We start from the raw sequence: 57,313 nt of genomic DNA on the forward strand, positions 1-57,313 counted from the left end.
CTTTTTCGGCGACGGCGCGGCGGCAGAGGGATCAGTGCACGAGGCCATGAACCTGGCCGCGCTGTGGCGGCTGCCCGTGATCTTCATCTGCGAGAACAACGTCTACGCCGGGGCCCAGCGCTATGAAGAGCACGCCCCGAACCCGAGCATGGCCGACCGGGCCACGGCCTACGCCATGCCCGGCGAGGCGGTGGACGGCAACGACGCCCTGGCCGTGTATCAGGCCGTGCGGGACGCCAGGGAGCGTGCATTGGCCGGAGAAGGGCCGAGCCTCATCGAGTGCAAGACCTACCGCTGCCGGGGGCACGGAGAAGCCGATCCCCAGCATTATCAGCCCAAGGAAGAGATTTGCGCCTGGCAGGAAAAATGCCCCATCCCCCGCCTGCGGGATGACCTCCTGAGCCAGGGACTGATCACCCCGGAAGAGGTGCGGGACATGGAGGCCCGGGCCGAGGCCGTGGTGAAGGAGGCGGTGCGTTTTGCGGAAGACAGCCCGTTTCCCAACCCTGAAGAGGCGCTGGAGGATGTTCTGGTGGCGTGACCGATTGGAAAAGCCGGAATAGCCGCTCAGCACAATTTCATGAGAAAGCATGTGTTGGTCCGGCATGTCTCGATTTTTGGGAATCGCTTGTTTGACTGAGCTACGAGGCTGGCGAAGGAGTTGCGAGGCCCAAAAATCGAGACATGCGGGACCGCTGGTGAAGCACTGCGAGCCATAAGCAAAGGAAGGATATCATGCAGAAACTCGGAATGGGACAAGCCATAAATCAGGCCCTGCGGGAGGAAATGCGCCGCGACCCCAACGTGTTCATCGCCGGAGAAGGCGTGGGCGTGAGCATTCACTTGAACCCCATGTTTCCCACCCACGGCCTGCTGGAAGAGTTCGGGCCGAAGCGGGTCAAGGACACTCCGGTTTCCGAAGCGGCCATCGCCGGGTTGGCCGTGGGAGCGGCCGAGGCCGGGCTGCGGCCGGTGGTGGAAATCATGTTCAACCCCTTCTTCACCCTGGCCTCGGACATGATCGTCAACCACGCGGCCAAGCTGCGTTACCTGTCCGGCGGCAAATCTACGTTTCCCCTGGTGGTGCGTATGAAATCCGGCGCGGGAATCGGCGCCGGATGTCAGCATTCGCATAACCTGGAGGCCTGGGTGGCCCATTGCCCCGGCCTGAAGGTGGTCATGCCGGCCACGGCGGCGGACGCCAAGGGACTGCTCAAATCAGCCATCCGGGACGACAATCCGGTGATCTTCATCGAGCATATGGGCCTGTACTTCGCGCCCATGCCCGTGCCCGAAGGGGAATATCTCACTCCCATCGGCAAGGCCGAGGTCAAGCGACCGGGCACGGACGTGACCGTGGTCACCTGGTCCGGCATGCTCGGCGTGGCCATGGCCGCGGCGGAAAAGCTGGCCCAGGAAGGCGTGGAGGTGGAAATCGTGGATCTGCGCACCCTGGTCCCCCTGGACAAGGAGGCCATCCTCGCTTCCGTGGCCAAGACCGGCCGACTGGTGGTCCTGCACGAAGCCACCCGCACCGGAGGCTTCGGCGGAGAAGTCGCTGCCGTGGTCATGGAGGAAGGCTTCAACCTGCTCAAGGCCCCGCTGCGCCGGGTCACCGGCCCGGACATCCCCGTCCCGGCCAGCCCTCCGCTGGAACGGTTCTACATCCCAGGCGACGACCAGCTGATCGCGGCGATCAAGGAGATTCTGTGAGATTTTGTAACCACATCCTCGCCCGCCCCCTGAACCGCAACGCACAGGAGGAACCATGCGCATCAACCGACGGACCTTTTTGCACTACTCGACCCTGGTGGCCTCGTCCCTGGCCCTGAGCGGCCTGCCCCTCTACGCCTACAACCCCCAGTCCGGGGCCGGGCCACGGGACGGGGTGCGCCGCAGTTATTGCGGCCTGTGTCACCCGCGCTGCGGCACCCTGCTGCACATGAAGGACGGCAAGGTCTTCGAGGTCAGCGGGGACCCGGACCATCCGGTGACCCGTGGCCTGATCTGCGAGCGGGGGTTGCTCATGCCGGAGCATATCCATCACCCGGACCGGATAATTATCCGCTGAAGCGGGTCGGGGCCCGGGGCGAGGGGAAATGGGAGCGGATTTCCTGGGATCAGGCCCTGGACGAGGTGGCCGCCAGGCTGAGTCGGCTGCGTGACGCCCACGGGCCGGAAACCCTGGGCTTCACCCACGGCACCAGCCGGACCCATCACTGGGACTGCCGCCGGTTCTACAACCTGTTCGGCTCGCCCAACGTCTGCGGGGCGAACAACATCTGCATGTGCCCGTCCTACGCCACGGAGTTCGCCACCTACGGCGGCATGGCCCGGGGCAATGCCCGGCAGGCCAAGTGCCTGGTGGTCTGGGGCAAGGCCTCGGCCAACTCCTCGCCCATCCAGGCCTGGCCGGCCACCCAGCAGGCCAGGCGCAACGGGGCGACGATCATTGTGGTGGATCCCCGGGAGATCGAGGAAGTGGCCCTGGCGGACATGTGGCTGCAGATCCGGCCGGGCACGGACCTGGCCCTGATGCTGGGCTGGATCCGGCTGATCATTGAAGAAGAGCTGTACGACGCGGACTTCGTAGCCCAGTGGACCGTGGGCTTCGACGAACTGCGGGAGGCGGTGCGGGAGTACACCCCGGAGAAGGTCAGCGGGATCACCTGGCTGCCCGTGGAGCAGATCACCGCAGCGGCCCGGATCTACGCCACCTCCAAGCCGGCCCAGCTGCCCTATGCCTACGGCCTGGACAAGCAGGGCATCAATTCCACCCAGTGCGCCCGGGCCCGGGCCATCCTGCGGTCCATTACCGGCAACCTGGAGATCCCGGGCGGGGAAACCTTCGGCCAGACCCCGGAGGTGGCCCGGGTGCGCGGGGAATTCGACCTGGTGGCCGCCGAGGCCATCGGCCCGGAGCAGCGGGCCAAGCAGCTCGGAGCGGACACGTACCCCTTTTTCGGCTTCCCCGGCTGGGAGCGCAACCTGGCCAACAACCGGAAGCTGCCCAAGGGCCAGGTCAACCCGCCGTCCATGTACCGGACCTGCGTGGCCCACATTCGGGACGTGTTCCAGGCGGCGATCACCAAAAAGCCTTACCCGATCACGGCCATGTTCTCCGTGGCCAGCAATCCGATGCTCTCCTTCCCGGACCCGAAAATGGTCTTCAACGCCCTGACCGCCCTGGAGCTGTACGTGGTCATGGAATACTACATGACCCCCTCCGCGGCCCTGGCGGACTATGTTTTCCCCTCGGCCACCACGGTGGAGCAGCCCGAACTGTGGGTCACCGGCGGGTTCTGCATGGCCTGTCCTCCGGGCATCGAGCCGCTCTACGAACGCCGGGACACCTATCAGTTCTACCGCGGCCTGGGTCTGCGCCTGGGCCAGGAAAACGACTGGCCGTGGGAGAACCTGGAGCAGGCCTGCGACTTTCGTCTGGAGCCCACGGGGCTGACCTTCCGGGAGCTGACCGAGCAGTATGGTTTTTTCGGCACGCCCGAATTCAAGCGCTACGAAACTTCAGGCTTCGGCACCCCGTCGGGCAAGGTGGAGCTGTATTCCAGCATCTTCGAGGAGTTGGGTTGCGAGCCACTGCCCACGTACAAGGAGCCCCTCTGGAGTCCGGCCGGGAATTCGGATCTGGCCCGGGAGTTTCCGCTGATCCTGATCACCGGCAGCCGGTTCATGCCCATGTACCATTCCGAGCAGCGTCAGATCGCATCGGCCCGGAAGGTGAATCCGGATCCACTGGTCCTGCTGCACCCGGAAACAGCCCGGGAACTGGGCCTGGAGAACGATCAGTGGGTGCTCGTGACCTCGCCCAAGGGCAAAATCCGGATGCGCCTGCGCACCTCCACCCGCATTCATCCGCGAATGGCCGACGCGCAGCACGGCTGGTGGTTCCCGGAACGCAGGCAGGAGCTTCCGGAACTCTTCGGGGTCTACGAGTCCAACGCCAACATGCTCTGCCCGCTGGAACCGGAACATTGCAGCCCGGAAATCGGCTCCTGGCCGCATTCGGCGTTGTTGTGTCGGGTTGAGGCCGCGTAATACCAATTCTACTTCGGCAATGCGTTTTTCGCTTGAGAAAATGCAGTTATCGGGGTCGGTATCGGGATAGATACTGTTTGTTCGCCAATAATCCTAATTCGACCCCGATGCCGATGCCGAAAGAGAAGCTTTGAATGAGAGTATCTACTCAGCTCATTTTGCGTCCGTTCATGCTCCGGCAATCGGGGTCGGGGTCGGCGCTTCGCTATCGGAGTCGGAATCGAAACAGGAAGAAATCAGAACACATCCCAGCGTTTTCGATCCCGATCCCGATTCCGACTCCGACCTCGGAACCGGTATTACTCTATGCTGAATAGTTACGAATTAGAAATGGTATAACGGGTCAATCCGTCCCAACGCCTAAACGCCTGAACCGCCCGGAACCATAGGTTGCGGGCGGTTCAGGCGTTTTTGGCCGACAATCAAACATACCCGGCGCTGAGCAGCAGGCTCGCGCCCAGGATGATTATCAAGGCCGCGCCCAGGCAGGCCAGGGTGCGGTGCAGGATGGCGAAGAGGCGTTTAGAGCGACGGCTGACGCCCAGCACGGCGTTGGTGGAGCCGACGGTGATCAGTCCCAAGGCCGAGGCGGTCAGGCCCATGCCCAGGGCCAGGGGGATCATGGCCGCCAAACCGGCCCAGAAGACGTTCAGACTGAGGGTGAAGAGCAGGATCAGGGCCGCGCCGGGGCAGGGCATCAGGCCGGTGGCCAGGGACAGGGTGATGATGTCCCTGGGGCTGGAACGCGGGCACTCATCGGCCTCTTCACCGGATTTCCCCTTTGCCGCCCGCCACCAGTCGAGCAAGGTCTTGCCCAGGAGGAAGAAGCCGATGAGTACGATCAGCGCGTAGCTGATGGACTCCAGCCTTCCTTCCACGGAGTGGAACGCGGCGATGTTCGCCCGCCCCAGAGCCCAGGAAAGCCCGACAATGATCACCACCGCGGAGAGGATGTGGGTGGCGGTGATCAGGTTGCCGAAAAGCAGGGCCTGCCGCCAGGTTCCCCGTCGGGAGACGAAATAGGAGCAGACGATGGATTTGCCGTGCCCCGGCCCCAGAGCGTGCACCACCCCGTACAGAAACGAGAGCAGCATCAGCTGCCAAGTGGCTGCCCCAAAAGGCCGTTCCTGGATCTGGCGGGCGTAGCTGGTCATCCGCTGGCGCAGCTCGCGTTGCAGGGCGATCATCTCGGCGAAAAACGGAGGCGTGATGCGCGGGGCCGCGGACGGAGGGCGGGCCAAAGGACGGTCCGGAGGTTCGCGGGAAGGCTGCCCGACTCGCTCTTCCAGTGCCGGGCGGCCTTGTTCGGCGGGCTGGCCCAAAAGCTCCCCGGCGGATTCGTCGATGTGTTGCCCAGTGGGTTGCACAGTTGATTGGCCCGTTGATTGTTCAGGGGGCCGTTCCCGGGACGGGGGAGTGAGAAACGGATTTTGGGCCAGGGCTTGGCCGATCCAGAGCAACACAAGCATGGCCGTAATCAGGGCGGTTATGGTGGTGCGGATCATGCCGTGGACGCGCTTCCGGAGCGGGAAGCGGAATGGCTACAGGTGATGGGTTTCAAAATCATTGCCGACGTAATCTTGGACCTCGACCCTGCCTTCCAGGGCCGCCAGGGCACTTTCAGCCATAACCCGCGCCTCGGTCAAGCCCAGGACCACCTCGATCCGGGCCCAGGGCGCGAGCCGGGCTGTCAGCTCACGCACCAGCAGCGCGCTGTGGGCCAGGCCGCCGGCGAGCACGATGGCATCCACCGGGCTCGGATCGTTCGTGGTCACGAGAACCGGCAGCAGCGACGCGATGTGCTTGGCCGTTGCGTAGACAAAAGCGGCGACCACGGATGCGGCCCCGGGGTCCGCGTGTCGGACCATCTCCTCGATTTCCCGGAAATCATTGGTCCCCAGGTGCGCAAACAACCCGCCTTCGCGGAGTACGGCCCGGCGCAGTCCGGGAATATCCATGACGCCGTCCTCCAGAAGCCGGAGCAGGGGCAGGACCGGCAGCGCCCCGCTGCGCTCCGGGCTCATCGGCCCCTCTCCGTCCAGGGCATTGGTCACGTCCACCACCCGCCCGCGGCGATGTGCGCCGATACTTATGCCGCCTCCCAGATGGGCGACGATGAATTTGCCGTTTTCGTAATCAACTCCCAGACGGCGGGCCGCCTCCCGGGCCGCGCCGCGCTGGGACAGGGCGTGGAAGGTGCTCCGGCGGCGGATGCGCGGCAGGCCGGTCAACCTGGCTTCCGGGCACAGCTCGTCCGTGACCACCGGGTCCACGATCAGCGCCTGGCCTCCGAAGCGCTGCGCAATCTCCAGTGCCAACGGCGCGCCCAGATTGCAAGGATGCTCCCCAAAGCGTCGCAAGCGCAAATCCCCAAGCATCTGCTCGTCAATCCGGTACACCCCGCCGGGCAACGGGGCCAGCAAGCCGCCTCTGCCCACCACGGCGTCCAGCCGATTTTCACCCGCCTGGTCGAGAACAGCGAGGATGGGTTCCAGGCGCAGCGCGAACTGGCTCCAGACGTTGGGAAACCCGGCCAGCTCGGCCTTGGAATGCTGAACCTCGCGGGACAACGTCGGCTCCAGGTCTTGGAACAGGACGACCTTCGTGGAGGTGGAGCCGGGGTTGATGGTCAGGATGGTCTTTTTCATGAATGTCCGGGGGGTCAGAGGTCGGCTGGATGATGATGCTCTGAATCGTGGCTCACGGCTCGCACCAGATAGACCGCCAGGGCCATGGAAAGCAGCTTGGACCTGGGAGAGTCGCCGCGGGAGGGAACGACGATGGGCACGGAGCTGCCCACCACGACTCCGGCCACGTCCAGGCCGAGCAGGGTGTTCAGGCATTTGTAGAGCACGTTGCCGCTTTCGATGTCCGGCGTGATCAGAATGTCGGCCTGACCGGCGACTTCGTTCTGGAAACGCTTGCTGGCCGCGGCCTTGGCCGAGAGCGCGAGGTCCAGGGCCATGGGGCCAGCCACATGGGCGTCCCCGAAGGCGCCTTCCCGGCCCATGCGCGCGATCAGATCCGCGTCCAGGGTGGACGGCATGGCCGGATAGTTGACCTTTTCCGTGGCCGCGAGCATCGCCGCCCTTGGAGCCGCAATCCCCAGGGCTCGGGCCACGGTCAGGGCGTTGCGTAGGATTTCCACCTTGCGCTGCAGGTTGGGACGGATGTTCACCGCGGCGTCGCTGAGCAGCATCAGCTTGCCGGAATGCGGGTTCTCGAACACCGTGACATGGCTGAGAATGCCCTGGGGCGGAACGCCGCCGGTCTTGTCCAGCACGGCTTTGAGCAGCGTACTCGTGGAGACGGCTCCCTTCATGATCAGCGCGGCCTCGCCCTCCCGAAACATCCGGACGGCCTCCCGCACCGCGGCCTCGTCGTCCGGAAGGTCGACGCCGCGCAAGTCCGAAATGTCCGCGCCCAGATTCTCGGCGATGCGCCGGGTGGCGTCCATGTCGCCGATAAACACGGGCTCCACCACGCCTGCGGCGTAAGCCTGCATCGCGGCTTCCAGTACGAAGGCGTCCCCGGAACGGGCAATGGCCAACTTTGGGTTTTGGTCAGCCGTGGCCGCCGAACGGATCAGATCGTCGAGGGAAGTGATGGCCATGGGAGTCATGGGTGTCATCGGTGTCAACGAAACGGCCGAAGATATCATTCGTCCCCGCGCTTGAGGGCGATCATCCCGGAACGGCACAGGCTCTTGATGCCGTGGGGCTTGAGCATGTTGATCAACCCGTCCACCCGTTCCCGGTCCCCGCTCATTTCCACGGTGATGGTCCGTCGGCCCATGCCCACCACGTTGGCCCGGAACACCTCGAAGATCTGCATGATCTGGGTGGTGGTGGCCGGGTCCATGGCCACCTTGACCAGGATCAGCTCCCGGTCCACGAATTCCTTGCGTCGCAGATCGTCCATGCCGATAATCACGTCCATCGCGGCCATGTCCTCGGTGATCCGCTGGACGTCCTCGTCGGTCCCGTCCAGGCCGATGGTCAGCCGGGAAATGTCCGGGTCCTCGGTCTCCCCGGCGGAGATGCTGCGGATGTTGACGTTGTATTTCCGGATGGCCTGGGCCATGTCGGCCAGGACTCCCGGTTTGTTTTTGGTCAAGGCGGATATGGTCTGGGTCATGAAGGAGACCTCCTTGTTCTGGCGGAATGCTGCCTGTTTAAATATTTGTACAAAAATGTAATATTAGAAGCTAAACTGATAAAAAAATGAGCATTTGAATACAAAAATGTAATAAAATTGTTTCCCGCCTTGCGGGGAGATTTATAATCTCCTAATATATCATGCAATATTTTCTTGGAACGACTTTTGCTAAATTGCGTGCAAATGGAACAGGCCCTGAGGAAACAGAGGGGACGAGCCACGGGAGAGGCCTTTATGGAGAGTGCTCGTCTCCCGCGCTGGTCGCCGCGCTTTCTGCCGGGGACGATTCCGAACAGGACGTCAGGTTGCAAGTACGTTTTTTCTTGAGGCCGGATATTTGTCAACACGAGAAGAACTACAAAGGAGAATTTTCATGAGCGGAATCCAGTCACGTCTGAACGCCATTTCAGCGGTCACCAACTACGTACCCTCCGCGGCACCGCTGAACTTCGCGGAAACCAAGCCCACGGATCTGTTCGGCTGCAACGTCTTCAACGACAAGGTGATGAAGGAACGACTGCCTTCGGATGCTTACAAGTCTTTGAAGAAAACCATTGAGTACGGCGAAAAGTTGGACCCGGCCCTGGCGGACATCGTGGCCAACGCCATGAAGGATTGGGCCATCGAAAAAGGGGCCACCCATTTCACCCACGTATTCTACCCGTTAACCGGCCTGACCGCGGAAAAGCACGACGCCTTCCTGGTCCCGGACGGCAGCGGCGGGGCAATGGCCCAGTTCAGCGGCAAGTTGCTGATCCAGGGCGAGCCGGACGCATCCAGCTTTCCTTCCGGCGGTCTGCGGACCACCTTCGAAGCCCGCGGTTACACGGCCTGGGACGTGACCAGCCCGGCCTACATCCTGGAAAACCCCAACGGGACCTTCCTGTGCATCCCCACGGCCTTTGTCTCCTGGACCGGCGAGGCCCTGGACAAGAAGACGCCGCTTCTGCGTTCCTTGCAGGCCCTGAACAAGCAGGCCAAGCGCGTGCTCGGCCTGTTCGGCGTGGAGACCAAGCTCCCGGTGACCTCCTATGCCGGCCCGGAGCAGGAATACTTCCTGATCGACCGCAACTTCGTCTTCACCCGCCCCGACCTGCTCATCGCCGGTCGTAGCCTGTTCGGAGCCAAGCCGGCCAAGGGCCAGGAATTCGAAGACCAGTACTTTGGAGCCATCCCGCGCCGCGTCCTCTCCTTCATGATGGAAGTGGAGCGGGAGCTGTACAAGCTGGGCGTGCCCGTGAAGACCCGACACAACGAAGTCGCTCCCGGACAGTATGAAATCGCGCCGATCTTCGAGGCCGGCAACCTGGCCACGGACCACAATCAACTGGTGATGACCGTGTTGCGCAACGTGGCCAAGCGCTACGGCATGGAATGTCTGCTGCACGAAAAACCCTTCGCCGGGATCAACGGCTCCGGAAAACACCTGAACTACTCCATCGGCAACGCCGAACTGGGCAGTCTGTTCGATCCGGGGGAAACCCCCCATGAAAACGCCCAGTTCCTGATCTTTTGCGCCGCGGCCATCCGGGCCATGCATAAGTTCGGCGCATTGTTGCGGGCCACCGTGGCCACGGCATCCAACGACCATCGCCTCGGCGCCAACGAGGCGCCTCCGGCAATCATGTCCGTCTACCTGGGCGCGCAACTGACCGACGTGTTCGAGCAGATCAAGGCCGGAGCCGTAAAAGGATCCAAGAAGAAAGACGCCCTGACCGTGGGCGTGGACACCCTGCCGCCGCTGCCCATGGATCCGGGCGACCGCAACCGGACCAGCCCCTTCGCCTTTACCGGCAACCGCTTTGAGTTCCGCGCCGTGGGTTCCGCCCAGTCCATCGCCGGGCCGCAGGTGGCTTTGAACACGATGATGTCCGAGTCCCTGGACTACATGGCCACGGAACTGGAAAAGGCCACCAAGGGCGATCCCGGAAAGCTGAACAACGCCGTCCAGGCCCTGCTCAAAAAAGTCATCATTGAACACGAGGCCATTATCTTCAACGGGGACGGCTATTCCGAGGAATGGCACAAGGAAGCCGAAAAGCGCGGCCTGCCCAACCTGAAGACGACCCCCGAGGCCCTGCCCGAGATTACCAGCAAGCCGGTGATCGAGCTGTTCAAAACCTACGGCGTGCTCTCCGAGGCGGAACTGCATTCACGCCAGGAGATTTATCTGGAGCAGTACAGCAAGACCATCAACACCGAGGCCAACCTGGCCATCCGCCTGGCCAAGACCGTGATCTTTCCGGCCGCCGTGCGCTACCAGGGAGAGTTGGCCGCCACCTGCGCCAACCTCAAGGCCATCGGCCACGACGTGAAGATGATCACCCTGGAGGACGTGACCGCCAAGCTGCGTTCCCTTCAGAAAGCCGTGGGCGATCTGGAGGGTGCGTTGGGGAAGGTCCCTCATGGAGATACCCTCAAGGAAGCCAAGTATTTCTGCGAGGCGATCCTTCCGGCCATCAACACGGTTCGTGAATGGGCCGACTGCCTGGAGACGTTGGTGGCCGACGATCTGTGGGCCCTGCCCAGCTATCAGGAGATGTTGTTCATCAAATAGCCGGTACCCCACGCCTACCGGAAACGAAAAAGGCCGCCCATTGGGCGGCCTTTTTCGTGGTGAAATCAAATTCAACGACGCGGCAGGTTCCGTTTTTGGAAAGTAACCGCGCGTTATACCATTCTAATGCAAAGCTTCTCTTTCGGGGTCGGTATCGGTATCGGCATCGGGGTCGAATTAGGATTATTAGCGAACAAACAGTATCGATCCCGATCCCGATACCGATACCGACCCCGATAGTATTATTGCGTAATCGGGCGATATTCGCCGCCCTGGTCCGTGATTTCCTGGAGTACGGCCTGACAGATATCTTCCAGGCGGGCCTGGCAGGGTGGGGTCAATTCGGTGCCCCAGGGGTCGAACTCCTTGGGCTCCATGCCGATGACCACGGCGTCCGGGCAGTTGCCCAGAACCTTGCAGGTGGCCAGGGTTTCCAAAAGGTCGGTCTGGTGCATGGAGTTCTTGAAGGCCACGCTCTTGCCCATCTCTACGCCGGCCAGACGGTACAGCGTTCCCGGTTCGCCGCCGTTGACCACGGCATCCACGACGATCAGCCGGTCAAACTCCATGATCGGTTCCATCAAGGCCATGCCCAATGTACCGCCGTCCATGAGTTCGACGTTGGCTGAAAAGGAGTACTCGGCGCGCAGTTTTTCCACGGTCTTGACGCCGACGCCTTCGTCCTTGAGCAAAATATTGCCCACGCCAAGAACCAGAATTTTCGGAGAGTTCTGTTCGTTCATCGGATTTCCAAATACGGAGAGCGAAGAATCCCCGACCCCCGGGGTCCCTTCGCTCTCCGTTGATGCATATCGTCCGGCGTTGCAAAAGGCAATCGGACGTTCAGGTTATGGTTACAGGACCTTGAACTCGTGGACCTGGTTGGTCTTGGAGTCGATGACGTGCACGCCGCAAGCAATACAAGGGTCGAAGGAGTGCACGGTGCGCAACAGTTCCACGGGACGCTTCGGATCGGCGATGGGCGTGTTGATCAGCGCCTCTTCCACCGGTCCCAGCTTGCCCTTGTCGCAGCGCGGTCCGAGGTTCCAGGTGGAGGGGACAACCAACTGGAAGTTCTCGATCTTGCCGTCCTTGATCTTGATCCAGTGGCTCAGCGCGCCGCGAGGCACGTCGGCGAATCCGACACCCTCGGCCTCGTCGGGCATTTCATGGTTCTCCGCGATCTTGTTGTTCCCGCTCTTCAGGTTGTCCACCAGTTCGTCCAGCCAGTCTTCCATCTTCTGGGCGATGGTCAGGGTGTGGATACCGCGGGCCGCGGTCCGACCCAGAGTGGAGTGCAGGGCTTCGGGGCCCACGCCGAGGTGGTTCAGGACCAGATCCACGGCGGCGACGGTTTCCGGCTGGCCCTTGCCGTAGGCCACCAGCACGGCTGCCAGCGGGCCGACTTCCATGGGCTCGTCATTGTACCGCGGGGCCTTCATCCAGGAGTAGCGCTCGGTATCGCCCAGCTTGGTGTACTTGGGCTCGGTCACGCCTTCGTAAGGATGCCGGGCTTCGGAGCCTTCGTACCAGCTGGCGGCCACGTGCTCGTAGATGGCGTTGGGATCAACGTCATGCACGGTGGACAGGTCGCGATTCATGATCACGCCGGGCGGCAGCCAGCGGCTGTTCAGGTCTTTCTCGATTTTCGGATACTCGCCGAAGGCCAGGTAGTTGGTGCATCCGCCGATGCCGGCCCAGTCCTTGTAGTAGGAGGCCACGGCCAGCAGATCCGGGATGTATAGCTGTTCAATGAATTCCCGTGTCTCGCGCAACAGGGAGCGGTACTCTTCCAGCCGCTCGGGTCGCAGGGATTCGTAGCAGGTCACCCCGCCGCTGATGGTGAACTGGGTGTGCGGGACCTTGCCGCCGAAGATGGCGATGGCCCGGGTGGCCTTGATCTGCAGGCGCAGGGCCTCCAGGTAGTGGGCCGTGGCGATCAGGTTCACTTCCGGCGGCAGGTAGTAGGCCGGGTGTCCGCCCAGGAAGTCGGCGTTGGTGAAAATACCGAGCTGGCCCTGGTTGACGTAGGTGGTCAGCTTTTCCTGAACGGCCTTCAAGTCCTCGGCCTTGGTCGGACGCGGGGAGATGTTGTTGGCGATCTTGGCGGCCTTGATCGGGTCGGCCTGCAAGGCGCTGGTTACGTCGACCCAGTCAAGGGCGTGCAGGACGTAGAAGTGGATGAAATGGTCGGCGACGGTTTGCGAAGCCATGACCAGGTTGCGGATGATCCGGGCATTATCGGGAATCTCGACGCCCACGGCGTCGTCCAGGCATCGGGTGGATGCCAGGGCATGTACGTAGTTTCAGACCCCGCACGCGCGAGCGGTGAAGTGCTGCGCGTCTCTTGGGTCGCGACCCTTCAGAATGGTCTCCAGACCACGGTACAACTGGGAGCTGGAACGGGCGTTGACGACTTTGCCGTTGTCCACTTCCACTTCCAGACGCAGATGGCCCTCGATCCGGGTCAACGGATCGACGACGATCGGCCCGGAGTAGGCGCTTTGGGGCGTCACCGGAATGACCGGTGCGGCTTGGGGCTTACAGCCTGACATGGTATGTCCTCCTTACGATAGGTTTCGGGAATCGCGGTTTACGAATCGAGACAGCCTAGACCGGCTTGTAGAACGGGCTCAGCTGATCCCAGAACTTCGGCTCGCTGCAGCCGATACAGGGGTGGCCGGCTTCCACGGGCCAGTTGGTCTCGTTGAACTTGACCTTGGGACAATTGTTGTAGGTGTCCGGCCCCTTGCAGCCGACTTCATACAAACACCAGCCCTTTCTGGCTTCTTCGGAGTCAAAGGACGGGGCGAATTCGTAATTGAAGAAATGGTCCAGGCGCTCGCACAGTTCGTGGACCGACTCGCCGTAGAACATCTTCGGGCGATTCAAACGGTCCAGTTCGGGCATGCCCTTGGTCAGCAGGTGGACCACTGTGCCCACAAAGTTGTACGGGCTCGGCGGGCAGCCGGCGACGTTGATGGCCCGGGTCGGCAAGCCGAGGTGTTCCATCAGCTCGTTCACGCCCATGGCGGCGGTTGGGTTCGGGTCGGCGGATTGGACGCCGCCGAAGGTCGCGCAGGCGCCGATGGAAATCACGGCCTGGGCTTTGGGCAGATACTTTTGGGCCATTTCCAGCATGGTATGTCCGCCGACCATGCCGTAAATGCCGTTGTCCTTGGTGGGAATGGCGCCTTCGACTACGGCAATGAACCCGTGAGGCGAGTTCACGGCCTGTGCCAGGGCGTCCTCGGCGGCGTCGCCGGCCGCGGCCATCAGGGTTTCGTGGTAATCCAGGGAAATGGTGTCCAGAAGCAGTTCGTCAATGTACGGGTTGACCGTACGGACCACGGCCATGGAACAGCCGGTGCACTCCGCGAAGTGAAAGTAGACCACCGAGGGCCTGCGCGGATCGGTCAACGCGGCCGCCACCTGTTTGGCGAACGAGGCTTCCATGCCCATGACCGCAGCGACCGTCGCACAGAATTTCATGAAGTCGCGGCGATTCACGCCACGGCATTCGAGCCGTTTCTCGGCTCCTTCCTTTGCCAGACCAACACTGAGTCTCATAACCCACCTCCGTTTAAACGGTTAAACAGGAAGAAATCGCCTTTGGTGAAAAGCATTAAAGGTAAAGGTTTTCAGACATTGAAAAATTGTCGTTTCCCAGGGCCGGGTGGAATCGTCGTTTTACGACTCCAGGGCCTGTGAAAAAAAGAACATTTCAACACAATGCTTTTCCAAAGTATGGTGAATTACCTAGCCCCGCGACAGGAGCATGTCAACCAAAAGGGGACGAGAGCACACTTTTTTGTTTCATCTTACGAAAAAGCAACGGTTTGCCAAGGAATGATACTGATCAGTCGAGATCTCTCGATCATAAACGTGAAGTAACTACTCAGCACAGAGTAATGCTGTTGCCGGGGTCGGGGTCGGAATCGGGATCGGAATCGAAAACGCTGGGAAGCGTTCTAAAATCTTCCTGTTCCGATTCCGACTCCGATACCGACCCCGATTGCCGGAGCAAGAGCGGGCACAAAATGTGCTGAGTAGATACAACGTGAAAAGGCAACCGTCATACTCTTGGAACGCACCATGTGAAAGGGCGCTCATTGAGAGCGCCCTTTGCTTTCGTTCGATCCGCCTTCGCCCGGAATGAACGGGGCGACCGTGTATGATCCGCGAAAAAATCACTCTGGAACGCGAGCGATCACCTCCCGTCCGATCTTGCTGCCGAATTCCTGGCAGGCGTCCAGATCCTGGTCCGTGGGGACGTTTTTGACGCGCAACGGTTCGGCAACGATCTCCACCTTGGCGGATTGCAGGAACTCGGATATCTGTTTGGCCGCCTCGCCGCTCCAACCGTAAGAGCCGAAGGCCGCGCCGATTTTGCCTTGTGGCTTGAGTCCCTTCATATAAGTCAACATGTCCGCGAGTAATGGGAGCATGCCGTTGTTGTGGGTGGGGGAGCCGGCGACGATGGCCTGAGCATCCATGATAAACGGCATCACGTCGCTGTGATGGGCCGATTTCAAGGAAAACATCTGCACGCTGACGCCTTCGGCCATCATCCCATCGGCAATGGCCCGGGCCATCCGTTCCGTGCTTTTCCACATGGTGTCGTAGAAGACTACGGCCTTGCGCTGGGGCTTTTGGGCGCTCCACTCTCCATATTTGGCCAGTATTTCCGGAATATGGGTCCGCCAGATCAGCCCGTGGTCCGGTGCGATCATGTCGATGTCCCAGCCCACCTCCCCGACCTTTGCCAAAAGCTTTTGAACCAGAGGAGAGAAGGGCAGAATGATGTTCGCGTAGTAACTGGCGGCCAAGTCGAACAGCAGACTCTTGTCAACCTGGTCGTCGAACCGTTCGCTGGAAGCCAGGTTTTGACCGAAAGCGTCGCTGGAGATGAGCAGCTTGTCCTCCGGCAGGAAGGAAAACATACTGTCCGGCCAGTGCAGCATCTTGGTTTCCAGAAAGGTGACCGTACGCTTGCCCAGGCTGATGCTCTGGCCGGAGGCGACGACCTCGTAGGGCCAGTCCTCACGGTGATAATGACTGATCAAAGCCTGCTTGGCGATGGGCGAGCAGAACACCTTTTCCGGTTTGACGATCTCCATGATCTTGGGCAACGCCCCCGAGTGGTCCGGCTCCACGTGGTTGACGATAAGATAGTCGATTTGTTCCGGATCAATGGTGGCCTTGAGGCAACGTAATAATTCGTCCACATGGTTCGCCGGGACCAAATCGAACAGGGCGATTTTTTCGTCCTTGACCAGGTAGGCGTTGTAGGTGGTGCCGCGAGGGGCAAGGGAGTAGCCGTGAAAATCCCTGAGGTTCCAATCCACGGAACCGACCCAGAAAATATCCTTTTTGATTTCGACTGGCAGCATTCGTGTTCTCCAATAAAAAAGCCCTCTCCCGGACTTCTGGAGAGGGCTTGGTAGGTGATGGTCCGGGTTACCCTTCCGGCTCGAAATTGTCCTTGGACGCTCCACAGACCGGACAGGCCCAGTCAGCGGGAACATCGTCGAAGCTGGTTCCCGCGGCGACGCCGCTGTCCGGATCGCCTTCCGAGGGGTCGTAAACGTAACCGCAGATACTGCACACATATCGCATAAGCGACTCCTTAAGTTGGGCTAAAAGGTGGGCAAAAGATTTCAATCATCCTTTGGGAGCTTCCTCGACGGCCGAACCGGGCCCGGCCAAAGGGCGGAACGATTTGGTTCCGGCTCCGCAGACCGGGCATTTCCACGTATCCGGCAGATCCCGAAATGCCGTTCCGGCAGATATCTTGCCGCGCTTGTCGCCCCGGTCGGGGTTGTAGATGCATCCGCAATTCGTGACTTGGCACTGGTACATGTCTTCCGGGGTGGCCATGCTTTCTCCCTGTGTTCCCCGCCGTTAGGCGGGTTAGTCGTCAAGCGGGATGCCGAGTTGGAAATCAAGCAACTCGGCTAGGCCTTCCAAAGGCCGTGCAGATTGCAGTATTCGCGAGCCGTGACCTGTTCGGCCTGAATACAGAATTCAGCCACGGGCTCTTGGCCGGGTTGCAGGAACTGCTTGTACGACTTGCCGTCCGCGATGATTTCGATCCATTCGATGTAGTGCTTGGCTTCCATGGGGTGAAGAGTGCTTCCCACGGTCACCTTGTAACCGTTGGCCGTCTTTTCCACCACGGGCACATGTTTTTCCTTGGCGGCGTCCACGGTGTTTTCAGTCATCAACTTCATGGGTTCGCCGCAGCAGACCAGCTCTCCGCCACCTCCGTGCAGGACGTCGATGATGTTGCCGCACAGGTCACACTTGTACACTTCATGTTGTTGGGCCATTCCTACGCTCCTTGTCTGATTCATGGGGAATAAGGATAAGTTGAAGCCTATTCGGATACGAACCGCCCGTCAAACCATTTCCAAATACTTTCGCCCGGCCGGTGGATCTTTCGGGTGGTACTTCCGGCCGGGCGCGGTTGAACGCTACCAATTTTCCTTAAGGACTTCAAAATGCGCCTGGGGATGGTCGCAGGCCGGACACGTGTGCGGAGCCTTGGTTCCGGAGCCGACATACCCGCAGTTGCGGCAACGCCACGTCACGGAAAGGTCCTTCAGAAAGACCTTCCCGGATTGAATGTTCGCGGCCAGTTCGCGATATTGCTTTTCGTGCTGCCGCTCGGCAATGGCGATAGCCTCCATGGCCGCGGCGATTTCCGGAAAACCTTCTTCCTTGGCGACCTTGGCGAAACTCGGATACATTTCGGTCTGCTCGTGGTGCTCGCCTTCGGCTGCGGCGATCAGGTTCTCATAGGTGTTGCCGATCACCCCGGCCGGAAAGGAGGCCGTGATTTCCACCTCGCCGCCTTCCATGAACTTGAACAGACGCTTGGCATGTTCCTTTTCCTGGTTGGCCGTTTCCTCGAAAATAAAGGAAATCTGCTCGTACCCTTCCTTCTTGGCCTGCTTGGAGAAGTAGGTGTACTTGTTGCGCGCCTGGGACTCCCCGGCAAATGCGACCAGCAGATTCTTCTCGGTTTGGGTTCCTTTCAGTCCGCTCATGATGATGTCCTCCATGGTTTCGTAGGGTTTCGTGGTTCAAAACAGGTCGCGCATCGAGAGAACGCTTTGTCAGCCGTTTTCACGCGCTGTCATGCAATCCGCGCAAATGCCGTACAGCTCCAGCCAGTGCCCGGTAATCCGGAATTCACTCTCGGCCTCAAGGGCGGGGTCCCGGCGCATGACCACCGAAGCGGCGTCCGAAGGCAAATCTCCAACCTTTCCGCATTCAACGCAGCAGACGTGCAGATGCGGGTCCACGAACGCGTCGAAGCGCATTTGCGAACCGATCTTGTCCAGCTTGCGGATGAGTCCCTGGGAGTGCAAAAATTCCAAGTTGCGGTAGATGGTCCCCAGGCTGACATGGGAAAGGCGCTTGCGCACCAAGTCGTAGACCTCGTCGGCGGTGGGGTGTGTCCGAGTCCCGCGCAGTTCTTCAAGGATGATTCTTCGCTGTGGCGTCAAACGAGGGTTGGATTTCGGCATGATTGGCGTCCTTCTGTTGCGTAAACGAGAACTATTCCTATTAGCTGTTGATGCAGTTTGTCAAGCCTCGGAATGAACAAGGGCCGACTTTATCGTGCTCAGCGAAGCGAAGCTCGTTCTCGTGCCCGGAATCGAGAAAAATCGAGCGGAGTGAGACCGCGCGTAAAACATAAGGGGGCGGCCCCGGCAATGTCCGGTCCGCCCCCTTCCTTTCCTTCGCGTCGAAATACGTAGAAATCGTGTCCGGTCAATTGTCCTGAAACTTCTTGACCAGTTCGTTCAGTCGCTCAGACATTTGCGCGATCTCCTGAATGCCCCGATCCGCCTCCTGAATGTCCCGACTGTTGGCCGTGGACAATTGACTGACCTGGCCGATGCTTTCATTGATTTCGTCGCTGGTCACGGATTGCTGCTCAGCAGCGGTGGCGATGGTCCGGATCATGTCCGCCATGGATTCGGACCGCTCAACGATTGTTTGCAGGGCTTCCCCGGCGACCAGGGCCTTTTCGGCCGTGTTTTCGACCACGGAGCGGGTTTGCTCCATTTTCTCCACGGCGTTCCGGGTGCTGGACTGGATCGTGGTGATTACCTCCTCCACCTGCTTGGTGGCTTGCACCGTACGTTCCGCGAGCTTGCGAACCTCGTCGGCGACAACGGCGAAACCGCGTCCGGCGTCTCCGGCCCGGGCCGCCTCGATGGCCGCGTTCAAGGCCAGAAGGTTGGTCTGGTCGGCGATATCATTGATCACGTTCAGGACTTGGCCGATGTCCTCGGCCCGTGAGGCCAGATCGTTCAGGGAGCGGGCTAAAGCGTCCGTATCCTGAGCCACGCGCTTTACGTCGTCCACCGTCTCCCGGACGCCCTGACCGCCCTCCTGGGCGCTCTGCGTGGCCTGGGCCGCGGCTTCAGCGGTTTGGGCCGAACTGCGGGCGACCTCGATGACCGTGGCCGTCATCTGGTTCATGGCCGTGGCCGCCTGGGTGGTCTGTGACTCGGTCATCCCGATCCGATCGCTGACCGTGATCATCTGGTCCGAAAGTCTTTGGGCCATGTTCCGCAGAGAGTTCGACACCTCGGTTACATCGCGGGCCACGACAAGCAAATGGTCTTGCTGTTTCTGTATCCGAGCCTTGGCTTTTTCCTCCTGGGTCAGGTCGATGACCACACCAATGGCGCCGATCACCTGACCCTGAGCGTTTTTGAGCGGAGAAACTTCACGGTATATCGGCACAATGTGTCCGTCGGGATGGGTGTATTCCCGCTTGCCTTTGACAATCGTGCCCTCGCGAATAACCTGTGAGGCGGCGCAGGAGCCTGGGGCCACCCCCATCATCTCGCATGTTGGGTGCCCGAGGATACTTTCTCTGGATTTGCCAAGCAATTCGACTGCTTGGTCGTTGATAAAGGTGACTTTTTCTTCATGGTCCGTCACGTAGAGGGGGACGGCAATGCCCTCTAAAACTTCTTTGTTGTACTCCAATTGATCCTGGATGCTTTTGACCATCGTCCCCAGGTTGCGGGCCAGCCGCCCCAGTTCGTCGGAACCGGTGATGTCAAAGGTGACGGAGTAGTCGCCCTGACTGATTTTTTGGCTCGCGCCGCTCAATGTCGCTATTTTTCCGACAACGGCTCTGCGCATGAAAATCAACAGGCTGGCCAGTAAAATGGCGAATCCGCCAAAGGAAAGCGCCGCTCCTTTGACTTGATGGTCCCTGAGCGTCGCCATTTCCACGCCCACGTCTTGAAAAACGAGCATGGCGCCCAAAATGGGCTGGGATCGACCATGGCAATGGTAACAGGCTGGTTCATTGGGGATTGAACGGAGGCGAACATAGTATGGCCTCTCAGCGGTATCCAAAAGTACGGCCCGGTCCGTCTCCCGGCTCAGGCCCTCTTGCAGGATTGCCCGTATTTCCTGCTGACCATACACCGTGAGCATATCCTCCCGCACCACTTTCGGCCGAGTCGCGTAGGTGATGTTGCCTCGAAAGTCGGTCAGATACACGTCGATATCAGTGTACAGGTTCTCGACCTTGGCGAACTGGTCCCGGGTCCCCTCGTCGTCACCGACGATCATCGGTTCTTCGATAGCCATTTGCAGCAGATCCGACACCCGCGTGCCCATGGAATCGATCTGATGCATGGTGTCGGTGCGTTGCCAATACGAATTGACGAGCAGGAGGGCCACGAAAACCGATGCCGTCAAGATGGTGACCAGAACGAGAATCTTTGCTCCCAGGGAGTTGCGCAGCATATTCATGATTGTCTCCCTTGCGGTCAATGCGCCCCGCTGTAGAGCAGCGGCTTGTAGTTGATCACTTGGACTCGTTCGTCTTCATGGCACGGGCGGCAGACGTCGAGGGACAGACTGCCGAGGATGTCGTCCTGGTGGCCGGTCCTTGCGTGTACGGAGCCCGGGCCATGACAGCTTTCACACCCCACATGGGCCATTTCCGGAGTTTCTTCGAAGCTTCGAAATCCTCCTGGCTGCCCATACCCGGTAGTATGACACCCGTAGCATTCTCGAAGTTCCTCCGGTGTCAACTTGGGAGCCATCAGCCGGACGCTGTGGTCGGAGTTGGCTTTGTTGGCGTGCTCCATGAACCGTTCATACTCATCCGGATGACAGTACGAGCACTCCTTGGACCCCACGTAGCTTGTTCCCGACGGTCCCTGCGCGCCGATCATCAGCGGCAGAAGAAACGCCAGGGCGAACCATAGGATCAAAAAGATCCCGAACGTTGCCTTTTTCATCGTCGCCTCCAGTTTCGATCCAACATACAAAAATGCATGACAAAAATGAAAAATTTCAAAATATACAAGACCTTTTTGGTATGCCTCTAGTCAAGGTTTGTGAAAAAAGCAACGTATATTGGAATTATCAAGGTATCATCCAGGGGCTCAAAAAATCACCAACCTTACCGGTTGCTTCCAGGTGCCGGATCAAAGCGCTGCCCATGACCACCCCGTCCACGGCGGATTCCACGCCCTGAAGCTGAGTCGGGGAGTGCAGGCCGAAGCCCAAGGCCAGGGGAATGGAGAAGGTTTGTCTGGCTTGGAGCAGGGCCTCCCGGAGTTCCTCCGGCAGGGCGTCCCGGACCCCCGTGGTCCCCATGACCGAGACGAAGTAGACGAAACCCGAGGCCTTTTCAGCATGAAGTGAGAGCCGCTCCATGGAGCTGTTCAGGCCGACCAGCGGGATCAGGGCGATGCCGTGCTTCTGAAGAATATTACGAATCTCGACGTTTTCCTCCAAGGGCAGATCGGCAATGATCAGCCCGTTCACCCCGGCCTGCTCCGCGTCCCGAGCCAGTTTGGGAATGCCGTACTGAAGAAAGGGATTCATATAGCCCATCAGCACGATCCCGGCCCGGATGGTCGAGCGCCTTCGAGTCAGTTCCTCCAGTATCCAACCCAGCGTGACGCCCTGCTCCAGGCAGTGCAGGGCAGCCTGCTCCACCACCGGTCCGTCGGCCACGGGATCGGAAAAAGGCACGCCGATCTCGATGATGTCAGCACCCGCGGCGTCCAGATCCTGAATGTGCTTCCAGAAAGCATCCTTGGTCGGATATCCGGCGGGCAAGTAGGGCATCACGGCCTTACGACCCTGGGCCAGGGCCTGATTGATCTTATCGGTCAAATGACTTGTGGACATTAGGGTTCTCCGGAAAGGTTAGAAGGAGTGGGTATTCAATAGTCAGGAGTCAGGAGTCAGAAGTCAGAGAGAAAAGCTGTTGCATTCAACCCCTAAACCGTATTTCCTCTCAGGTCTCAGCCATCAGGTCTCAGCCATCAGGTCTCAACCATCTCTCTTCGCCAGCGCCTGTCGCACGATCTCCAAATCCTTGTCTCCACGACCGGAGAGGCAGACGATGACGTCGGTGGTGGCGGGCAGGGTTCCGGAGAGGCTGAGGACGTGGGCCAGGGCGTGGGAGCTTTCCAGGGCCGGGAGGATGCCTTCGGAGCGGGTCAGGCGCATGAATCCGGCCAGGGCCTGATCGTCGGTGACGCAGACGTACTCGGCCCGGCCCAGGGCCTGAAGGTGGGCGTGTTCCGGGCCCACGCCGGGGTAGTCCAGGCCTGGGGCCAGGGAGTGGGAGGGCAGGATCTGGCCCTCGGGGGTTTGCAACAGCTTGGTCATGGTACCGTGCAGCACTCCGGGGGTTCCGGTGCTGAGGGTGGCGGAATGACAGCAGCCCGGCGAACCGTCCCCGGCGGCTTCCACGCCGATGAGGGCCACCTGCTCATGGGGCACGAAGGCATGGAACATGCCGATGGCGTTGGACCCGCCGCCCACGCAGGCCACGACCCGGTCCGGCAGCTTCCCGGTGCGTTCTCGAAACTGGGCCAGGGCTTCCCGGCCGATCACGGCCTGCAGCTCGCGCACCAGCAGGGGAAAGGGGTGCGGCCCCACGGCCGAGCCCAGGCAATAATGCGTGGCGGCCTGCTCGGCGATCCAGTGGCGCATGGCCGCGTTGATGGCGTCCTTCAGGGTCCGGCTGCCGGACTCCACGGGCCGGACCGTCGCGCCCAGCAGTTCCATGCGCTGGACGTTGTGGGCCTGGCGGACCACGTCCTCCGCGCCCATGTACACGATGCACTCCAGACCCAGCAGGGCCGCGGCCGTGGCCGTGGCCACGCCGTGCTGCCCGGCCCCGGTTTCGGCCACCAGCTTGGTCTTGCCCATGTGCTTGGCCAGCAGGGCCTGACCCACGGTGTTGTTGATCTTGTGCGCCCCGGTGTGGGCCAGATCCTCGCGTTTCAGCCAGACCCCGAAACCGACTTCCCGCGAGAGGTTAGCGCAGTGATACAAGGCCGTGGGGCGACCGACGAAATGAGTCAACAACTCGGTCAGCTCACGCTGAAACGCCTCCCCGGCCATGATCCGCCCCATGGCCTCCTCCAGTTCCAACAGCGGGGGCATGAGCAGTTCCGGAGCGAACCGCCCGCCGAAATCGCCGAAATATCCTTTTTTCATGTGATGTTCCTCTGATTTGGGTTCATGAGTGTGACGAATGGAGTCCTGGTTGCCGTTAGTATCTCTCGATATCAGTGTCCAAATCGCAATCGAAATCGCAATCGAAATCGGAGAGAAATACGCACCACTACCGCATGTCCGCCGCCTTTGATGTTTCTTCTTTCGATTTCGATCACGATTTCGATTTCGATTTCGATTTGGACAACTCGCTGGGCATGGCTTTGATGCGTTCCATGACCTTACGCAGCAGCACGGAACTCTTCCTTCCCGGAGCCTCCTCCACCCCGGAATTCAGATCCACGCCCCACGGACGACATCTGCCCAAGGCTTCCTGGATATTGTCCGGGCTCAGGCCTCCGGCCAGAAGCCAGGGCCGAGGAAAGGTCAGGCGGGCTAGGGACGGGAAATCCAGGCTGACGCCGTGACCGCCCACCGCGGTTCCGGCGTCCAGGAGCACGGCCCGGCACGAGGACGCGAACGCGCCCATGTCTCGTTCCAGGTCTGCTAAGTTTGGATAGCGCAAGGGCCAGAAGACCTTGACCACTCGTTCCGGCCCGACCTTTTCGCAGAAACGTCGGTCCTGACCTCCGTGAAGCTGGGCCAAGTCCAGATCGGCCTGGTCCATGATCTCCCGAACCTCTTCAGCGGTTTGGAGCACGAAGACCCCGACCCGCGCGGCCCGGCCTCGGGGCAGGGCCGCGACATGGTCCGGGCTCACGTTTCTGGGGCTGGGCGGGTAGAAGATGAAGCCGGTCCAGTCCACGCCCAGCTCCTCGCACAGCGCCACATCCTCGGGGCGCCGCAAGCCGCAGACCTTGACCAGGGGGCCGTCGACCCTTGAACTTCCTTGGCGGATTTGCTCACTCATGGGACTTTTCCTTGCGCAAAGCCCGCAGGAGTTCCGCCAGGGCCTGTCCGGGATCGGGTTCCTGCATCAGCCGGGAGCCGATGAGCAGGCCGTGAAAGCCGGCGTCGCGCATCCGGGCCATGTCCTGGGCCGTGTTCATGCCGCTGGCGCTGATCCAGACCTCGCCTTCGGCCTTGTGCCGAATCAGGTTCTCCGAAACGCGCAGGTCCGTGGTCAGTCGATCCAGATCCCGGTTGTTGACCTGAATCAGCGTCGAACTCGCCGCTTTGGCCTTGTCCAGATCCTCCTCGTCAAAAACCTCCACCACGGCCTCCAGGCCGAACGTCCAGCATTCGGCCAGCATGGATTCCAGTTCCGCCTGGTTGAGCATCCGGGCGATGAGCAACAGGGCCGAGGCCGGGGTGGCGGCGGTTTGGCGAACCTGCAGAGGGTGAAGCAGGAAGTCCTTGCGCAGCAGGGGCAGGCCGAGGGCGGCCATGACCGGGAGAAAGTCCAGGCTGCCCTGGAAATAGGCTTCCTCGGTGAGCACGGACAAGGCCGCTGCTCCGGCCCGGGCATACCCGGCGGAGGCCTGCTCCGGAGTCCAGCTTGCATTGATCACCCCCCGGCTGGGCGAGGCCCGCTTGTACTCCGCGATCACCGCGCCCGGTCCCCGCTCCAACAAGGCTTTGGCCAGGGACGGACGAGGAATGGTGGACGGCTCGGGCAGGCGGCCCGCGGATTCCAGGGAGATCAGCTCCCGGATTTCAGCCTGCTTGGCCTGGCGAAAGCGCTCAAGCATGGAGCTAGCCATGGAGCTAGCCATGGAGTCCCCCATGAAGTACTCGGCCGCTCACGCCCCGCTTCATCGCGGCCCGGGCCAATTCCGCGCATTCCACCAAGGTCTTGCCCTCTTCCAGCAGAAAAAGGCAGGCCGCCAGATTCAGGGCCGCCATCTGGACCATGGCCGTTGGGCCGCCGCCGCCAAGAATTTCCCGCAGCACGCCCACGGCATGGTCCTTGTCCCGGACCGCCACGTCCTCCGGCGCATGGCGGTCGAAACCCAACCGTTCCGGGTTGATGGCCGTTTTTTCCATGATCCCGTCCTTGACCAGATAGCAGCGGGCCGGGCCAAAAGTGGTCAGTTCGTCGAACCCGCCGGCCCCGTGGACCACCAGAGCCCGCTCCACCCCGGTGAGCAGCAGGGCCTCGCCCATGGTGAACAGGGCCTCCGGGTCGCCCACGCCGATGAGCTGATGAGTGGGCCGGGCCGGGTTGAGCAGCGGTCCCATCAGGTTGAACAGGGTCCGGATGCCCAGATCCCGGCGCACGGGCATGATGTGCCTGAAGGCCGGGTGGTAGGACGGAGCGAAGAGGAAGACGAACTTGCCGACGGCCAGTCGTCCGGCCACGTCCTCGGGGTTCGTCTCCAGGGGCACGCCCAGGGCTTCCAGCACGTCCGCGCTGCCGCAGGAGGAGGACACGGCCCGGTTGCCGTGCTTGACCACCTGGTAGCCCAGCTCGGCCAGAAACAGGGCCACGGCCGTGGAGCAGTTGAAGCTTTGGGCATTGTCCCCCCCGGTGCCGCAGGTGTCGATCCGCGGTCCGGAAAGGCCGGGAATTTGTTTGGCATGGGCCAGCCCGGCCCGTACTCCGGCGGCCAGGTCCGTGGAGTCCTCGCCCTTGGCCCGCAGACCCATCAGGAAGGCGCCGGCCTGGGCCTGGCTCAGTTCGCCCTGGAGCAGGGCGTTGAACATCCGGTCCGCCTGCACGTCGGTCAGCGGCTGCCTGCGGGCCAGTTGTTCGAGGATGTCGCTTATGCGCGTGGTCATTGGCTCTTACCTCCGGGTTCAGCGATTAATACCATTTCCAATTCAGCGGTTCTTTATCGGCGTCGCTATCGGAATCGGTATCGGGGTCGGGGTCGGGGTCGAAGTCAGGCTATGCGCATTCAGACATCATCAATTCCGATGCCGATTCCGACCCCGACCCCGACCCCGATAACTGCATTACCAAATCAGAATTGGTTTAAGGCGTGCATCTTCAGAAAATTCTCCAATAATTTTGGACCATCCGGGGTCAGAATGGACTCCGGATGAAACTGCACCCCGGCCCAGGGCCGGTCCGTGTACCGCAACCCCATAACCTCGCCCTCGCCATCTTCGGTCCAGGCCGTGCGTTCCAGCAGTTCCGGAGCCTCCTCCACCCGGACCAGCAGGGAATGGTAGCGCCCGCACTCCATGGGCTGGGGCATACCGGCGAACAAGCCTTCGCCGGTATGCCGGACCGGCGAGGTCTTGCCGTGCATGATCCGCTGGCCCACCACCACCGACGCCCCGGCGTGATGTCCCAAAATCTGATGTCCCAGACAGATGCCCAGCACCGGGACCGAGATCGGCAGCAGCTTCAGGAACTCCAGGCACTTTCCGGCCAGCTCCGGTCGGCTCGGCCCCGGAGAGATGACCACGGCCTCCAGCTCCGGACTGGTCGCCAGGCCCAACAGCTCCGGCTGATCGTTGCGCACCACGTGGGGAAAACGGCCCAGAACCTGAAAGGCCTGGACCAGATTGAAGGTGAACGAGTCGTAGTTATCGATAAGTAAAAACATCGCTTCCTCCCTGGCGGCTGAAGGCTTCAAAGAGCACCCGGGCCTTGTTGTGGCATTCCTGCCATTCCTTGTGTGGATCAGAGTCGTGGACGATCCCGGCCCCGGCCTGAAAATGGACCTGGCCGTCGCGCACCCAGAGGCTGCGGATGGTGATCCCCGTGTCCAGATTGACCGCGTCCCGGTCCGGCCCATCCGCCGGGTTCAAGCCCAGCCAACCCACGGCCCCGGCATAGGGCCCGCGCGGCAACCGCTCCTCTTCGGCGATGATCTCCATGGCCCGGATCTTGGGCGCGCCGCTGACCGTTCCCGCCGGAAACGTGGCCTGGAGCACGTCCAGGGCGTCCTTGCCCTGGGCCAGTTGGGCCTGAACGTAGGAGGTCATGTGCATCACGTGGGAGAAACGCTCCACCTGCATGTACTTCTCCACCGTTACGGTGCCCGGCGCGGCGATCCGGCCCAGGTCGTTGCGGCCCAGGTCCACGAGCATCACATGTTCGGCCCGTTCCTTGGGATCGGCCAGCAACTCCTCGGCCAGCTCCCGGTCCTGGGTTTCGGTCTCGCCGCGGAGCCGGGTTCCGGCGATGGGCCGGGACTGGAGCAGACCGCCCTGGCAGCGAACCAGCAATTCCGGAGAGGAACCCAGCAGGGTCAGCCGAGGCAGGCGCATGAAGAACATGTACGGCGAGGGGTTGATCTGGCGCAAGCGACGGTAGAGGACAAAGGGCTCGCCGGAAAAAGGGGCCTCGAACCGGGTGGACATCACGGTCTGAATCACCTCCCCGGTACGGATCAGCTCCTTGGTCCGCCGGACCCGCTCCATGAACTCCCCGGCTTCGGGAATATGTCGTACCTGCCCCATCACCGGCGGTTCGTCCGGAGCGCTTTGCTGCAGCTCGTCCACTGCGGATCGGTCCGGATCCAGGCTGAGCACGCAGCAGCGATGATGAAGATGGTCGAACAAGGCCACCCGCCCGGGCAGCACCAGACAGGCATCGGCCTGGCTCGGAGGAAGCTGCTCGGTCAGCTTGGGCTCGAACAGCCCGGCCATGCCGTAGCCGAAATAGCCATAGAGCCCCCGGGCCAGGGCCGGCAATCCGGCGAATTCATCCTGGGGCGTGATCCGCACGGTGGTCAGGATTTCACGCAGTGCCGGGATAAACTCTTCCCCGTCGAGCTTTTCCAGGCTTTTCAGCCGGACATCCTGAGCCTGGACGTCCATGCGTCCGTCCCGGCAGCTCAGCCGCAGCCGGAAGTCCCAGGCGATCAGACTGTAGCGGCCCAGCCGCCCGTCCACCTCCGCGCTCTCCAGCAAAATCCCCTGCCGCTTGCCCACCAGCCCGAGAAACAGGCTGATGGGCGTCTGCACGTCCGCTGCCAGCCACTGGCCGGTCTGGGACAAGTCGATTGACATGGTGGCTCCTTTTTTTTGGTTCACGGTTCAACGGTTCAACGGTTCAACGGTTCAACGGTTCAACGGTTCATGGTTCAGTAATACCATTTCTAATTCAAAGCTTCTCTTTCGGTATCGGGGTCGGTATCGGTATCGGGGTCGAATTAGGATTATTGGCGAACAAACAGTATCGATCCCGATACCGATACCGACGCCGACCCCGATACCTGCATTTTCTCAAGCGAAAAACGCATTGCCGAAGCAGAAGTGGTATAACTCGCCCCCAACCGTTGAACCGTGAACCCCTGAACCCCCAAAAAAAAGCCGCCCTCCCCTGGGGGAGAAGCGGCTTTTCTTATCTTCGGTACACTTTCGATGCACCTGGATTCACGGGCCGGTTTTCTCCCCTTGCTCTGAACTTCGCCACCACCAGCCGGCCCGTTGGGCCAGGACGTCCACATCCCCGCCCGCGGCGAGGTTGAGATGGGAGCGGAACAGCCGGACCGCGTCCTGGCTGTAGGGGTTGGCCTCGAACAAATCCGCGAACAAGGCCGCGTCCTCGGTGAGCATCTTGCGGGCCGCTTCCAGGCGACGGCGGAAGGATGGGGTCAGGAAATCCCGGATTTCCTCGTCCCCGGCCAGAGCGGCCAGATAGGCACAGGTGGTCACGAAGTTCAGCCCCTGGACCGCGGCCATGGCCCGGTCGTGGGTTTCCGCGGTGGTCAGGAAAGGGATGAAGCCCAGTCGCTCCATGAGGATGGACACGGTTTGGGCCGCGGAATCGTCCCGGCCGGGAGTCACGGCCACCCGGGGATCGTCGCCGGGCTCTTGGCCGAACAAGGGATGCGTGCCCACCACCGGGCCGGAATGATGGCGGAGCATCAGAGCCAAAGGCTGGACCTTCACGGAACAGACGTCCATCACGATGGTCTCCGGGGAACAGTGCGGGCAACATTTTTTCAAAACTTCGTCCATGGCCGGGGCCGGAACGGCCAGGAGCAGCAGGTCGTGGCCGGGCACCATCTCGGCCAATCGGGCCGGCTCCAAAGGCTGGTCCGGGGGCTTATCCAGCCCGGTCACCGCGACCCCTGCGGCCTCCAGACGGGAGACGAACAACCCACCCATCCGCCCGCGGGAGCCGATCACGCAACACCGGGAAATCGTCCCGGCCTGGTTTATTGTATCCGCCTGGTTCATGTCGTTTCTCGTCCCGCACCGACAAGACCGGCTTTCAGCTCATCCCAACGCTTCCAGAACTCCGGAAAGGATTTGGCCACGCAGCCGGGCTGGTCCAGGTCCACGCCGATGCCGCCCAGTTCCAGCAGCGACAAGCTCATGGCCAGGCGATGATCCGCATAGGCCTTGAAGGCAAAGCGTTTTCCCACAGGCAACGGAGCCGGTTCGATGCGCAACCCGTCCTCCAGGGCCGTGGTTCTGGCCCCGATCCGGGCCAGCTCCGTGACCACGGCGTCCAGGCGGTCGCTTTCCTTGATCCGCAAATGGGCCACGTTGCGGATGGTGGTCGTCCCCTTGGCCTGGGCCGCCACCGCGCCCACCGTGGGCACCAGGTCCGGGCAGGCGCCCATGTCCAGATCCACGCCGTGCAGCTCGCCGCCGACCACGGTCACCTGATCTTGATCCCAGGACACCACGGCCCCCATCCGGGCCAGGATGTCCACGATGGCCCGGTCGCCCTGAAGAGACTCGGGATTCAGGCCGCGCAGCCCCACCGGAACGGCGCTCAGGGCCCCGGCAGCCAGAAAATAGGACGCATTGCTCCAATCTCCCTCCACGGCCATGTCCCTGGCCCGATACGCACCGGGCTGAACCCGGATGCGCAACCGGCCCGGAGCAATCTCGCCGGGCTCGCGCCAGTCCACGTCCATCCAGCGTTCATGGTGCAGGGTCTGCACCTGGAAGCGAATGCCGAATCGTTCCATGATGTCCAGGGTCAGACCGACATACGGCCAGGAAACCACCTTGCTCCCGCCCACCAGAATGGTCATGGGCGCACGGGCCAAAGGCGCGGCCAGGAGCAGGCCGGAGAGGTACTGGCTGGATTCGTCCAGGTCGATAGTCACCTCGCCTCCGGGCAGCCCGGCGGCATGCAGCTCCAGAGGCGGGCAGCCGGGCTGCTCCAGGTACTCCGCCTCGGTTCCCTGGGAAGCCAGGGCCGTGACCAGGCTGGCGATGGGCCGGGCGTGCATCTTGCCTCGCCCCTGAATCCGAAAGGACCCATGCCCGGCGGCCAGCACCGCGGTCAGCAACCGACAAGTGGTCCCGGACTCGCCCACGTCCATGACCAGCGGCCCCAGGCCGTCCCGGCGTTCCCGGCCCAGGGGGCCGTGCGGCATGCCCGAGACAGCATAGCTGCCGGGAGCGTCACGCTCGATCAGGGCCGAAGCCCGGGCCAGAATATCCCGGGTCCGCTCCAGATCCTCGCTTTCCAGAACATTGCTCAAATGGGACCGGCCAGGGGCCAGTGCCGCGGCGATCAGGGCGCGGTGGGAGAGGGACTTGGAGGCCGGAGCCTGGAGGATGACGGGGGTCGGCATAGGTTGTTCCTGAAAAGATTGAGAAGTGAAAAGCTCACCCTTCACTGACGTCCAGATACGGCCCGGACGGGTAGCTGCCGAGGATGCGCAGGGTGTGGCAGTTATTGCGCAGGTCGGTCAGGACTTGTTGGTATTCCTGGCGACTGACGTCGCATTCCAGATCCACGAAAAACACGTACTTCCATTTTTCACCACGAAAAGGCCGGGATTCGAGCTTTTTCATGTTGATGCCCTCCCGGGCCAGCAGGTTCAGGACCGCGGCCAGGGCGCCGGGCTTGTCCGGCAGGGTGAACAGAATGGACGTTTTGTCCTGGTTTCCAGCCCCGGCGGGAAGGGAGCCGATGACCAGGAAGCGGGTCCAGTTGTCCGGCTGGTCCTCGATGCGCCGGGCCAGGGCGGTCAGACCGAGCATCCGGCCCATACGGACATGGCCGATGGCCGCGCTGGTCGGCTCCTCCAGCACCCGACGACCGGCGGCCGCCGTGCTTTCCGCGGGCACGATCCGGGCCATGGGCAGGTGGGAGCGCAGCCAGGTCGAGCACTGCTCCAGGGCCTGGGGATGGGAGTAGACCGTGGTCACGTCGGCCAGTTGGCGGGCCGTGGAGAGCAGGGCATGGCTGATCTTGCAGTAGATTTCCGCCTGGACGTGGACCTCGAATTGCAGGAACAGGTCCAGGCTCTGGCCCACGGTGCCTTGCAGGGAGTTTTCCAGGGGGATCACGCCCAGTTCGGCTTCCCGGGCCACCACGGCCTGGAAAACCTCGTGCAGGGTGGGCTTGGGCTGGAATTCCGCGCTGTGCCCCAGGTATTCCACCCCGGCGAAATAGGAAAAGGTTCCCTCCGGACCAAGATAGACGATGGTCTGGGGGCGTTGGAGTCGCCGGGAAGAGGAGAGGATTTCCCGGTAGATGTTGCGCAGATGATCTTCCGGAAGCGGACCGGGGTTGGCCGCGGTCAGGCTGGCCAGCAGTTCCTTTTCCCGGAACGGCTTGAAAATGATGTCCCGGGAATCGCGCTTGATCCGCCCCACTTCCAGGCTCAGGGCGGCCCGGCGGTTGAGGGTGGCCAACAGTTCCTGGTCAATGGCGTCGATGCCGTGACGCAGCTCGGCCATGCGGGTCTGGGCCTCGGGTGGCAGTTCGGATGACAATTCGGACGGGTCGGAATGGTTCGGGCTCATGCTTCGCTGATCTCCTCGCTGATGGCCATGCCGAAATGGCGTCCGGCCGCGTCCAGCCGGCAGAGAATTTCATCGCCCGGAGCCAGGGCCACCACGCTCACCGGCGTTCCGTCGGGCCGGACCAGGCGGATGGTCTCCGCGTTCTGCAGAAAGATCGTGCCGGCTTTGTCCCCGCAGGTCGCGGAAATCAGGATCAAGGGCCGGATTTCCACCTTGGAGCGGCCGACCACGGCCAATGATGTCCGGCCCTCGGCGTCGACGATCAGCACTTCCCGTCCGGAGGCGACTTCACCCAGATAGGCGGTCCGGTTCCGCGGCAGCAGGGTGTAGGCATGCACGGCACCGGCGTTGATCCGGAAGGGCCGGGCCGCGACATACGGATTTTCCTCGGTCTCGGCATGCACCAGAAAGGTAAAGGCGCTGGAATTGCCCACGAGCATGCCCTGGCCGGTGCGCAGCAGGGAACAGGTGTCCACGCAGACCCGATGCCCCAGCCCCACGGGGGTGATGGCGTCGATCCGGGCCGTGCTCAGTTCCAGCCGGCCCTCGGAGAGCTTCAGGGCGGTCACGATGGCCTTCAGGTCATGTATGGCCTCGGGCACGACCACCACGAAATCCACGCCCCGCTCCAGAATGCCCGCGGCCAATCGGGCCTGCTCCAGGGAGGCCACTTCCACACCCAGGCCTTCCCCCTGAGCCAGGATGTTTTCCACGGGAATGATCTCCCAGCCCAGGCGTAACAATACTTTGCCCTGGGAGCGCATGCAGCGCGTCGCGGCTTCCTCGTCGGCCTTGCTTTCCAGACAAATAGCGTCCACCTCGTCCTCGGCGAACACCACGACCCGCCCCAGGGCCTTGATTGCATCAACCTTGTCCGCCGGGGCGATCAGGGCGTCCACCCCGGATTCCAGGGCCAGGGTCACGGTGGTCTTGTCAAAGGGTACGGCCTTGAACCAAACTTGGATCATGATGCGCTCCTACTGTAACAGTTCCATGGCCTGGGCCACTTCCCAGTCGTCGTGGACGATGCCGTGCAGGGCCTGGACCAACCGGGCCGGCTGGGCGGCCTGAAAGATGTTCCGACCGATGGACAACCCCGCGCCGCCGGCTTGCAAACTGTCGTAGACCATGCGCACCAGGTCCTCGCTGCTGTCCAGCTTCGGTCCGCCGGCAATGACCACCGGCACGCAGCAGCCGTCCACAACCCTACGAAAGGACTCCACGCTGCCGGTATACGGCACCTTGACCACGTCCGCGCCCAGTTCCACGCCCACTCTGGCGCACTGGGCCACCACGCCCGGATCGTATTCGTTGCCGACTTTCGGTCCCCGGGCATAGATCATGGCCAGCACCGGCATGCCCCAGTCCATGGCCGTGGAGGTCACCCGGCCCATCTGTTCCAGCATGTCGCGCTCGGTCTCGTCGCCAATATTGACGTGCAGGCTGACCGCGTCCGCGCCCAGCTTGATGGCGTCCTCCACCGTGCCCACCAGGGTCTTGGCGTTGGGAAACGGCGACAGGGACGTGCTGGCCGAGAGATGGACGATCAATCCGATGTCCGCCCCCTTGCCTCGGTGGGAGCAGCGCACCAGCCCCTTGTGCAGGATGATGGCGTTGGCTCCGCCCTCGGCCACCCCGTTGATGGCGTCGCGCATGTCCACCAGCCCGTCGATGGGCCCGACGCTGACCCCGTGGTCCATGGGCACGACGATGGTCCGGCCCGTGTTGCGGTTGAAGATCCGTTCCAGACGGACGGCTTTTCCCAAGTGCATGTTCTGCATGATCGTTCCCCTCCCCCGGCATTGTCGCCTGGTGTTGTCTCGGGGGGTCGCTTCCACCGATTCAGCCATAAAAAAAGGGCCGCCGGCGGTTTGCCTGCGGCCCTTTGAGAGCGGTTTTGATAGAGTTTCCTACTATTTCGGATACACCGCTTCCCTCTGACCACAGGCCAAACCACGCCAAAAATAAAAAAAACCAAAATAAAAGTTCGTGGAGAGGAAAGTAGTGGAGGAATGCATGGGGAAGAGCAATAATGAAATTTTCCGAAACGTGTCAAGCGTTTTTTTTCAAGTTTTTTCGTTCGTCGGTTCGCGACATGATTCGTTCAAGGGAAAAGTTCGGCGTGAAAGGATGAGAAACAGCGGGGAGGCGGCAAAACACTTGCAAGTTGAAAGGTTTTTTGAAAACATGAGAAGAAACGTCACCGCCAATGGGAGTATAGTGTTATGGATAAGAAAAGCTGGTTGCAGAAATTGGAATCCATGGAGCAAGAGCGCCAGGAGGTCGAGGTCCCTGAGGAGGAAGAGCGGGGGTCGCTACGCGACGCTCTCGAAGGGAGAGGAAAGTATGTGATCCTGGGAGGCATCGGTCTGTTCGTGCTGGTCCTGCTGGTGATTATCGCCTCTTCAGGCGGCGGGAGCAAGTCGGATCGCGATTTTCATGACATCCTGGCCCGACTGGAGGTCATTGAGACGAAACTGGTCGGGTTGGAAAATCAAGAGAGCGGGCGGCAGCAGGCCCTGGTGCGGATGCAGGGCGATTTCAGCATTCTGACCATGCGGGTGGACAAGCTTTCCCGCGAAATGAAGGAACAGGCAGCCGAGACCGCGCCGAGCCAGGAACAGCGCCAGGAACAGCGTCAGGCCGCGGCCCAACCGGCTAGGCAACCCGCTCCGCAACCTGCGCAACAGCCGACTCAACAACCGACCCAGCCCCGACAACAGCAGCAGACCGCCGCGACCCCGGCTCCCGCGCCCCAGGCTGCCCCAGCCGAACAGCCACGTCCGGCCGCGTCCAGGCCGGTGACCCACGAAGTGCAGCCCGGCGAAACCCTGTTCCGGATCAGCCAAACCTACGGGGTGAGCGTGGACGATTTGCGTCGTCTGAACAATATTTCCGGAGATCGGATCAACCCCGGCCAAGTCCTCAAGGTGCGACCGTAATTTTCATTTTGATGGAAGATTGTCCGTCTTCCTCCAAAACCAAAACGCCGAGCACGGTTACCCATCGTGTTCGGCGTTTGTTTTTACAACAACCGCAGGTTCCAGTTGAACGGCGAAGTGCGGGGGCGTTGTCCCAGGCCGGAGGGGAGTTTTTCCTCCAGTTCCACGAATAGGCGGTAACCGACGGACTCCAGGCGGGGCAGGTGTTGGCGCAGGTCCAGAGCCCAGTCTGGAAAAACCCAGAGATTCGATCCGTATTCGCGGGCCCAGGCGATTTCCTGTTTGGGGCTGGTCAACGGGGTGTCGACGCGGAGTTCTTCGGCCCGCCAGCGGGAGACGCACAAGGGCCAGAACCCGGCCGTGACGATTCCCAGGGGCAGAGGACTGTGCTCTGGAAGGTCCAGGATGGCTTGCTCGTCCAGTTCCGGGCTGACCACCGCGCCGGTGAACCCCAAATCGGCCAGCCGGTCCAGGGCCAGGGCGTTGGCCGTATTGCAGAACGGTCCGGCCCAGAGGCGGGCCGGGCGGAAACCTTCCTGGCCCTCGTTGAACAAAGCCATTTGCCAGGGGGCGTTGCACACGAACACCTCCGCGCCCGCGGAGCGAACCTTGCCCAGGGCTTGGTGCCAGACTTCCTCTTCCTCCGGCCAGATCACCGGGGGCAGCCACCAGCAGAGATCGCGACACGTGGCGCTGGTCATGTGCTCCAGGAATTTCGGGTCCAGCCACATGGCCCGGGTTGCGTCCTTGGCGCGGCGTTGCGGCCTACGGGCGACCCGCATCAACCAGGGGCGGCCTTCCGGACGGCGCGTTTCGGGCAGGGCCGGGGTGAACGTCGAGGCCGGGATGGACGCTTCGGTCCCGGGCCTCGTCTTGGATGCGGCCATGTCCGCGACCTCTTGCTCCAACTGGTGCAGCAAACGATGCAGTTCCGGTTCCCGGCGGTCGATCAGCCAGACCGGGGTCCCGGCGGGCGGGTGGCCCGGGGTATCCATTCCGTATTTTCCGCCAGGCTTGTCGCTTCGTGGGCGTCCTCCTCTGTCCCGAACTTTTGCCCCTTTATTCTCTTGATCAAAGCCGCCGATGGCCCGTTTTTTACCGGGCCCGGTCGCCAGATCGAATCGCCCGCCCTTGGGCAGTGGCCGGGTGACGCGGATGACCCGGTGCCAGGGTTGATCCTCGGAGCCCAGACGGAGCAGGTCCCCGGGAAGCAGCGGGATGCGGGGGCGGATGAACGGGCTTTTGGCGTCCTTGGGTACGTGGCCGGCCAGCAGGCCGGAGCCAAGGTGGCTGTCCGGGGCCAGAGGGATGTACCGGCGTTGTGGCAGAAAGCCGGCATGGGACCCGGGTCGGCCCAGGGCCATTTCCAGCAGGGCCGCGGCCTCTTTCCTGGAGCGTACGGAAACGGCCTCGTCCCGGAGCAGGCGATAGGCGGTGGTGGTGTAGAAGACATAGTGAGCGCTTTTCTTACGGCCCTCGATCTTCCAGGTGCGCACCTGCGGGATGTCCAACAGGGTCTTGACCAGGACGTCCAGGCTCAGATCCTGGCAGGAGAAGAATCCGCCCCGGCGGTTTTCCTGGGTGTAGCGGCGGCGGCAGGGCTGGACGCAGCGCCCGCGCAACCCGCTCTTGCCGCCCATGTAGCTGCTCCAGTAGCACCGCCCGGATACGGCGTAGCAGAGCGCTCCGTGAACGAACACTTCCAGGTGCATCCCCGGCGGGCAGGCCTCGGCCATCAGCTTGATTTCATCCAGGTGCAGCTCCCGGGGCAGGACCACCTGCCGAACTCCGAGACGCGCCGCGGCTTGCAGCCCGGAAACCGTGCTCATGCAGGCCAGGGTGGACAGGTGCAGTTCTCCGGAAAAGCCGCATTGTCCGGCCAGGGCCAGCAGCCCCAGGTCCTGTACGATCAGCCCGTCCGGGCGCACATGGCGTTGCAACTGGTCCACCAGCCGACCGGCAGCGGCGAGATCTCCGGGCTTGACCAGGGTGTTCATGGCCACCAGCACCTTTCGTCCTTTGGCATGGGCCAAATTCGTCAGCTCGGCCAGTTCGTTCAGCGAGAAGTTCTCCGCCTCCATCCGGGCCGAGAAATGCTTCAAGCCGCAATAGACGGCATCCGCACCCGCGGCCAGGGCCGCGAGAAACGCCTGCCGGTCCCCGGCGGGGGCGAGGATTTCCGGAGTCGCGGTCAAAGAAGGGGGGGAGGAAGGGGAGGCGGTGGTTTGCATACGTGGTCCGAGGGATGAAGGGTGAAGGGCATGCATCCGTAAAACAAACTTGCCGGGCGTACAAGCCCGGAATGCGCCCCTTCAGGGCAATTTTGTACTCTGTAGAATTTCTATAATTTCGGGCTGATAAATAGCAGGGTGTTCAAGGCGCCCCCCCCAGGGTGGGCCAGTAATCATCGAAATCGAAATCGTGATCGAAATCGATTTCTGGTAACTTTCCGATTTCGATAGCGATTTCGATTTCGATACCGATCCAGAACGTTCGTGGTTCGAGAACAAATCCGCCCCATGCGCCCTCGGAGTACAATGGATTGCCTTTTTGCGGGTTTCGAGCGTAAGGACGGCTTTTCATGTCAGGGGCTTCAATTGACCGCTGAAACCAGCAAGCAGGAGCATGGCCATGGATCATACTCGTTCGACGGGACTGGGGGCCGGGGCGACCATCGCGGCGGCGGCGTTGATCGCCGGAAACCTCGTGGGCGCGGGGATTCTGGGGCTGCCCATCAACACCGGCCTGGCCGGGTTGTGGCCGTCGCTGCTGGCCATGGTCGCGGGCGGGGCCATGATGTTTCTCACGGCCCAAATCCTCGGCGATCAGGCGGCCAAAAGCCGCAGCGAGACCTTCGACTATCCCTCGTTGTATGAGAAGTTTCTGGGCTCCACGGGCAAGTGGGCGGCCATCGTCGCGAACATGATCATCCTGTACGGGTTGCTGACCGCCTATTTCACCGGCGGCGCGAAGATCGTGGCCAGCCTGCTGGGCATGGAGGCGCAGCAGACCCTGGTCACCCTGCTGTTCGCCATCCCGTTGATCACCCTGACCTGCATCAACCTCAGTCTGATCCAGCGCTTGAACACCATGCTGGTGCTGATCCTGGCCGGGACCTTTGCTTTGTTGGTGTTCATGGGCAGCGGACATATCGACGCCACCGGCATGCGCTACACGGACTGGGCCTTTCTTCCCGCGACCCTGCCGATCATCGTCACCGCGTTTCACTTCCATAACATTATTCCCACGGTCACCGCGAACCTGCAATGGGACATGGCCATGTTTCGGCGGGCGGTGTTGTTGGGAATGCTGCTGGCTTTCGTAATGAACGCCTTGTGGGTGACGGTGGGCATCGGGGTGATCCCCCTGACCGGGGAAAACAGCATCCTGGAGGCCTGGAAGACGAACACCCCGGCCACAGTGCCCATGGGCGCGATCATCCAGAGCGCGACGTTCACCCTGTTCGCCTCGTTCTTCGCCCTGGTGGCCATCTGCACCTCGTTTCTGGCCAATGGGCTGGGCCTGCTGAGCTTTCTGCGCGACCTGACACTGAACACCTTCGGGGTGAACAACCGCCTGTTGGTGGTCGCCCTGACCTTTCTGCCGCCCTTGGCCATCGGGCTGATCTATCCGGACATCTTTTTGAAGGCCCTGGACATCGTGGGCGGGGTGGGCATCGTGATCCTGTTCGGCATCCTGCCCACGCTGATCGTGCTCATGGACCGGCGGAGAGGGCCGATGCTCCGGCTGCTTTGCCTGATCGGGCTGCTGTTCGCGGCGGCCATTCTGGGACTGGAGGTTATGAGCGAGACCGGCCTGTTGCGCCTGCATCCTCACGCGGCTGGGTTCTGAAATCAGCCCGGTTCCTCGGGGGCAATCGTCGCTTCGAGCTTGCGGATTTCGGGGGCATGGAGCGATGATTGCGTCAGCAAATATTTGGCGCTAAGGACACGCCCTTGGCCTTGTCATACTTCTTCTCATTCAAGCATGCTTTATTTGCTCGAGATAATGCAGTCGTCGGTGTCGGCGTCGGAATCGCTATCGAGACCGATATTTTCTATACGCCAATAACCTGGATTCGATCCCGATTCCGATCCCGATTCCGATCCCGATAGCGACACCGAAAAAGAATCTACCAACATGATCCCCTTCCTCAAAAAACATTGGTTCTTCGTCGGCATGGCCGTGGTTTCGGCCCTGGCCTTCGTGGTTCCCGGCCTGGGCGTGTTCGTCAAGGAACATCAGATCCTCAATTACGCCATTTTTCTGACTTTCCTGATCACCGGATTCAGCCTGGATACGCGTACCATCCTGGAACAGATCAAGAACGTTCGAGTGCTCATGGCCTCCTTGATTTCGGCCCTGATCCTGATCCCCGTGCTCACGGCCGTGCTGGCCTCGATGTTTTTCGGCAGCAACGTCGACTTCATCATCGGGTCGATCATCATCGCCGCGGCCCCGGTGACCGTGGCCTCGGGCACGGTGATGACGGCCATGGCCCTGGGCAACGTCCCCCTGAGCCTGTTCATCTGCGTTCTGTGCAACTTCTTCTCCCTGCTGACCATCCCGCTGGTGCTCAACGCCATTCTGGGATTCATGGGCGACTTTCTCCACTTGGAGGAAGCCGTGTCCCTGCCGGTGCGGCAGATTTTGATCACCCTGAGCAGCATCGTGCTCCTGCCCACGGTGCTCGGCCAATTTCTGCGACCGTGGATCAAAGATCACGTCGCGCCCTACAAAAAGGTGTTTTCGATTTTCTCCCAATCCGTGGTCCTGTTGATCATCTTCAACGCCGTATCCAGTTCCGTGGGCGTGATCGGCGCGGTGGGCCTGGGCTTCATCGGTTTGTTCGGGTTCATGATCGTCCTGCACATGCTCATTCTCATCCTGAACTACGCCATTTCCAAAGGCATCCGCCTGGACCGGCCCTCCACCTCGGCCTTTACCATCCATACCTCTCAGAAGACCCTGACCATTTCCTACCTGGTCTGGGCCGGCTACTTTGCCCACGCCTTTCCCCTGGCCATGGTCCCGGGCATCGCCTACCATCTTGTGCAAATGGTCATGGACGTCTTTGTCGCGGACTGGTTCCGGAAGCGGGCCGAACTGCAACAGTGAGGGCGTTGGATAGCCACGCTCAGGGGGATCGGTATCGAAATCGTGATCGAAATCGAAGATCCTATCCAAGATAGATGGCGTAATCACAGGGTGATGCACAACATTTTTCGATTTCGATCGCGATTTGGATTTTTGACGAGAACAGATTTGCCCTGTAACCGCGCTCAATCACCATGGACAATTTTCGCCAAGGCGACTACGTTTCCAGCCCAAAACGTGCTACCTTCTCTCCCTCGGTGGAGATGACGGGCCGCCCTGGCGGAAAATTTCCGCCCGGCCCGGCGGTGGTTCAGGATCTTTTCGGATGTTCATCAAGACACCAGATACGTCGGAATCAAACATTCGCCTTGAGCGCCAGGATTTGATCTCCCTGGAACCCGAACTGCGCCAAGCCATGGCCGGGTTCCTGTCGTTCTCCTCCTACGGCCTGTACTTTCCGGCCCATCCGCCCCAGGACATGCTCGTCGCCGACGATCAGGGGCAACGCCTCGTTCCCGTCTATCACCCTCAGGAAAAGAAGGCCCTGCTGCCATTGCATCGCCATGGGGAGCTTTTGGGCATTTTCGTGGCTCGTAACGTGCCCGGCCGGGTGACCAAGAACACCCTTCACCTGTGGTCCTGCCTGTGCCATCAGATCATGGACAATCTGCTGCTGCACAAGAAGACCCAGGTGGACCCGCTCACGGGTTTGGCCAACGCGGCTTGTCTGGAACAAAACCTGAACCGGGAGATTCGGCTGGTGCATCGCGGACTGTGGCCGGACACTCCGGGCAGCCTGGAGGACGGGTTTTCCGAGTTCAGTGCCAGCGTGGGGCTGATCTGTCTGGATGTGGACGGGTTTTCCCGGATCAACGAGCGCTGGGGATACCAGTTCGGCGACCTGGTGCTCCAGGATCTGGCGCGGCTCGTCGTCCGCATGGCTCCGGAACAGGCCATCTGCGCGCGGTTGCGCGAGGATACCCTGGCCATCTGTTTTTCCGGAGCCACCACGACGAAGTGCCATCAATTGGCGTCGAACCTGGTCCGGGAAGTCTCGGAACTGCGCTGTGAAAACAAGATCAACGGCGAACGGGTCCGGCTCTCCGTCAGCCAGGGGTTCGTGACCTATCCTCAGGACTTTCATGGTCGGCAACTGCGGCGCTCGGTCCGGGAGCAGACCGGGTTGATGCTGGAAAAGGCCCGGAGGGCCCTGCGCGACGCCCAGGAGCACGGCCCGGGAAGAATTCGGGGCTTTTCCGGCATTCTCCGGGAAAGCGGGATCGTGCTGGACGTTTTGCCCATGAACCGCGTTCTGGTCAGCCTGGGCCGCTCCGTGGACGCCCGGGAAGGGCAGCGCTTTCTCGTCTGGGCTGCGCCCGGGGAGAATGGTTTCGGTGCCGCCGCGCCCTTGGAGCCGGGAGGAAAAGAGGTGCCGCCGTCCCGGTTCTGCAAGGCTGAAATCCAGCTGATCGAGGTCCAGGGGGAGACCTCCGTGGCCGAGATCGTCCTGTTGCACGACCCAGCAGGCTGCGCCATCTTGCCGGAAGACCAGTTGACCATCCTGCACCCGGGAAGCTGGCAGGACGTGTTCGGCACCGTGAACGAGAGGAGGCGGGAACACCGAGCGATTCGTCAGGAAGACCAGCGTCAGGAAGATCAGGTTAGGGGCGAGGGCCCGGGGCCTGTTTTAGGGCTTGACGTCAAGGTGCGCGAACAGAAGCCTCGGGAGGCCGACGGCGAAGGTGAGCCGTCTCCCGAGGACGCGCGGGCTTGGATGCCCTTGCGGACCCAAGACTTCTCGCGGCATTGGACGGACTTTCGTCAGAAGCATGCGCGGTTTGCCGTGATGTTGGCCTTTCTGGAAGGGGGCTCCGTGGAGTCGGAGCCGCTGGACCATGGCGACGTGGAGCGCAAGATGCATCAGCTCGGGGCCATGGCCGCGGAAAAACTGGGGCCGGATATGCTCCTCGGTCGGTTCAGCTTCAGCACCCTGGCCTGCCTGATTCCGGAGTCCGGCGCTCGGGACGTGGAGGATTCGGCAAAGGCCCTGGTCCGGGACGCCGAGGAAACGCTGCGCGGATCGGTTTACGTGGGCTTGGCGGAGTATCCCTGGCTGAACTTCAACAAAGTGGATACGTTGGAGAACTGCCGCAAGGCCCTGGAGCACGCCCTGATGCTGCCTAAGCCCAACGCCGTGGTCTTCTGTTCCACCTCTCTGACGGTTAGCGCGGACCGGGCCTTTTCCAGCGGAGACATCTATTCCGCCGTGGAAGAGTACAAGCTGGCCCTGCTGGCGGAGGAGACCAACCTCATTGCCAGAAACTCCCTGGGAGTTTGCTATGCCCGGCTGGGCAAATACGGCGAGGCGTCGGCTCAGTTCGCGGCCATTCTGCGCCAGGCTCCGGACGACATCATGGCCACCTACAACCAGGGCCATACCCTGCTGAAGCAGGGCGAGCCCGACCAGGCCCGGCACTTTTTCGAGCGCTGCCTGGAACTGGACCCGAAACACATCTTCAGCCTGATCCGCCTGGGGCAACTGGCCGAGCAGAGCGACGACATGGAGGCCGCGCGGGATTGTTACGCCCGGGCCCGCTCGCTCCCGGGCGGCGAAGGGCTGACCCACCGTCACCTGGCCCGGCTGGAATTGCGGGAAGGCAATCTCGAACAGGCACGGGAGCACCTGCATCAAGCCCTGGTACATAACCCCAAGGACGCCCTGGCCATGCACCTGCTGGCCAAGATGTATCTCGAACAGGGCGAGGACGCGGAAATCGCCGAAACCCTGGCCAGGCAAAGCGTGGCCCTGTTTCCGGAACAGGGCGCGTACTGGGACGTGCTGGCCAAGGCCCTGGAAAGCCAGGGGCGCCATGAAGAGGCCGCGTTGGCCCGTGAACGGAGCGGTTAAGGCTTGTTCATGAAAGAGTTCTCGACGTCTCGGCGAATGAACAAAGCAATCTCTCTCTCATCAGACCGGCGAGGTGTCGCAGGTAGAAGACTGAGGAGGCTTCGAGGAAATGGGGCCGCCCCCTAAAGGGGACGACGTGAATCCGGCTTGTGCCTCGAAGCCGCGAAACAATGCAGCTCCATCAGGCAGGTCTCCCGGCTTGAGGATCATCCTACTTGCCACGCCTTCCCATCCGGCGGCAAAAAGCCGGACAGTGGCATATCGTGGCGTTCGTCCCCTTTCACGGTTGCGGGCCAGCGCCGGACTTTCACCGGACTTCCCATTTCATCCTTGCGGAACCTGACGGAGGAAAACGCACGGCCAACGCTTGCGCAGGCCGTGAGTTGCGTTATAAAATACAGGTTCTTTTTTCTGTCAAGGGATTATTTTCCCACTTGCCGCTGAAATAAGAATACCATCCGCCAACTCAGATACGCATTCAAAGCCGGCTCACGCAGTTTAATGACCAGGTTCTCCTTCACTTTGCGGTTGGCCATGCAGATGTCCTTGTGGGTCGCCGACAGGCAGCCGTTTCGAAATAGAATTCTGGGAATCGCAAGCGCGATGATTCACGCCGTTTGAGGAGGCCGCTCTTCTACCAGCCCGGCCGCTGGGCGAACACAGCCGGCACGTTCCCCGCCGCCCCCTGTCAGATCGAAAAGGCTTTACCCTGATAGCAAATATCCGTGCCAACGCGACGGGCTTCTTGAACAATGGATTGAAACGACCTTTCAGGTCGTGTCAATCCTTGTGGGTTAGCCTTCTGGGTTAGCTGCCACCACGCCCCATTAGCCAGAGGGCCAGCAGCGGGACGGCATTGAATAGAATGATTCCGAGCTTGTAGGCACCCATGAGACCATAGTGAATGGCGTCAAACTGCTCCGGCTGAAGCCGAAACCACTTGCCATGAAGCCTTTGAATTGAGTCCCGCGCAAACAGAAAAGCGATGAACCAGAAAAGCAGAACGCCGTAGTTGATCGCCAGTGAGTACAGCATGAAGTTCCAGAGGAACGCATCGTGCATGGGTCTCTCCTGTGGCAGTTAACGGGCTCTCACGACGCGGAAGCGTCGCGGGAACGCTTGGCTTTGCGGCGCACCGGAGCGTAGCGTAGGTGCGTCCGGCAACAGCCACTTGTTAGGCCTTTATCGTTCGACTGGGGCAAAAGCATTGTAACTAGGGTTTGCATCTTTTGCTCCCATTTGAAAAAGATAGAGGTTCTTATCGTTAATTAGCTTGATGGTGTGTGCGTTAAGCAGGTTAACTATTCGGTTTCGCCAGTCTTTGGCCTGCTCCTGATAATGCGGATAGTCTGTTTTAGTGCCATAGGGGTTATCAGCGTGCAGTATTCCGCCGCACTTCTCGTAAGCCTTAATAAACTGTTCTTTTGTTAGAAAATCATCTTTTCGATCCGCCCAATCAGAGGTGATACCCGGCGTTCTACTTGGGTTTTGTATGATGGGGTGCGGATAAAAATCTGGATTGATGCGTTCTAGATCTTTTAGCATTAGCCTGGCATTCCAGTGCTCTGCAAATTTCTTGTGTTGGGCGGAATATATTTCTCTATTGGCAATTAAAGAGCTAAATGCAACCAGTTCTAGAATCTTTCTAATTTGCAAACAGACGGACTCAACGGTGGTTGGTAAGTAGAGTGCGTGGGCTTGACCATAAAGGAATGAATCTACGATAGCCATTCGCCGCTTGATCTCAATGAGAATTGCTCGGTATTTATCTTGTGATGAGTCCATATTTTTTGCCTAACGGGCCGGATGGACGCAGTCAGCCCCTTGTTGGGCGGCAGTTATATGTTCATGAATACTAGCCGTCGACCTCTTCAATTCTTCAGCGATGAATTCCTTGCTTGGACCGGAGAACGCGAGACCGAGACCAACAACACCTATGAAAAAGCTAACTAGCGCCACGACATAAGAGACGCGACTTTGTTTCTTAATTGAGGCGTGATCGCGTTTCATTTCCTGATACTCACCCAGCACTTTCGTTATTGGATGAAGTAACTCCTTGTCACTATCCTGCGAGGTTTCTTTGCAGATCAGAGATAGACGCGCAAGCGATGGCCGAACTTCTTCTGGGAGTGATTCGAATGGCTCTGCTCTGTTTAGCTCGGACAGAAGCGACTTAAAGTGACTGTGTTGATCCTCTTCTTCTGCCTCCGAATACAATTCATATAGCGATTCGATTGACTGGACCGCTGACAGACCAAGGCCTCGACCGATATCAGAGATTTCGTTCGACTCGAGCTTGATGCCGTTTTGAAGTTTCTTCTTGATTTGATCTTTCAACTTGGCGCGCGCCTTCTCACGCCGATCTTTTTGTTCAAGAAGCAATGGGCGCATCAGCTGACTAAGTGCAGCTGCTGCTACCGTAGCTGCTAACGCAGCTCCAAGTACTGGGAGTAATTCCGATATCATACTCATGTCATCGTCTCGCCCAACGCAAAGCTAACCGGTGCGCCGAAGCACTATGGACTCGATATCTACACTGCTAACTTGTCACCCCTGCGGATTGAGCGTCCGGTTGAGCGCTTTGTTCGCAAGTTTCTGCTTCTGTCAAAGACCAGGTGGCGCCAGGACCTTTTCCCTGTCGTCGCACGAACTTGGTGTCCCGCAGAAACATACTTGTCTGTGAGGTGTGGTTGTGTCCTAGCAGTGCCTTGATATCGCTGTTTGGAGCACTTCTATGAATTTTTAGGAACATATACAGGTCTACATACTTACCGCTTGCTGGAGATAAGCGATATGTCTTCTGCACCTCAAAGAAATTATTCCAATCTGGCCGTGTACGAATGTAAACACCTGATTTGTCGCCACAGAATTGAACATAGGGAAGGTTATTTACTGCCACCTTAATTTTTTCCCATGGGTCAGCCTCAATTTTACAGAGATGTGCTTCTAAAGATGACACTGGCACGAGACCTGTTTGGTAGACGGAATTCAGCACCATGAATTCCGAGATCCCACAGACGTCCTTGTGAGTCTCACTCGTTACAAAGACCGCTGGCCGAATGTATTGTGCCTGCATTGTGACTATGACAGAATTATCCTGTTCCTCGAATGTCGGGAAGCCGCGACCGTAGCGCAATGAGTTCAAACTCATGCGAAAAACCCCCATCCCCGCGCGATCCACGAGGTGGTACTCCATCAACATTCGCGCTAAATTTTTGTTCCTGTGGCGAGGCTCATGTCGGAAGATATTTTCAGGGCGCACACCTCCATAGAAGATGCCCGGGCTTGTTATCGTCAATTTGTCATCAAGAAATTCAACAGCAACCATTCCATCAAGGGAGTAATCACGGTGAACGAGGGCGTTCAGGAATGCCTCATGGAATGCTATTCGGTCGAGGAGTTGCACGCTGTACTTCGCCTTCTGAAATACGATTTCAGCCGGTGTGTTGCAATTCTCGAAATGTGTTTTTGCACGTTTTATTGTGTGCCAGAGACAATCATCCCATACATCATTGATCAATAATTGCCCTGTTCTCGTTTTCCTGCTAAACCGATATTCAAAGTTACCGAGTTTCTCGCGGATAGTGGTTGCTTTGCCGAGAAGCAAGAGTCCTGATTTTGTCAGCCGACCATTCACGGTTACACCGATAGCTTCCAGAAAATCTGGGATTGTCGAGTTGGTAGTCTGTCGGCGCGAAGAGAAGTCCAAGAATGCTTCAGTCACTGCCTCGGTATCTAGGGCATTATCTGCGGTGATGTCGAGATATTCCGCACTCCAGTCATAGTCTTGAAGTGCCTTGACTGCCTTTGATATCTCATCAGGCTCCATTGCGCGACTGGATTTCCCATCACGTATACAGACCTTTCCTGATGTTGTTGACACGAGAGTATCGCGGTGCTTTGGAACGCAAATAATGAGATAGTTGCATCCCTCGAATGTGTACTGGGCTAAGCTCAAATTCTGCTTTGGCCTCAGCTTGCCTGAAAGACGCTCCTGAGTTGTATGCAAGTCAACGATCGGGAATCCAACAAGTTGATCAATCCAACGAGAGCACCGGATATCTGAGCTGTCACGGATTCCAACAATGATGTGTCCCCCACGATGGTTTGCAAGAGCGGAAAACTCCTCAGCTAGTTCCTTGGCGTTGTGCAGAGCTTGCTCTGAAGAATAAAGTTTAAATTCAAGAATATCGCTCTCCAAACGCTCGCTTGGAGTGGTCTTCAACTTCTGCAATATTGAAGCAATCTCTGCTTGCTGAATCATACAACATCCTCAACTTGTTTGTGTTTGGCGAACGCCGCTAATCAGCCGCGCGGCTTTTTACGTCGGCTGCATTAGCCTGGTTGTACCCCGCCTCCCCCTGCCAGACCGAAAAAGCTTTACCCTAATAGCAAATATCCGTGCCAACGCGGCGGGCTTCTTGAACAATGGATTGAAACGACCTTTCAGGTCGTGTCAATCCTTATGGGTTAGGCGAACGAAAATATGACTGATTGCCTAAAAGCCATTTTGAATCAACTGTCCGACCAACAAGTTTTTCAATAAAGCTAGATTCAGCACTTGCGTTCGGAAAAGACAGACCACGCTTTATCTCAGCGCCTTCGATATAGACATACATATTTTCATAAAGATAATCACACCCCATCAAACACACCGGCATTACAATATATGGGTCTAATCGTTCTGCATCATTACAATCTGATCTCGGCTTTTTATGTGCGGCGACTAAAGTATTTACGCTGAACTCTAATCCGCAAACAGCGCAGTTTTCATGCGTTTTATCCTTAAATAGCCACTCTTGTAATATGCGCTGTTCTCTTCTTGCTATTTGCTCTCTTGTTTCATCCGTCCCGGCTTCTAGAAGCTTTCTTAGTCTACGAAGATAATTTTCATAGGCATCAACACCTAAACCATCATCCTGTGCGGCAGCTCGATGGCCAACAAGGCTGTATACATAATGCCTTCGACCTTTAGTCTTATCTACATATACTAACGGTGAAAAATTTGTTGTTTTTAGTATGTGTGGTCTTCCATAACATTTATTAGATAAGTATTTATCAAGATCAGGAAATGATGCGCTTTGACCATGGGTAAAGGATGATACCAAATCCTCTTCTATTCCATTAAGCTTTGTGGTTTCGCCTATAAATTTTAACCCATGATCAGTGTTAGCCATGTATACAGAACTTCTTAAGTATTCCTCGATAATTTCTGTAGGCGGGTACGGATACTTATAGCTCCTACCATCTAGGGCATTTCTATACGTTTCTGCCAGCCTAGTTATGTTGCAATATTCAACAATACCAAAAACTTTTTCGCTATAGTTGATAATGGTGTTATCTCTGTTCTCAAAAATATACCAGTAGCCATCGCCAATCACACGAACCCAAGACGTAGGCGAGCTTTCAATTAATAATGCAACGAGCGAATAGTATTGACCAAGCTCCTCTCTCAAATAATTTAAGTTCGCAATACCACAACGACCTGGTAAGCCTTGTGCTTTTTTGAGCAACTTCCTAATATCTTTAACAATGGAATTCCTGATTAAGAATATATTCTTGCTGGTTGCAATCGAGTTTCTCGTGGCTCGTTTTAATTCTGGAGTGTAAATTCAAAATCACAATCAAGGTTTACATCATCAATTAGATTAAATATTCCTTTTAAATGACGCCCCCTATCGATTAGTCCAGCCTCACAAACTTCGTTTTCAAGCTCTGAGAAAAGCCAAAAGTCTTTGGACTGCAAAGTTTGAACAAAATCATTTAAAGAAGGAATAGAATGTTTGGTGACATTGTCTCTGAACTTGGAATTAAGCAGCTGCCTGATTCTTTCTCTGGTGCCAACACCAAATTGGCTTGCAGTTTCCTCTAATGTAGGCCAAGGCGATTCATTTAGGCCATAGTAAAATTTTACAATTTCAATATCCCTTGCCTTATTGGCTCCATCCTTGATGCTGCTTTCTAGGAATTCTACTAATTCATTTTCAATGCCCATCTACACTCCTTGACCGAGGAATTGCCTAACGCCACGGCTCACAGGCGGCAAACTCGCAGCGAAGCGAAGAGTTTGACGTCCTAGTGCAGCCGATTGTTAGATCGCTCCCCACTTTAGATAGAAAGCAAAGAACGGATCAGTGATATGCAGTTTTTGCTCTTCTTTTTCCCAATCAATAACTGGCGTAGATGCTTCATCGCTTGCAGCTATCTCGGCCATGCGTTCCAACACGCGCGAAACCTCGTGAGCTTGGGGAGGTGTTTCATCAAGAACTTGACGAATTGCCGCCCGTAGGTGTTCATATTCAATAGTTTCCAAGCCCGGGGCTAAGACGCTAAGTGCCTTTAATACGACTCCATAAATATCTGCAGAACCACCATCACTTAAAGCACGTTGAAGACGGTCGGAACGTTGGCGTGGGCCTTTCGACAGCTTGTCATATATTACTTTCCCCGTACCCTCAGCAGCTTGATGATATAGGTCATCATCTACGGATGAAATTGTAATTCTAGATCGAGACGTCTCTATCAATCCTTCTTGGAATGCACGACGCTGACAAAATTCCTGCATTAAGTGAGGACTGCCATAGGCTTGCGAAGCGAACTGGCGCCCGATGCCTGGTGCTAATCGTGCGTTAAGGAGAGGAAAACCTGTGATTGGGATCAACTCTAGCTCTTCGAGAGACCACGACGGAACTTCGATATCTTCGATGCGACCAGTCATTTCCCTTTCTACTCTCACTGCGTCGTATCTTCGATGAGGGATCGCAATCAGGACGACCGGCAACCCTTCAAATATGAGAGGTTTCAACGCACGAATGACTGATCCTTGAAAGGCTCTATCTAAATAGTGGAAATCGTCTACAACGATAGAACCATCAAAATCTCGTAGCGCACGAAGTGCTGCTGTTCTAGGAGTTAGCTCAAGTTTTTTGCCCTTCCCGCTCGAACTGGCCTTCATCAATCCGGTTTTTGTTTTTCCCTTAACATCGGCGACAAAGGGAACCCCAACGCCACCCTGCACTTCACCATCAACTGATTTTGTACTGGAAGAGCTACTGTTTTCCTCCAGCGTTGTGGCCTCTCCGAGTTCATGAAGAATTGTCGTCCAAAAATCATTTTCAGACGCTACGCTACCCCCATCTATCCAGATATTTTGCCCGACGTCAGCCCTCGGAAGGACGGTGTTCACCAATACAGTTTTTCCGGACTTTGTCTGGCCCGTAACGGTGATTAGTTTGTGGAGATTTTCAACGGCGTTGCGTAACGAAGCTTCAAGTTTGATAGCCTCGCGAGGAACGTAAGTTAATCTCGGCATGCCGCCTGGAACAAAAACCTTGGATGTTTTGTATTTTCTCACCATCTCTTCCTTTTAATGGTCTAACGCCCGGCTCACGCGCCGGTTTGGAGCCGCGAAGCGGCGTAAATCGGTCGCTGTGCAGCCGATTGTTAGTTTATATACTTGGGCTCAATTGTTTTTAGCCTTGTCAAATTCCTCAAAAAAACGAATTACCATCAAAAAAAGAGATGGAAACATATTTCTAAGCTGATGGTTATAATCCTCCCATGATTCTGTTGGATGTGGAATTGGGTTCCAACCTGCATCTTGTTGCCGGAGTGACATGGAGCCTAAATTATAAGGAGGGTCTGGGAAAATTGAAAAAGGCATGGTCGTAATAAATATTGCCTTTGACAAAGTAAAATATGATGACTTTAAAGGCTCTATTATAACAGAGGTTTCCGGATCACCATTCCAATCCGAAAGTGTTTCATGATAATCGGCTATGAATGTTGGATGTGCGACAAGACTTAGTTTTTGCTTTAAATCCTTTATCTGGTCTTCCATCCCCCCAATCCAGCTAAACCCTCCTTCTTGCAGCTGTTTTTTTAGGTAACGCTCCGTCTTTTCTTTCGATAGGTATTTGTGCCAGAACTCATTTGCAGTTTCGGGAGTGGTACAAGCTGTGTAGTCACCTAGAATATCATGATCGATTCTAAAGCGTACCCAAAGTTGAGCCGTCTCGTAGAGCAGCCGAAGTTGAAGCCTAGCATTTGCATCAAGCCCATAGCCACATAAAACGCGAATTGACGTCAATGTGCGCAACAGACGAATGCTGAGTCGATAAAATGTCATTGCTGAAGGGAAAATTTTATGATCCGCTGAGAGAAAATAGACACTTTGGCATCGCAGAAGAACTATATATTCGTCCACAAAAGCGTATAAGGCAGCGTATGGAGCGTTTCTTATATCAACTCCAAGTTCGTTTTGAACGTGATTTCCAGGAACAGCATCACTCAACTGAAAACCCCGATTCTGATAGATGAGTCGAATCGAATTTTTTGCGTGCTGATGAGATAAGTATTCAGGCATGTCTCTCATACTCTCGTGTGAAACTAACAGTGTTATTATGCGGAACTCACAAAATCCGCCCCTCCAAATTCACGGCCTTCACACCTGCTGATTTGGCAAACACTTTTTAAAAATTTGCCAGCATTTGCCACATTATTCCAAAGTGTTGATGGACGCCTGTCAAATCCTTCATGACTCCGAAGTCAGCTTTATGCCTTCTCCTGAGGTCAGCTTTATGCAGCAGCCATAAGTTCATTCACCATACGGGACATAAAACCAACCTCGGATAAAAAATGATGGACGCATCGGGATGGTTCCACGCACATCGTCAACCATCGACAAATTTCAGCGCTGGCTTGAAAAAACTGATGAATACCAAATGTTGAGTCCCATAAACCACATTTGGGATGGAAGCAATCGGAATGGTTCGGAGAATTGAAAATAAAAAAGCCCGACCCTGAATATCAAGGTCGGGCCGTCATGCATATGATCTCTGGGTGGTCGGGTTGAAGCAAGGGGGGGAGGGAGAGTTGGCGGCTGAAAGTCAGGGCACGAAAGCGACAGCGCCCAGGGTCTCAGTGGGATAGAAAACGCCGAGGCTCCACGTTCAGAACCTTGCCCAGCAACTCCGCATGCCCGTGGCCGATAGGTCTCTTGCCCTGCTCCATCTCAGACAAATGCCGCCGCGAAATGCCGGTCAGATCCGAGAGCTGCTTCTGCGTCAGGCTTTCCCTGTAGCGAGCCCCGGACAAAACCGTCCAAGGCGTCAACGGGGGAAGGATCGCGGTTGCGTCACAGGAGTCGTCGTCAACGATGCACCCCTGTCTTGCAAGATATTCCTTGATATCATGCGTCTTTTCAGCGGGACAGGTGACTCGGAATAGATCAATAGGGGGCTTTTTCATGTGTTCCGACATAGGTCACCTCGACAAATCAAATAACGCCGCGTCGAGTGCATCCGACGCGGCGTAAAGATTCAAGCCCGCCGAATAAAACCCGGCGTTAAAGAGTAATCAACCCGAATCAGGCCACCTCGACCACTTCCAGGTCAAAGGTCAGGTTTTCTCAGGCCAGGAGCTGGTTGGCGTCCAGGGTCTGGCGACGGATTGTTCCACCCTCCAGCGTGTCTACACGGACTAGGCGCTCCAGTGCACCGTTATGGCTCGGGGTGAACGACAAACACCGATCAGTCAGGGCTATTCGGGAGCTTCCTGAGAATGAAAAGACCACAAATGCTCAATAATATCCAAAGAGCAGGGTTTCATCGGTTTCCAATTCGCGACGCTGGAGCGTCGGGAGCTGCGTTTCCACGCTGGAGCGTGGGAACGATCCTGTTCCTGTACAGCCTGTGGGTGCGGTTCGGGCGGAGAAGCAGGAAGCAAGGAGAAACATGATGGGCAATCAATCACAACATAAGAGGGTGTTTTTCTATGGCCAGCGGTACTCAGCGCAGTCATCAACGAACCGTTTGCAGTCATTTGCGCTGCTTTTTTGGCCAGCACCGACGAATCGGTACCAGCCAGGTTCTTCGACGATAATCGCAACATGGCGAAGTGAAGCCACTCCGGTAAGTACTCCCGCGGCCAGGAGCAAACGGTCGCTCATTTGGTGTGGGTTGGCCTTTCGTTGTTGCTGGAAGTACCTTCTTCCTCCCTATTTCCGAAAGTTTAACGACCGGAGCGATCTGGGGTGAGCCTCAGAAACCAGCATTCACCTGGATGCAGTCCTTGGGACAGTAGGCAGCGGCCTTGCGCAGGTCCTCTTCGGGGCCTTGGCTTGTTTTCAGATAGGGGAGTTCCGTAGTTTCATCCCAGCCGAACACTTCCGGGCACAGCTCCACGCAGGCTTGGCAACTGGTGCAGTGTTCCAGATCAAGGTTCGCTTCGGCAAGGGGAAGAGAAGGGGCGGGCATGGTTGCTCCGAATGGGGGAGTGGTGGGTTTGCGGGAGTGGTGATTCGTTTATGATCATTGGAGAACGGCTTACCAGTCCGTTGAAAAACTCCCAATTGCTGCGTCGCTGCAAAAAGTTCAAACTCTCACGTATGAATAAATACGCTTCGACCTTGAACTTTTTTTGCTCCTTGCACTTGGGGTTTTTGAACGGACTGCCGGATAAGGACTTTTTCAACACTCAGTTACGGGGTCAGCACCTTGGCCAGGACTTTGCCCGCCAGGGCGTGTTCCGCGTCGTCCAGGGTGCGGGGGTCCAGGCAGAAGGCGTCGTGTTCGATGCGACCGATCAGGGGCGGATCGGTGTCCAGAAGGGCGTCGCGCAGTGCTTCCACCCCGATGTCCGCATTCTGAGGGCGGACAGCCACCAGGGTTGTGGGCAGATCCCGCTCCGGATACGCCCCGCCGCCCACTCGGGAAGCTCCGGGAAGCAGTGTGATTTCGGCTTTTGCGCCCCCCCCAGGTCCTCTTAAGGCCCGGCGCAAGCCGCGGGCCAGTTTGCTTGCTTGCCGCCGCAGCTCCTCGGTCGACGCGGTGATCATCCGCAGGGTCGGGATTTCCCGGCGGGCCAGTTCCGGGTCCAGGTAGAGGCGCAGCGTGGCCTCCAGGGCGGCTAGGGTCATTTTGTCGATGCGCAGGGCCCGGTTCATGGGATTCTTCTTGATCGGGTCGATGTAGTCCTTGCGGCCCACGATGATTCCGGCCTGGGGCCCGCCCAGGACCTTGTCCCCGCTGAAGGTGACCACCGCGGCCCCGGCGGCCACGGCCTCCTGAACCGTGGGCTCGTGGTCCAGACCGTAGGGCGTGAAGTCGAACAGGTTGCCGCTGCCCAGATCCTCCAGCACCGGCAGTCCGTGCTTCTCGCCCAGCGCGACCATCTCCCTCAGCCCGACCTCCTTGTGAAAACCGATGATCCGGAAGTTCGAGGTATGCACCTTGAGCAGGGCCGCGGTTTCCGGAGTGATGGCCCGTTCGTAGTCATGCGAATGGGTGCGGTTGGTGGCCCCCACTTCCCGCAGTACGGCCCCGCTCTTGGCCATGACGTCCGGAATGCGGAACGAGCCGCCGATCTCCACCAACTGCCCCCGGGAAACCACCACCTCCTTGCCCTTGGCCAGGGTGTCCAGCATCAGCAGCACCGCCGCGGCGTTGTTGTTCACCACCAGTCCGGCCTCGGCCCCGGTCAGCCGGCACAGCAGCTCCTCCACATGGGCGTAACGGCTGCCGCGCTGGCCCGTATCCAGGGAAAATTCAAGATTCGAGTAGTGGGCGCAGGCTTCGGTTACGGCCTCCACGGCTTGGCGGGCCAGCAGGGACCGGCCCAGGTTGGTGTGCACCACCACGCCCGTGGCGTTGATCACCCGCCGGAAATGCGGCCTGGACGCCCGATCCAGAAAGGCGTGCAGCGGGCCTTCCAGGACGGACCATTGCAGTTCTTCGGAGGCGGTCAGTTTCTGCCCACGAATGTCCACCCGCAACTGATCCAGGTGCATGTTGACGAGGTCCTTGAGCAGGGGGCGCGGCAGGCGCGCGTAGCGATCGGACTCCGAGACCCGTTGCAGAATCAGGTCCACGGAGGGCAGCATACGATACAGTTCAGACATGAAATCTCCGGTGTAGCGACAAAGTGCGCGGAGCGTCGGTCACGCCTCCAACCACTCCGGGTGCAGGGCGTATATTTCCGCCAGCAGGTACAACGAACCGCAAACCAGAATCGGACCGTCGGCTTGGGCGGGCAGGGCCGTGGCAAGGGCCAGCGCTGTTGCCGGGTCGGACGCGGTCCGGGCTTGGGTGCCCAGTTCGCGGGCGATCTCCCAGGCGGGGCGGCTTCGCGGCTGCGTGGGCAGTTCAGGAACAAAGATCGGCCCGGATGTCAATTGCCGGACCAGGGGGGCCATGCCTGCCAGGTCTTTGTCCCGCATGCAGGTGAAGATCACCGCGTCGGGGCGGATGGACAGGTTGTGCAGGGCCGCGTTCAGGGTTTCCAGGGCCGGGGAGTTGTGCGCGCCGTCCAGAATGATTTCCGGTGAGACTCCCGGTGAGCCTCCCGGTAACATGGAAACGCGTTGCAGGCGGCCGGGCCAGGCCCTGGAGGTCAGGGCGTGTTCGCAGGCATCGGGGCGCACCGGCCAACCGTGGCCAAGAGCCAGGGCCGTCCATCCGGCCAGAGCCAGGCGGGCGTTGTCGCGCTGGTGGTGGCCGGGCAGGGCCGGGGCGATGGCGTTCCATGCCTGTATATGGGCATGCATTTCTGCGGACATCCCGGCAATGTCGTTCACGGTGTGCACGATCACTCCCTGGTCCTCGGCCTCCTGTTCCAGGATGTCGCGGACCACGGCGGCCTGGGAGGCCGAGACGACCACCATGCCGGGCCTGATGGCCCCGGCCTTGTCCCGGGCGATGTTTTCCAGGCCCGGGCCGATGATCTGGTCATGGTCCAGGCCGATGGGCGTGATCAGGAGCAGGTCCGGGGTCCAGGTGGAGGTGGCGTCGTTGCGTCCGCCCAGTCCGGCTTCCAGCACGATCAGGTCCACGCGCTCCGCGCTGAAGCCGACCATGGCCATCAGCGTGATGGTTTCGAAATAGGTCAGGCCGAGGTCGTGGCAGACGGGGTGGACGGTATTCGCCCAGGTCAGGATGCGCTCCTCCGAAGCCGGAAGGCCGTTGAGGCGGACCCGTTCCCTGAGGGTCAGAAAATGGGGCGAGGTGAACAGCCCGACGGAAAAGCCGTGCTCCATGGCCAGCCGGGACAGAAAAAACGCGGTGGAGCCTTTGCCGTTGGTCCCCACCACCTGGGCCAGGGGCGCGGGCGGGTGAACGATGTCCAGCCGCCTTGCGGCCTCGCGCATCCGTTCAAAGCCCAGGCGCATGTGGAACATGCCCAGGGCGTCCATATGCCGCTGGAAATCCGCGAAATCAGAAAACGATTTCTTCGCCATCGCGCAGCAGGTGGTAGGTGTATCCGTCCAGGGCCTGGTGCAACTCCTCCTGGATTTCCGTGGAAAAGGTGGACTTCATGTGTGAAATGTAGATCTTGGGGCGACCATTCGGTCGGGCATGCAGCTTGTCCAACTCGGCGCGGAGCAGCCTGGGCGTGAGGTGTTTGGAAAGCAGGGCCAGTTCTTCCATGGCGTCGGGAAACGAGGCTTCGATGATCAGGTTTTCCAGGTCAAAGGGCAGCTCGTTCAGGAACGTCCACCAGTCGTCGGTCGGGCCGGTGTCCCCGGTAAAGGCGAAATGACTCCCGGAGGTCGGGTCGCGGAGCACGTAGCCGGACGCGGCGGTGGCGTGGTTGACCGGAACGGTGACCGCCCGCAGACCGGTCACGTCCTCCCAGACTCCGGGTTCCAGCGGCGCGTACGTCAGGACCGGGTTGGCGAAGGTCGGCAGGATGGTGAAGTCCGGCCAGATGGTGTCGTTGAGCAGGTGGGTCCGGATGCTTTCCAGCACCGGGGCCAGGCCGCGGAGGCGTACGGCCCCGTGCTCGTTGCGGGCCACCAGCTCGATCAGGTTGTCCGCCAGAAACAAAATGTCCTTGATATGGTCCAGGTGGGCGTGGGTCACCAGGATTTCCTGGATCGCGGCCTGTTCCGCCAGGGGCATGGACGAGGTCACCGACCCGGCGTCCAGCAGAAGGGTCTTGTTCACCAGAAAGGACGTCAAATTGTATCCGGGCAAATCCGAGCCCGAACAGCCGAGAACGTGCAGCCGCATGGCAGTACTCCGTTAATGGGAAGGTGATGCCCGGGAAGTCCTCCGAGCCGGAAAATCTCTTGCACAGGGCCGAAGGGTTGGTCAACCGAAACAAGGATTCAGCAGTCCGGCTCAGGTCGACTTGACCACCGCCCGGCCATGGGGTAGCTGGGCGGAAAAACATATTCGATATTCCCCATGGGGGGAATTTTCATGGCCAGGGCGACCCAACCTCTGCGAACGGGTGTCCTGGCCTTTCGTCATCCATGACGTCGTCGTTTCGAGGACCGTGCTTCGCGTCGTTTTTTGACGCGACGACGTCCGCAACCATCAAACCTGAGGATAACGCGATGGATTCTATCCCTATCACCGTTGAAGGATTCAGGAAGCTGGAGCGAGAGCTGGACCGACTCAAGCGGGAGCGGCCGGAGATCATCGAGGCCATCAAGGTGGCTCGTGAAGAAGGAGATCTGCGGGAAAACGCCGGCTACGAGGCGGCCCGGGAACGGCAGGG

Annotated in this window: 52 protein-coding genes and 1 riboswitch (2 of these 53 running past the window's edge); of the genes, 10 read left to right on the forward strand and 42 right to left on the reverse strand. The window is 59.3% G+C overall.

Annotated elements, in window-relative coordinates; all coding sequences use genetic code 11:
- The 4 genes from DESLA_RS0116215 to DESLA_RS21020 all read left to right on the forward strand — a co-directional run.
- Positions 1 to 541, forward strand: the 3' portion of a protein-coding gene (locus DESLA_RS0116215; protein ID WP_028573283.1) for a thiamine pyrophosphate-dependent dehydrogenase E1 component subunit alpha. Its footprint begins 425 nt before the window's first position; 541 of the gene's 966 nt are visible here — the last part of the coding sequence; its start codon lies off the left edge, out of view; it ends in the stop codon at positions 539 to 541.
- Between the two features lie 194 nt (positions 542 to 735).
- A complete protein-coding gene (locus tag DESLA_RS0116220; protein ID WP_028573284.1) occupies positions 736 to 1,713 on the forward strand; it encodes an alpha-ketoacid dehydrogenase subunit beta in 978 nt (325 codons plus the stop codon).
- Positions 1,714 to 1,768: 55 nt separating this feature from the next.
- Positions 1,769 to 2,071: a hypothetical protein gene (locus DESLA_RS23495; protein WP_245590083.1), complete on the forward strand. Its 303-nt coding sequence runs from the start codon at positions 1,769 to 1,771 to the stop codon at positions 2,069 to 2,071.
- 38 nt (positions 2,072 to 2,109) lie between these two features.
- Complete coding sequence (locus DESLA_RS21020) at positions 2,110 to 4,056, forward strand: molybdopterin-containing oxidoreductase family protein (RefSeq protein WP_245590112.1); 1,947 nt, start codon at positions 2,110 to 2,112, stop codon at positions 4,054 to 4,056.
- A 422-nt stretch (positions 4,057 to 4,478) separates the two neighbouring features.
- Here the strand turns inward: DESLA_RS21020 and DESLA_RS21025 are convergent, their stop codons facing one another.
- Genes DESLA_RS21025 through ilvN form a run of 4 tightly spaced genes read right to left on the reverse strand, consistent with a single transcriptional unit; the run spans position 4,479 to position 8,193 of the window.
- On the reverse strand, positions 4,479 to 5,561 hold the full coding sequence (locus tag DESLA_RS21025; protein WP_051434767.1) for a nickel/cobalt transporter: 1,083 nt from the start codon (positions 5,559 to 5,561) through the stop codon (positions 4,479 to 4,481).
- 36 nt (positions 5,562 to 5,597) lie between these two features.
- Positions 5,598 to 6,704 (reverse strand): butyrate kinase, encoded by a 1,107-nt coding sequence (buk, locus tag DESLA_RS0116235; RefSeq protein ID WP_028573285.1) that lies wholly within the window; start codon positions 6,702 to 6,704, stop codon positions 5,598 to 5,600.
- A 14-nt stretch (positions 6,705 to 6,718) separates the two neighbouring features.
- Positions 6,719 to 7,669, reverse strand: a complete 951-nt coding sequence (locus DESLA_RS0116240) for a phosphate acyltransferase (protein ID WP_028573286.1) — start codon at positions 7,667 to 7,669, stop codon at positions 6,719 to 6,721.
- Between the two features lie 44 nt (positions 7,670 to 7,713).
- The gene (gene ilvN, locus DESLA_RS0116245) at positions 7,714 to 8,193 is read right to left on the reverse strand and encodes an acetolactate synthase small subunit (protein ID WP_028573287.1); all 480 of its coding nucleotides are present in this window, start codon (positions 8,191 to 8,193) and stop codon (positions 7,714 to 7,716) included.
- 394 nt (positions 8,194 to 8,587) lie between these two features.
- Here ilvN and DESLA_RS0116250 point away from each other — a divergent pair, with 394 nt between their 5' ends.
- A complete protein-coding gene (locus tag DESLA_RS0116250; RefSeq protein ID WP_028573288.1) occupies positions 8,588 to 10,771 on the forward strand; it encodes a glutamine synthetase III family protein in 2,184 nt (727 codons plus the stop codon).
- Between the two features lie 242 nt (positions 10,772 to 11,013).
- Here DESLA_RS0116250 and DESLA_RS0116255 read toward each other — a convergent pair whose 3' ends face one another.
- From DESLA_RS0116255 to DESLA_RS0116365, 23 genes are all read right to left on the reverse strand, one after another.
- Positions 11,014 to 11,514, reverse strand: a complete 501-nt coding sequence (locus DESLA_RS0116255) for a HyaD/HybD family hydrogenase maturation endopeptidase (RefSeq protein ID WP_028573289.1) — start codon at positions 11,512 to 11,514, stop codon at positions 11,014 to 11,016.
- 111 nt (positions 11,515 to 11,625) lie between these two features.
- Complete coding sequence (locus DESLA_RS21030; RefSeq protein WP_084032138.1) at positions 11,626 to 13,326, reverse strand: nickel-dependent hydrogenase large subunit; 1,701 nt, start codon at positions 13,324 to 13,326, stop codon at positions 11,626 to 11,628.
- A gap of 55 nt (positions 13,327 to 13,381) precedes the next feature.
- A complete protein-coding gene (locus DESLA_RS0116265) occupies positions 13,382 to 14,341 on the reverse strand; it encodes a hydrogenase small subunit (RefSeq protein ID WP_028573290.1) in 960 nt (319 codons plus the stop codon).
- 620 nt (positions 14,342 to 14,961) lie between these two features.
- Positions 14,962 to 16,164 carry an FprA family A-type flavoprotein gene (locus tag DESLA_RS0116270; RefSeq protein ID WP_028573291.1) on the reverse strand — a complete coding sequence of 401 codons (1,203 nt, stop codon included), beginning with the start codon at positions 16,162 to 16,164 and terminating at the stop codon, positions 14,962 to 14,964.
- Positions 16,165 to 16,231: 67 nt separating this feature from the next.
- Positions 16,232 to 16,390 (reverse strand): rubredoxin, encoded by a 159-nt coding sequence (gene rd / locus DESLA_RS23500; RefSeq protein WP_156932998.1) that lies wholly within the window; start codon positions 16,388 to 16,390, stop codon positions 16,232 to 16,234.
- Between the two features lie 45 nt (positions 16,391 to 16,435).
- A complete protein-coding gene (locus tag DESLA_RS23505; protein WP_028573292.1) occupies positions 16,436 to 16,651 on the reverse strand; it encodes a rubredoxin in 216 nt (71 codons plus the stop codon).
- A 77-nt stretch (positions 16,652 to 16,728) separates the two neighbouring features.
- A complete protein-coding gene (locus DESLA_RS0116285) occupies positions 16,729 to 17,103 on the reverse strand; it encodes a desulfoferrodoxin (protein ID WP_028573293.1) in 375 nt (124 codons plus the stop codon).
- A gap of 144 nt (positions 17,104 to 17,247) precedes the next feature.
- On the reverse strand, positions 17,248 to 17,823 hold the full coding sequence (rbr, locus tag DESLA_RS0116290; RefSeq protein ID WP_028573294.1) for a rubrerythrin: 576 nt from the start codon (positions 17,821 to 17,823) through the stop codon (positions 17,248 to 17,250).
- A 69-nt stretch (positions 17,824 to 17,892) separates the two neighbouring features.
- Positions 17,893 to 18,306 carry a Fur family transcriptional regulator gene (locus tag DESLA_RS0116295; RefSeq protein WP_028573295.1) on the reverse strand — a complete coding sequence of 138 codons (414 nt, stop codon included), beginning with the start codon at positions 18,304 to 18,306 and terminating at the stop codon, positions 17,893 to 17,895.
- A gap of 247 nt (positions 18,307 to 18,553) precedes the next feature.
- Positions 18,554 to 20,566, reverse strand: coding sequence for a methyl-accepting chemotaxis protein (locus DESLA_RS0116300; protein WP_028573296.1), 2,013 nt, complete (start codon positions 20,564 to 20,566; stop codon positions 18,554 to 18,556).
- A gap of 17 nt (positions 20,567 to 20,583) precedes the next feature.
- On the reverse strand, positions 20,584 to 21,060 hold the full coding sequence (locus DESLA_RS0116305; protein WP_035261958.1) for a cytochrome c family protein: 477 nt from the start codon (positions 21,058 to 21,060) through the stop codon (positions 20,584 to 20,586).
- A gap of 127 nt (positions 21,061 to 21,187) precedes the next feature.
- Complete coding sequence (gene trpA / locus DESLA_RS0116310; protein WP_028573298.1) at positions 21,188 to 21,961, reverse strand: tryptophan synthase subunit alpha; 774 nt, start codon at positions 21,959 to 21,961, stop codon at positions 21,188 to 21,190.
- Positions 21,962 to 22,105: 144 nt separating this feature from the next.
- A complete protein-coding gene (gene trpB / locus DESLA_RS0116315) occupies positions 22,106 to 23,284 on the reverse strand; it encodes a tryptophan synthase subunit beta (RefSeq protein WP_028573299.1) in 1,179 nt (392 codons plus the stop codon).
- Between the two features lie 172 nt (positions 23,285 to 23,456).
- On the reverse strand, positions 23,457 to 24,152 hold the full coding sequence (locus DESLA_RS0116320) for a phosphoribosylanthranilate isomerase (protein ID WP_051434768.1): 696 nt from the start codon (positions 24,150 to 24,152) through the stop codon (positions 23,457 to 23,459).
- Positions 24,145 to 24,933 carry an indole-3-glycerol phosphate synthase TrpC gene (locus DESLA_RS0116325; protein ID WP_028573301.1) on the reverse strand — a complete coding sequence of 263 codons (789 nt, stop codon included), beginning with the start codon at positions 24,931 to 24,933 and terminating at the stop codon, positions 24,145 to 24,147. The genes DESLA_RS0116320 and DESLA_RS0116325 overlap by 8 nt, the downstream gene beginning before the upstream one ends.
- Positions 24,934 to 24,949: 16 nt before the next feature.
- Positions 24,950 to 25,963, reverse strand: coding sequence for an anthranilate phosphoribosyltransferase (trpD, locus tag DESLA_RS0116330; RefSeq protein WP_028573302.1), 1,014 nt, complete (start codon positions 25,961 to 25,963; stop codon positions 24,950 to 24,952).
- A 185-nt stretch (positions 25,964 to 26,148) separates the two neighbouring features.
- Positions 26,149 to 26,739 (reverse strand): anthranilate synthase component II, encoded by a 591-nt coding sequence (locus DESLA_RS0116335; RefSeq protein ID WP_028573303.1) that lies wholly within the window; start codon positions 26,737 to 26,739, stop codon positions 26,149 to 26,151.
- A complete protein-coding gene (locus DESLA_RS0116340; protein WP_028573304.1) occupies positions 26,720 to 28,150 on the reverse strand; it encodes an anthranilate synthase component I family protein in 1,431 nt (476 codons plus the stop codon). Before DESLA_RS0116340 ends, DESLA_RS0116335 begins: the two co-directional genes overlap by 20 nt.
- Before the next feature lie 366 nt (positions 28,151 to 28,516).
- Complete coding sequence (locus DESLA_RS0116345; RefSeq protein ID WP_051434769.1) at positions 28,517 to 29,326, reverse strand: prephenate dehydrogenase; 810 nt, start codon at positions 29,324 to 29,326, stop codon at positions 28,517 to 28,519.
- Positions 29,323 to 30,684 (reverse strand): 3-phosphoshikimate 1-carboxyvinyltransferase, encoded by a 1,362-nt coding sequence (gene aroA / locus DESLA_RS0116350; RefSeq protein WP_028573306.1) that lies wholly within the window; start codon positions 30,682 to 30,684, stop codon positions 29,323 to 29,325. The genes DESLA_RS0116345 and aroA overlap by 4 nt, the downstream gene beginning before the upstream one ends.
- 34 nt (positions 30,685 to 30,718) lie before the next feature.
- Entirely contained in the window at positions 30,719 to 31,864 is a 1,146-nt protein-coding gene (gene pheA, locus DESLA_RS0116355) for a prephenate dehydratase (protein WP_028573307.1), read from the reverse strand.
- On the reverse strand, positions 31,861 to 32,832 hold the full coding sequence (locus DESLA_RS0116360; protein WP_028573308.1) for a 3-dehydroquinate synthase II family protein: 972 nt from the start codon (positions 32,830 to 32,832) through the stop codon (positions 31,861 to 31,863). Before DESLA_RS0116360 ends, pheA begins: the two co-directional genes overlap by 4 nt.
- Positions 32,833 to 32,841: 9 nt before the next feature.
- Positions 32,842 to 33,636 carry a 2-amino-3,7-dideoxy-D-threo-hept-6-ulosonate synthase gene (locus tag DESLA_RS0116365; RefSeq protein WP_028573309.1) on the reverse strand — a complete coding sequence of 265 codons (795 nt, stop codon included), beginning with the start codon at positions 33,634 to 33,636 and terminating at the stop codon, positions 32,842 to 32,844.
- A 453-nt stretch (positions 33,637 to 34,089) separates the two neighbouring features.
- On the opposite strand from DESLA_RS0116365, the gene DESLA_RS21985 reads away from it, so the two are divergent.
- Positions 34,090 to 34,806 (forward strand): LysM peptidoglycan-binding domain-containing protein, encoded by a 717-nt coding sequence (locus DESLA_RS21985; RefSeq protein WP_051434770.1) that lies wholly within the window; start codon positions 34,090 to 34,092, stop codon positions 34,804 to 34,806.
- Positions 34,807 to 34,889: 83 nt separating this feature from the next.
- Here DESLA_RS21985 and DESLA_RS23355 read toward each other — a convergent pair whose 3' ends face one another.
- Complete coding sequence (locus tag DESLA_RS23355; protein ID WP_051434771.1) at positions 34,890 to 37,037, reverse strand: peptidase U32 family protein; 2,148 nt, start codon at positions 37,035 to 37,037, stop codon at positions 34,890 to 34,892.
- A 142-nt stretch (positions 37,038 to 37,179) separates the two neighbouring features.
- A complete protein-coding gene (locus tag DESLA_RS0116385; RefSeq protein ID WP_028573311.1) occupies positions 37,180 to 37,389 on the reverse strand; it encodes a hypothetical protein in 210 nt (69 codons plus the stop codon).
- A 48-nt stretch (positions 37,390 to 37,437) separates the two neighbouring features.
- Between DESLA_RS0116385 and DESLA_RS0116390 the strand changes: the two genes are divergently transcribed.
- The 3 genes from DESLA_RS0116390 to DESLA_RS0116400 all read left to right on the forward strand — a co-directional run bounded on the left by DESLA_RS0116390 (position 37,438) and on the right by DESLA_RS0116400 (position 42,811).
- Positions 37,438 to 38,658, forward strand: a complete 1,221-nt coding sequence (locus DESLA_RS0116390) for an aromatic amino acid transport family protein (protein ID WP_051434772.1) — start codon at positions 37,438 to 37,440, stop codon at positions 38,656 to 38,658.
- A gap of 288 nt (positions 38,659 to 38,946) precedes the next feature.
- Positions 38,947 to 39,924, forward strand: a complete 978-nt coding sequence (locus tag DESLA_RS0116395) for a bile acid:sodium symporter (protein WP_028573313.1) — start codon at positions 38,947 to 38,949, stop codon at positions 39,922 to 39,924.
- Positions 39,925 to 40,228: 304 nt separating this feature from the next.
- Positions 40,229 to 42,811, forward strand: coding sequence for a diguanylate cyclase domain-containing protein (locus tag DESLA_RS0116400; protein ID WP_028573314.1), 2,583 nt, complete (start codon positions 40,229 to 40,231; stop codon positions 42,809 to 42,811).
- Between the two features lie 167 nt (positions 42,812 to 42,978).
- A riboswitch (cobalamin riboswitch) is annotated at positions 42,979 to 43,169 on the reverse strand.
- A 449-nt stretch (positions 43,170 to 43,618) separates the two neighbouring features.
- On the opposite strand, the gene DESLA_RS0116410 is transcribed toward DESLA_RS0116400, so the two are convergent.
- The 13 genes from DESLA_RS0116410 to DESLA_RS0116460 form a co-directional block, all read right to left on the reverse strand.
- Complete coding sequence (locus DESLA_RS0116410; protein ID WP_028573315.1) at positions 43,619 to 43,873, reverse strand: DUF6868 family protein; 255 nt, start codon at positions 43,871 to 43,873, stop codon at positions 43,619 to 43,621.
- Positions 43,874 to 43,993: 120 nt separating this feature from the next.
- Complete coding sequence (locus DESLA_RS0116415; protein WP_028573316.1) at positions 43,994 to 44,596, reverse strand: hypothetical protein; 603 nt, start codon at positions 44,594 to 44,596, stop codon at positions 43,994 to 43,996.
- A gap of 9 nt (positions 44,597 to 44,605) precedes the next feature.
- Entirely contained in the window at positions 44,606 to 45,283 is a 678-nt protein-coding gene (locus DESLA_RS0116420; RefSeq protein WP_156932999.1) for a hypothetical protein, read from the reverse strand.
- A gap of 67 nt (positions 45,284 to 45,350) precedes the next feature.
- Positions 45,351 to 47,075, reverse strand: coding sequence for an RNA/DNA-binding domain-containing protein (locus tag DESLA_RS0116425; RefSeq protein WP_028573318.1), 1,725 nt, complete (start codon positions 47,073 to 47,075; stop codon positions 45,351 to 45,353).
- A gap of 199 nt (positions 47,076 to 47,274) precedes the next feature.
- A complete protein-coding gene (locus DESLA_RS21040) occupies positions 47,275 to 48,324 on the reverse strand; it encodes a hypothetical protein (RefSeq protein WP_211239067.1) in 1,050 nt (349 codons plus the stop codon).
- An 80-nt stretch (positions 48,325 to 48,404) separates the two neighbouring features.
- The gene (locus DESLA_RS23360) at positions 48,405 to 48,806 is read right to left on the reverse strand and encodes a hypothetical protein (protein ID WP_028573319.1); all 402 of its coding nucleotides are present in this window, start codon (positions 48,804 to 48,806) and stop codon (positions 48,405 to 48,407) included.
- 96 nt (positions 48,807 to 48,902) lie between these two features.
- Entirely contained in the window at positions 48,903 to 50,168 is a 1,266-nt protein-coding gene (locus tag DESLA_RS0116435; RefSeq protein ID WP_211239068.1) for a hypothetical protein, read from the reverse strand.
- A 105-nt stretch (positions 50,169 to 50,273) separates the two neighbouring features.
- Positions 50,274 to 51,176 carry a hypothetical protein gene (locus tag DESLA_RS23040; RefSeq protein WP_156933000.1) on the reverse strand — a complete coding sequence of 301 codons (903 nt, stop codon included), beginning with the start codon at positions 51,174 to 51,176 and terminating at the stop codon, positions 50,274 to 50,276.
- 554 nt (positions 51,177 to 51,730) lie between these two features.
- A complete protein-coding gene (locus DESLA_RS21045; protein ID WP_245590084.1) occupies positions 51,731 to 52,060 on the reverse strand; it encodes a helix-turn-helix domain-containing protein in 330 nt (109 codons plus the stop codon).
- Positions 52,061 to 52,851: 791 nt separating this feature from the next.
- A complete protein-coding gene (locus DESLA_RS21050; RefSeq protein ID WP_035261965.1) occupies positions 52,852 to 53,067 on the reverse strand; it encodes a ferredoxin in 216 nt (71 codons plus the stop codon).
- Positions 53,068 to 53,291: 224 nt separating this feature from the next.
- Entirely contained in the window at positions 53,292 to 54,710 is a 1,419-nt protein-coding gene (selA, locus tag DESLA_RS0116450) for an L-seryl-tRNA(Sec) selenium transferase (RefSeq protein WP_028573321.1), read from the reverse strand.
- A gap of 39 nt (positions 54,711 to 54,749) precedes the next feature.
- Entirely contained in the window at positions 54,750 to 56,045 is a 1,296-nt protein-coding gene (locus tag DESLA_RS0116455; protein ID WP_028573322.1) for a bifunctional folylpolyglutamate synthase/dihydrofolate synthase, read from the reverse strand.
- Positions 56,023 to 56,820 carry a 3',5'-cyclic-nucleotide phosphodiesterase gene (locus DESLA_RS0116460; RefSeq protein ID WP_028573323.1) on the reverse strand — a complete coding sequence of 266 codons (798 nt, stop codon included), beginning with the start codon at positions 56,818 to 56,820 and terminating at the stop codon, positions 56,023 to 56,025. The genes DESLA_RS0116455 and DESLA_RS0116460 overlap by 23 nt, the downstream gene beginning before the upstream one ends.
- Before the next feature lie 329 nt (positions 56,821 to 57,149).
- Here DESLA_RS0116460 and greA point away from each other — a divergent pair, with 329 nt between their 5' ends.
- Positions 57,150 to 57,313, forward strand: partial view of a transcription elongation factor GreA gene (greA, locus tag DESLA_RS0116465; protein ID WP_028573324.1) — the 5' portion only. 310 nt of this gene lie beyond the right edge of the window; 164 of the gene's 474 nt are visible here — the first part of the coding sequence; its start codon is at positions 57,150 to 57,152; its stop codon lies beyond the right edge, outside the window.

The sequence above is a fragment of the Desulfonatronum lacustre DSM 10312 genome, from assembly GCF_000519265.1.
Taxonomy (GTDB): domain Bacteria; phylum Desulfobacterota; class Desulfovibrionia; order Desulfovibrionales; family Desulfonatronaceae; genus Desulfonatronum; species Desulfonatronum lacustre.

Bases quoted from the DNA above. Each gene is read 5' to 3' on its own strand.
- DESLA_RS0116220 (WP_028573284.1), top strand. From the start codon at position 736: ATGCAGAAACTCGGAATGGGACAAGCCATAAATCAGGCCCTGCGGGAG.
- DESLA_RS23495 (WP_245590083.1), top strand. From the start codon at position 1,769: ATGCGCATCAACCGACGGACCTTTTTGCACTACTCGACCCTGGTGGCC.
- DESLA_RS21025 (WP_051434767.1), bottom strand. From the start codon at position 5,561: ATGATCCGCACCACCATAACCGCCCTGATTACGGCCATGCTTGTGTTG.
- buk (WP_028573285.1), bottom strand. From the start codon at position 6,704: ATGAAAAAGACCATCCTGACCATCAACCCCGGCTCCACCTCCACGAAG.
- DESLA_RS0116240 (WP_028573286.1), bottom strand. From the start codon at position 7,669: ATGGCCATCACTTCCCTCGACGATCTGATCCGTTCGGCGGCCACGGCT.
- ilvN (WP_028573287.1), bottom strand. From the start codon at position 8,193: ATGACCCAGACCATATCCGCCTTGACCAAAAACAAACCGGGAGTCCTG.
- DESLA_RS0116250 (WP_028573288.1), top strand. From the start codon at position 8,588: ATGAGCGGAATCCAGTCACGTCTGAACGCCATTTCAGCGGTCACCAAC.
- DESLA_RS0116255 (WP_028573289.1), bottom strand. From the start codon at position 11,514: ATGAACGAACAGAACTCTCCGAAAATTCTGGTTCTTGGCGTGGGCAAT.
- DESLA_RS0116265 (WP_028573290.1), bottom strand. From the start codon at position 14,341: ATGAGACTCAGTGTTGGTCTGGCAAAGGAAGGAGCCGAGAAACGGCTC.
- DESLA_RS0116270 (WP_028573291.1), bottom strand. From the start codon at position 16,164: ATGCTGCCAGTCGAAATCAAAAAGGATATTTTCTGGGTCGGTTCCGTG.
- rd (WP_156932998.1), bottom strand. From the start codon at position 16,390: ATGCGATATGTGTGCAGTATCTGCGGTTACGTTTACGACCCCTCGGAA.
- DESLA_RS23505 (WP_028573292.1), bottom strand. From the start codon at position 16,651: ATGGCCACCCCGGAAGACATGTACCAGTGCCAAGTCACGAATTGCGGA.
- DESLA_RS0116285 (WP_028573293.1), bottom strand. From the start codon at position 17,103: ATGGCCCAACAACATGAAGTGTACAAGTGTGACCTGTGCGGCAACATC.
- rbr (WP_028573294.1), bottom strand. From the start codon at position 17,823: ATGAGCGGACTGAAAGGAACCCAAACCGAGAAGAATCTGCTGGTCGCA.
- DESLA_RS0116295 (WP_028573295.1), bottom strand. From the start codon at position 18,306: ATGCCGAAATCCAACCCTCGTTTGACGCCACAGCGAAGAATCATCCTT.
- DESLA_RS0116300 (WP_028573296.1), bottom strand. From the start codon at position 20,566: ATGAATATGCTGCGCAACTCCCTGGGAGCAAAGATTCTCGTTCTGGTC.
- DESLA_RS0116305 (WP_035261958.1), bottom strand. From the start codon at position 21,060: ATGAAAAAGGCAACGTTCGGGATCTTTTTGATCCTATGGTTCGCCCTG.
- trpA (WP_028573298.1), bottom strand. From the start codon at position 21,961: ATGTCCACAAGTCATTTGACCGATAAGATCAATCAGGCCCTGGCCCAG.
- trpB (WP_028573299.1), bottom strand. From the start codon at position 23,284: ATGAAAAAAGGATATTTCGGCGATTTCGGCGGGCGGTTCGCTCCGGAA.
- DESLA_RS0116320 (WP_051434768.1), bottom strand. From the start codon at position 24,152: ATGAGTGAGCAAATCCGCCAAGGAAGTTCAAGGGTCGACGGCCCCCTG.
- DESLA_RS0116325 (WP_028573301.1), bottom strand. From the start codon at position 24,933: ATGCTTGAGCGCTTTCGCCAGGCCAAGCAGGCTGAAATCCGGGAGCTG.
- trpD (WP_028573302.1), bottom strand. From the start codon at position 25,963: ATGACCACGCGCATAAGCGACATCCTCGAACAACTGGCCCGCAGGCAG.
- DESLA_RS0116335 (WP_028573303.1), bottom strand. From the start codon at position 26,739: ATGTTTTTACTTATCGATAACTACGACTCGTTCACCTTCAATCTGGTC.
- DESLA_RS0116340 (WP_028573304.1), bottom strand. From the start codon at position 28,150: ATGTCAATCGACTTGTCCCAGACCGGCCAGTGGCTGGCAGCGGACGTG.
- DESLA_RS0116345 (WP_051434769.1), bottom strand. From the start codon at position 29,326: ATGAACCAGGCGGATACAATAAACCAGGCCGGGACGATTTCCCGGTGT.
- aroA (WP_028573306.1), bottom strand. From the start codon at position 30,684: ATGCCGACCCCCGTCATCCTCCAGGCTCCGGCCTCCAAGTCCCTCTCC.
- pheA (WP_028573307.1), bottom strand. From the start codon at position 31,864: ATGAGCCCGAACCATTCCGACCCGTCCGAATTGTCATCCGAACTGCCA.
- DESLA_RS0116360 (WP_028573308.1), bottom strand. From the start codon at position 32,832: ATGATCCAAGTTTGGTTCAAGGCCGTACCCTTTGACAAGACCACCGTG.
- DESLA_RS0116365 (WP_028573309.1), bottom strand. From the start codon at position 33,636: ATGCACTTGGGAAAAGCCGTCCGTCTGGAACGGATCTTCAACCGCAAC.
- DESLA_RS21985 (WP_051434770.1), top strand. From the start codon at position 34,090: ATGGATAAGAAAAGCTGGTTGCAGAAATTGGAATCCATGGAGCAAGAG.
- DESLA_RS23355 (WP_051434771.1), bottom strand. From the start codon at position 37,037: ATGCAAACCACCGCCTCCCCTTCCTCCCCCCCTTCTTTGACCGCGACT.
- DESLA_RS0116385 (WP_028573311.1), bottom strand. From the start codon at position 37,389: ATGAAAAGCCGTCCTTACGCTCGAAACCCGCAAAAAGGCAATCCATTG.
- DESLA_RS0116390 (WP_051434772.1), top strand. From the start codon at position 37,438: ATGGATCATACTCGTTCGACGGGACTGGGGGCCGGGGCGACCATCGCG.
- DESLA_RS0116395 (WP_028573313.1), top strand. From the start codon at position 38,947: ATGATCCCCTTCCTCAAAAAACATTGGTTCTTCGTCGGCATGGCCGTG.
- DESLA_RS0116400 (WP_028573314.1), top strand. From the start codon at position 40,229: ATGTTCATCAAGACACCAGATACGTCGGAATCAAACATTCGCCTTGAG.
- DESLA_RS0116410 (WP_028573315.1), bottom strand. From the start codon at position 43,873: ATGCACGATGCGTTCCTCTGGAACTTCATGCTGTACTCACTGGCGATC.
- DESLA_RS0116415 (WP_028573316.1), bottom strand. From the start codon at position 44,596: ATGGACTCATCACAAGATAAATACCGAGCAATTCTCATTGAGATCAAG.
- DESLA_RS0116420 (WP_156932999.1), bottom strand. From the start codon at position 45,283: ATGAGTATGATATCGGAATTACTCCCAGTACTTGGAGCTGCGTTAGCA.
- DESLA_RS0116425 (WP_028573318.1), bottom strand. From the start codon at position 47,075: ATGATTCAGCAAGCAGAGATTGCTTCAATATTGCAGAAGTTGAAGACC.
- DESLA_RS23360 (WP_028573319.1), bottom strand. From the start codon at position 48,806: ATGGGCATTGAAAATGAATTAGTAGAATTCCTAGAAAGCAGCATCAAG.
- DESLA_RS0116435 (WP_211239068.1), bottom strand. From the start codon at position 50,168: ATGGTGAGAAAATACAAAACATCCAAGGTTTTTGTTCCAGGCGGCATG.
- DESLA_RS23040 (WP_156933000.1), bottom strand. From the start codon at position 51,176: ATGCCTGAATACTTATCTCATCAGCACGCAAAAAATTCGATTCGACTC.
- DESLA_RS21045 (WP_245590084.1), bottom strand. From the start codon at position 52,060: ATGAAAAAGCCCCCTATTGATCTATTCCGAGTCACCTGTCCCGCTGAA.
- DESLA_RS21050 (WP_035261965.1), bottom strand. From the start codon at position 53,067: ATGCCCGCCCCTTCTCTTCCCCTTGCCGAAGCGAACCTTGATCTGGAA.
- selA (WP_028573321.1), bottom strand. From the start codon at position 54,710: ATGTCTGAACTGTATCGTATGCTGCCCTCCGTGGACCTGATTCTGCAA.
- DESLA_RS0116455 (WP_028573322.1), bottom strand. From the start codon at position 56,045: ATGGCGAAGAAATCGTTTTCTGATTTCGCGGATTTCCAGCGGCATATG.
- DESLA_RS0116460 (WP_028573323.1), bottom strand. From the start codon at position 56,820: ATGCGGCTGCACGTTCTCGGCTGTTCGGGCTCGGATTTGCCCGGATAC.